At 66.3% G+C, this 56,477-nt stretch carries 56 protein-coding genes, 1 pseudogene and 1 riboswitch (2 of these 58 only partly in view); of the genes and pseudogenes, 15 read left to right on the forward strand and 42 right to left on the reverse strand.

Going from position 1 to position 56,477, the window contains the following annotated elements; genetic code table 11:
- Positions 1-947: the 5' portion of a glycoside hydrolase family protein gene (locus tag ACNI3Q_RS10370; protein WP_426276380.1), read on the reverse strand. The gene continues 37 nt to the left of window position 1, outside the view; the window shows 947 of its 984 coding nt (coding positions 1-947); the start codon lies at positions 945-947; its stop codon lies beyond the left edge, outside the window.
- On the reverse strand, positions 944-2,536 hold the full coding sequence (locus ACNI3Q_RS10375; RefSeq protein ID WP_426276381.1) for an MFS transporter: 1,593 nt from the start codon (positions 2,534-2,536) through the stop codon (positions 944-946). Before ACNI3Q_RS10375 ends, ACNI3Q_RS10370 begins: the two co-directional genes overlap by 4 nt.
- Positions 2,537-2,667: 131 nt before the next feature.
- Between ACNI3Q_RS10375 and ACNI3Q_RS10380 the strand changes: the two genes are divergently transcribed.
- The gene (locus ACNI3Q_RS10380) at positions 2,668-4,020 is read left to right on the forward strand and encodes an oligogalacturonate lyase family protein (protein ID WP_426276383.1); all 1,353 of its coding nucleotides are present in this window, start codon (positions 2,668-2,670) and stop codon (positions 4,018-4,020) included.
- A gap of 48 nt (positions 4,021-4,068) precedes the next feature.
- Here the strand turns inward: ACNI3Q_RS10380 and ACNI3Q_RS10385 are convergent, their stop codons facing one another.
- The 25 genes from ACNI3Q_RS10385 to ACNI3Q_RS10505 all read right to left on the reverse strand — a co-directional run bounded on the left by ACNI3Q_RS10385 (position 4,069) and on the right by ACNI3Q_RS10505 (position 27,727).
- Positions 4,069-5,943, reverse strand: coding sequence for a rhamnogalacturonan lyase (locus ACNI3Q_RS10385; protein ID WP_426276385.1), 1,875 nt, complete (start codon positions 5,941-5,943; stop codon positions 4,069-4,071).
- 254 nt (positions 5,944-6,197) lie between these two features.
- Positions 6,198-8,609 (reverse strand): glycosyl hydrolase 115 family protein, encoded by a 2,412-nt coding sequence (locus ACNI3Q_RS10390; protein WP_426276387.1) that lies wholly within the window; start codon positions 8,607-8,609, stop codon positions 6,198-6,200.
- Positions 8,609-9,721: a beta-galactosidase BglB gene (bglB, locus tag ACNI3Q_RS10395; RefSeq protein WP_426276389.1), complete on the reverse strand. Its 1,113-nt coding sequence runs from the start codon at positions 9,719-9,721 to the stop codon at positions 8,609-8,611. The genes ACNI3Q_RS10390 and bglB overlap by 1 nt, the downstream gene beginning before the upstream one ends.
- A 100-nt stretch (positions 9,722-9,821) precedes the next feature.
- Positions 9,822-10,775 (reverse strand): alpha/beta hydrolase, encoded by a 954-nt coding sequence (locus tag ACNI3Q_RS10400; protein ID WP_426276391.1) that lies wholly within the window; start codon positions 10,773-10,775, stop codon positions 9,822-9,824.
- Complete coding sequence (locus ACNI3Q_RS10405) at positions 10,772-12,004, reverse strand: glycosyl hydrolase 53 family protein (RefSeq protein ID WP_426276393.1); 1,233 nt, start codon at positions 12,002-12,004, stop codon at positions 10,772-10,774. The genes ACNI3Q_RS10400 and ACNI3Q_RS10405 overlap by 4 nt, the downstream gene beginning before the upstream one ends.
- A complete protein-coding gene (locus ACNI3Q_RS10410; RefSeq protein WP_426276395.1) occupies positions 12,001-15,009 on the reverse strand; it encodes a beta-galactosidase in 3,009 nt (1,002 codons plus the stop codon). The genes ACNI3Q_RS10405 and ACNI3Q_RS10410 overlap by 4 nt, the downstream gene beginning before the upstream one ends.
- Before the next feature lie 5 nt (positions 15,010-15,014).
- On the reverse strand, positions 15,015-15,329 hold the full coding sequence (locus ACNI3Q_RS10415) for an L-rhamnose mutarotase (RefSeq protein WP_426276691.1): 315 nt from the start codon (positions 15,327-15,329) through the stop codon (positions 15,015-15,017).
- A 64-nt stretch (positions 15,330-15,393) separates the two neighbouring features.
- Complete coding sequence (locus ACNI3Q_RS10420; protein ID WP_426276397.1) at positions 15,394-16,884, reverse strand: rhamnogalacturonidase; 1,491 nt, start codon at positions 16,882-16,884, stop codon at positions 15,394-15,396.
- Positions 16,881-18,116, reverse strand: a complete 1,236-nt coding sequence (locus ACNI3Q_RS10425; protein ID WP_426276399.1) for a rhamnogalacturonan acetylesterase — start codon at positions 18,114-18,116, stop codon at positions 16,881-16,883. The genes ACNI3Q_RS10420 and ACNI3Q_RS10425 overlap by 4 nt, the downstream gene beginning before the upstream one ends.
- A 21-nt stretch (positions 18,117-18,137) precedes the next feature.
- Positions 18,138-20,834 carry an exo-rhamnogalacturonan lyase family protein gene (locus ACNI3Q_RS10430; RefSeq protein WP_426276401.1) on the reverse strand — a complete coding sequence of 899 codons (2,697 nt, stop codon included), beginning with the start codon at positions 20,832-20,834 and terminating at the stop codon, positions 18,138-18,140.
- Positions 20,831-21,532 carry a DUF6250 domain-containing protein gene (locus ACNI3Q_RS10435; RefSeq protein ID WP_426276403.1) on the reverse strand — a complete coding sequence of 234 codons (702 nt, stop codon included), beginning with the start codon at positions 21,530-21,532 and terminating at the stop codon, positions 20,831-20,833. The genes ACNI3Q_RS10430 and ACNI3Q_RS10435 overlap by 4 nt, the downstream gene beginning before the upstream one ends.
- Positions 21,533-21,654: 122 nt before the next feature.
- On the reverse strand, positions 21,655-21,972 hold the full coding sequence (locus tag ACNI3Q_RS10440) for a PilZ domain-containing protein (RefSeq protein ID WP_426276405.1): 318 nt from the start codon (positions 21,970-21,972) through the stop codon (positions 21,655-21,657).
- Between the two features lie 114 nt (positions 21,973-22,086).
- Entirely contained in the window at positions 22,087-23,313 is a 1,227-nt protein-coding gene (tyrS, locus tag ACNI3Q_RS10445) for a tyrosine--tRNA ligase (protein WP_426276407.1), read from the reverse strand.
- Between the two features lie 75 nt (positions 23,314-23,388).
- A complete protein-coding gene (locus ACNI3Q_RS10450; RefSeq protein ID WP_426276409.1) occupies positions 23,389-23,664 on the reverse strand; it encodes a hypothetical protein in 276 nt (91 codons plus the stop codon).
- A 108-nt stretch (positions 23,665-23,772) separates the two neighbouring features.
- Entirely contained in the window at positions 23,773-24,189 is a 417-nt protein-coding gene (locus tag ACNI3Q_RS10455; protein ID WP_426276411.1) for a SufE family protein, read from the reverse strand.
- A 211-nt stretch (positions 24,190-24,400) separates the two neighbouring features.
- Complete coding sequence (locus ACNI3Q_RS10460; RefSeq protein WP_426276413.1) at positions 24,401-24,655, reverse strand: hypothetical protein; 255 nt, start codon at positions 24,653-24,655, stop codon at positions 24,401-24,403.
- 11 nt (positions 24,656-24,666) lie between these two features.
- Positions 24,667-24,915: a hypothetical protein gene (locus tag ACNI3Q_RS10465; RefSeq protein ID WP_426276415.1), complete on the reverse strand. Its 249-nt coding sequence runs from the start codon at positions 24,913-24,915 to the stop codon at positions 24,667-24,669.
- Between the two features lie 31 nt (positions 24,916-24,946).
- A complete protein-coding gene (locus ACNI3Q_RS10470; protein WP_260022212.1) occupies positions 24,947-25,084 on the reverse strand; it encodes a hypothetical protein in 138 nt (45 codons plus the stop codon).
- Between the two features lie 39 nt (positions 25,085-25,123).
- Positions 25,124-25,399: a hypothetical protein gene (locus ACNI3Q_RS10475; protein WP_260022213.1), complete on the reverse strand. Its 276-nt coding sequence runs from the start codon at positions 25,397-25,399 to the stop codon at positions 25,124-25,126.
- A gap of 13 nt (positions 25,400-25,412) precedes the next feature.
- The gene (locus ACNI3Q_RS10480; RefSeq protein ID WP_426276417.1) at positions 25,413-25,742 is read right to left on the reverse strand and encodes a hypothetical protein; all 330 of its coding nucleotides are present in this window, start codon (positions 25,740-25,742) and stop codon (positions 25,413-25,415) included.
- 23 nt (positions 25,743-25,765) lie between these two features.
- Positions 25,766-26,077, reverse strand: a complete 312-nt coding sequence (locus tag ACNI3Q_RS10485; RefSeq protein WP_426276419.1) for a hypothetical protein — start codon at positions 26,075-26,077, stop codon at positions 25,766-25,768.
- A gap of 30 nt (positions 26,078-26,107) precedes the next feature.
- On the reverse strand, positions 26,108-26,485 hold the full coding sequence (gene pspC / locus ACNI3Q_RS10490) for an envelope stress response membrane protein PspC (RefSeq protein ID WP_260022216.1): 378 nt from the start codon (positions 26,483-26,485) through the stop codon (positions 26,108-26,110).
- A gap of 1 nt (position 26,486) precedes the next feature.
- Positions 26,487-26,759, reverse strand: a complete 273-nt coding sequence (gene pspB / locus ACNI3Q_RS10495; RefSeq protein WP_260022217.1) for an envelope stress response membrane protein PspB — start codon at positions 26,757-26,759, stop codon at positions 26,487-26,489.
- Positions 26,760-26,763: 4 nt separating this feature from the next.
- The gene (pspA, locus tag ACNI3Q_RS10500; RefSeq protein ID WP_426276422.1) at positions 26,764-27,432 is read right to left on the reverse strand and encodes a phage shock protein PspA; all 669 of its coding nucleotides are present in this window, start codon (positions 27,430-27,432) and stop codon (positions 26,764-26,766) included.
- A 112-nt stretch (positions 27,433-27,544) separates the two neighbouring features.
- Positions 27,545-27,727: a hypothetical protein gene (locus ACNI3Q_RS10505; protein WP_426276424.1), complete on the reverse strand. Its 183-nt coding sequence runs from the start codon at positions 27,725-27,727 to the stop codon at positions 27,545-27,547.
- A gap of 180 nt (positions 27,728-27,907) precedes the next feature.
- Between ACNI3Q_RS10505 and pspF the strand changes: the two genes are divergently transcribed.
- Together pspF and ACNI3Q_RS10515 are read left to right on the forward strand one after the other, a co-directional pair.
- A complete protein-coding gene (pspF, locus tag ACNI3Q_RS10510) occupies positions 27,908-28,960 on the forward strand; it encodes a phage shock protein operon transcriptional activator (RefSeq protein ID WP_426276425.1) in 1,053 nt (350 codons plus the stop codon).
- Positions 28,961-29,078: 118 nt separating this feature from the next.
- Positions 29,079-29,378, forward strand: a complete 300-nt coding sequence (locus ACNI3Q_RS10515) for a GIY-YIG nuclease family protein (RefSeq protein WP_426276693.1) — start codon at positions 29,079-29,081, stop codon at positions 29,376-29,378.
- 27 nt (positions 29,379-29,405) lie between these two features.
- On the opposite strand, the gene rnhA is transcribed toward ACNI3Q_RS10515, so the two are convergent.
- From rnhA to ispH, 3 genes are read right to left on the reverse strand one after another with little or no spacing between them, the layout of a single operon-like run.
- Entirely contained in the window at positions 29,406-29,873 is a 468-nt protein-coding gene (rnhA, locus tag ACNI3Q_RS10520) for a ribonuclease HI (protein WP_426276427.1), read from the reverse strand.
- Positions 29,870-30,826, reverse strand: a complete 957-nt coding sequence (gene thrB / locus ACNI3Q_RS10525; RefSeq protein ID WP_426276429.1) for a homoserine kinase — start codon at positions 30,824-30,826, stop codon at positions 29,870-29,872. Before thrB ends, rnhA begins: the two co-directional genes overlap by 4 nt.
- A gap of 23 nt (positions 30,827-30,849) precedes the next feature.
- Positions 30,850-31,806: a 4-hydroxy-3-methylbut-2-enyl diphosphate reductase gene (gene ispH, locus ACNI3Q_RS10530; protein ID WP_426276431.1), complete on the reverse strand. Its 957-nt coding sequence runs from the start codon at positions 31,804-31,806 to the stop codon at positions 30,850-30,852.
- Between the two features lie 126 nt (positions 31,807-31,932).
- Here ispH and ACNI3Q_RS10535 point away from each other — a divergent pair, with 126 nt between their 5' ends.
- The 7 genes from ACNI3Q_RS10535 (at position 31,933) to ACNI3Q_RS10565 (ending at position 38,583) form a co-directional block, all read left to right on the forward strand.
- The gene (locus ACNI3Q_RS10535) at positions 31,933-32,586 is read left to right on the forward strand and encodes a hypothetical protein (protein ID WP_426276433.1); all 654 of its coding nucleotides are present in this window, start codon (positions 31,933-31,935) and stop codon (positions 32,584-32,586) included.
- Positions 32,587-32,697: 111 nt separating this feature from the next.
- A riboswitch (glycine riboswitch) is annotated at positions 32,698-32,788 on the forward strand.
- A 175-nt stretch (positions 32,789-32,963) separates the two neighbouring features.
- Positions 32,964-34,142, forward strand: a complete 1,179-nt coding sequence (gene gcvT, locus ACNI3Q_RS10540) for a glycine cleavage system aminomethyltransferase GcvT (RefSeq protein WP_426276435.1) — start codon at positions 32,964-32,966, stop codon at positions 34,140-34,142.
- On the forward strand, positions 34,139-34,510 hold the full coding sequence (gene gcvH, locus ACNI3Q_RS10545) for a glycine cleavage system protein GcvH (protein WP_426276437.1): 372 nt from the start codon (positions 34,139-34,141) through the stop codon (positions 34,508-34,510). Before gcvT ends, gcvH begins: the two co-directional genes overlap by 4 nt.
- A 46-nt stretch (positions 34,511-34,556) precedes the next feature.
- Positions 34,557-35,915, forward strand: a complete 1,359-nt coding sequence (gene gcvPA / locus ACNI3Q_RS10550; protein WP_426276439.1) for an aminomethyl-transferring glycine dehydrogenase subunit GcvPA — start codon at positions 34,557-34,559, stop codon at positions 35,913-35,915.
- Positions 35,912-37,483, forward strand: a complete 1,572-nt coding sequence (gene gcvPB, locus ACNI3Q_RS10555) for an aminomethyl-transferring glycine dehydrogenase subunit GcvPB (RefSeq protein ID WP_426276441.1) — start codon at positions 35,912-35,914, stop codon at positions 37,481-37,483. The genes gcvPA and gcvPB overlap by 4 nt, the downstream gene beginning before the upstream one ends.
- Positions 37,484-37,513: 30 nt before the next feature.
- Positions 37,514-37,954 carry an ABA4-like family protein gene (locus tag ACNI3Q_RS10560; RefSeq protein ID WP_426276443.1) on the forward strand — a complete coding sequence of 147 codons (441 nt, stop codon included), beginning with the start codon at positions 37,514-37,516 and terminating at the stop codon, positions 37,952-37,954.
- Positions 37,951-38,583, forward strand: coding sequence for a DUF938 domain-containing protein (locus ACNI3Q_RS10565; RefSeq protein WP_426276445.1), 633 nt, complete (start codon positions 37,951-37,953; stop codon positions 38,581-38,583). The genes ACNI3Q_RS10560 and ACNI3Q_RS10565 overlap by 4 nt, the downstream gene beginning before the upstream one ends.
- Here the strand turns inward: ACNI3Q_RS10565 and ACNI3Q_RS10570 are convergent.
- Positions 38,558-39,454 carry a DMT family transporter gene (locus ACNI3Q_RS10570; RefSeq protein ID WP_426276447.1) on the reverse strand — a complete coding sequence of 299 codons (897 nt, stop codon included), beginning with the start codon at positions 39,452-39,454 and terminating at the stop codon, positions 38,558-38,560. The genes ACNI3Q_RS10565 and ACNI3Q_RS10570 overlap by 26 nt on opposite strands.
- 214 nt (positions 39,455-39,668) lie before the next feature.
- On the opposite strand from ACNI3Q_RS10570, the gene proS reads away from it, so the two are divergent.
- From proS to ACNI3Q_RS10585, 3 genes are read left to right on the forward strand one after another with little or no spacing between them, the layout of a single operon-like run.
- Entirely contained in the window at positions 39,669-41,201 is a 1,533-nt protein-coding gene (gene proS, locus ACNI3Q_RS10575) for a proline--tRNA ligase (protein WP_426276449.1), read from the forward strand.
- Positions 41,202-41,246: 45 nt separating this feature from the next.
- A complete protein-coding gene (locus ACNI3Q_RS10580) occupies positions 41,247-43,589 on the forward strand; it encodes a ribonuclease R family protein (RefSeq protein WP_426276451.1) in 2,343 nt (780 codons plus the stop codon).
- Positions 43,586-43,909, forward strand: a complete 324-nt coding sequence (locus ACNI3Q_RS10585) for a hypothetical protein (RefSeq protein WP_426276453.1) — start codon at positions 43,586-43,588, stop codon at positions 43,907-43,909. The genes ACNI3Q_RS10580 and ACNI3Q_RS10585 overlap by 4 nt, the downstream gene beginning before the upstream one ends.
- A 9-nt stretch (positions 43,910-43,918) precedes the next feature.
- Here ACNI3Q_RS10585 and ACNI3Q_RS10590 read toward each other — a convergent pair whose 3' ends face one another.
- The 5 genes and pseudogenes from ACNI3Q_RS10590 to ACNI3Q_RS10610 form a co-directional block, all read right to left on the reverse strand.
- Positions 43,919-45,088, reverse strand: a complete 1,170-nt coding sequence (locus tag ACNI3Q_RS10590) for a saccharopine dehydrogenase family protein (protein WP_426276455.1) — start codon at positions 45,086-45,088, stop codon at positions 43,919-43,921.
- A gap of 63 nt (positions 45,089-45,151) precedes the next feature.
- Positions 45,152-45,883 (reverse strand): beta-xylosidase family glycoside hydrolase, encoded by a 732-nt coding sequence (locus tag ACNI3Q_RS10595; protein ID WP_426276694.1) that lies wholly within the window; start codon positions 45,881-45,883, stop codon positions 45,152-45,154.
- Positions 45,863-46,711 (reverse strand): annotated as a pseudogene (locus tag ACNI3Q_RS10600) (glycoside hydrolase 43 family protein); the annotation flags it as partial. The pseudogene ACNI3Q_RS10600 and the gene ACNI3Q_RS10595, both read right to left, overlap by 21 nt.
- Positions 46,712-46,792: 81 nt before the next feature.
- Complete coding sequence (locus ACNI3Q_RS10605) at positions 46,793-48,583, reverse strand: ABC transporter transmembrane domain-containing protein (protein WP_426276457.1); 1,791 nt, start codon at positions 48,581-48,583, stop codon at positions 46,793-46,795.
- A 53-nt stretch (positions 48,584-48,636) separates the two neighbouring features.
- On the reverse strand, positions 48,637-49,245 hold the full coding sequence (locus ACNI3Q_RS10610; protein ID WP_426276459.1) for a pyridoxamine 5'-phosphate oxidase family protein: 609 nt from the start codon (positions 49,243-49,245) through the stop codon (positions 48,637-48,639).
- 136 nt (positions 49,246-49,381) lie between these two features.
- Here ACNI3Q_RS10610 and ACNI3Q_RS10615 point away from each other — a divergent pair, with 136 nt between their 5' ends.
- Entirely contained in the window at positions 49,382-50,614 is a 1,233-nt protein-coding gene (locus ACNI3Q_RS10615; protein ID WP_426276461.1) for a polyhydroxyalkanoate depolymerase, read from the forward strand.
- Between the two features lie 25 nt (positions 50,615-50,639).
- Here the strand turns inward: ACNI3Q_RS10615 and ACNI3Q_RS10620 are convergent, their stop codons facing one another.
- From ACNI3Q_RS10620 to ACNI3Q_RS10645, 6 genes are all read right to left on the reverse strand, one after another.
- Positions 50,640-50,978: a YkvA family protein gene (locus ACNI3Q_RS10620; RefSeq protein WP_426276463.1), complete on the reverse strand. Its 339-nt coding sequence runs from the start codon at positions 50,976-50,978 to the stop codon at positions 50,640-50,642.
- A gap of 87 nt (positions 50,979-51,065) precedes the next feature.
- On the reverse strand, positions 51,066-51,551 hold the full coding sequence (locus ACNI3Q_RS10625) for a pyridoxamine 5'-phosphate oxidase family protein (RefSeq protein ID WP_426276465.1): 486 nt from the start codon (positions 51,549-51,551) through the stop codon (positions 51,066-51,068).
- A gap of 61 nt (positions 51,552-51,612) precedes the next feature.
- Complete coding sequence (locus tag ACNI3Q_RS10630) at positions 51,613-52,362, reverse strand: TorF family putative porin (protein ID WP_426276467.1); 750 nt, start codon at positions 52,360-52,362, stop codon at positions 51,613-51,615.
- The gene (locus tag ACNI3Q_RS10635) at positions 52,355-52,780 is read right to left on the reverse strand and encodes a hypothetical protein (protein ID WP_426276469.1); all 426 of its coding nucleotides are present in this window, start codon (positions 52,778-52,780) and stop codon (positions 52,355-52,357) included. The genes ACNI3Q_RS10630 and ACNI3Q_RS10635 overlap by 8 nt, the downstream gene beginning before the upstream one ends.
- Positions 52,781-52,910: 130 nt before the next feature.
- The gene (locus ACNI3Q_RS10640) at positions 52,911-54,089 is read right to left on the reverse strand and encodes an acetyl-CoA C-acyltransferase (RefSeq protein WP_426276471.1); all 1,179 of its coding nucleotides are present in this window, start codon (positions 54,087-54,089) and stop codon (positions 52,911-52,913) included.
- Between the two features lie 18 nt (positions 54,090-54,107).
- A complete protein-coding gene (locus ACNI3Q_RS10645) occupies positions 54,108-54,572 on the reverse strand; it encodes a MaoC family dehydratase (RefSeq protein ID WP_426276473.1) in 465 nt (154 codons plus the stop codon).
- Between the two features lie 134 nt (positions 54,573-54,706).
- On the opposite strand from ACNI3Q_RS10645, the gene putA reads away from it, so the two are divergent.
- A protein-coding gene (gene putA, locus ACNI3Q_RS10650) for a bifunctional proline dehydrogenase/L-glutamate gamma-semialdehyde dehydrogenase PutA (RefSeq protein ID WP_426276696.1) crosses the window boundary here: on the forward strand, positions 54,707-56,477 show its 5' portion. It continues 1,151 nt past the right edge of the window; the window shows 1,771 of its 2,922 coding nt (coding positions 1-1,771); its start codon is at positions 54,707-54,709; its stop codon lies beyond the right edge, outside the window.

Consider the following 56,477-nt stretch of genomic DNA (forward strand, 5'->3'; position numbering starts at 1 on the left):
GCGTTGCGATCGACCGACAGGACGCCGTCCCGTTCGATCAGTTCGCCGATCTGAAGCACGCTGCGCCGCTGCCATGCCGGATCGCCGGCCGTTTCCGGTTCGCCGGATTGGTGCACAAACCAGATGATGAAGGCGCGGTCGCCCGCGACGACGATATCGGGATGCTGGCCCTTTGCCCGGTCGGTCGGGCGGGTGCCGGGTTCGGCCAGCAGATAGCCCGGTTGACGCGTCCAGCTGTCGGCATCGGGGGAGGAGAGGACGAGCAGCCCCTTCCACGCATCGCTGACCATCCACCATCGGCCGCGCCAGCGAAACACTTTAGGTCCCTCGCCGGGGGTGTCGACCACCACCTTGCCCACCCGCCAGCGGATCAGATCGTCGCTGTCGGCGGCGACGATTGCCTTGCCGCGCCGCTCGTCGTTGAACCACATCCGGTATCCGCCGCCGGGCAGGGTCACGACGCTGGCGTCGATCACCCGGTCCGAGCCCAGATCGACCGGCCCGGCACAGGTCCAGCGATCAAGGTCGGGACTGGTCAGGTGGACGATGCGGCGCGGCGCGTTCCAGTTGCCGAACACGCCGGGCACAACGGTCAGCCACAGATGCCATTGCCCGTCGATCCACTGGATTTCCGGGGCCCATAGCGTCGGGCCGGTGCAATGTTCGGGAATGGCAGCGATGCCGGCATAGCGCCAGTTCAGGCCATCGGCCGAATGGGCCATGCCGATATGCGTGCCGTGAACCCAGCGGACATCCTTTGGATCAGCGAGCGGCAGGGTGGCGCGGCGGTTGGTGTAGAACATCCGCCATTGCCGGGTGGCCGGATCCCACACGGTGCTGGCATCGGCCGCGCCGTCATGCACGGGATCGCGCAGCAAGGGAACGGGGGCGGTCGCGGGCTGACCGGCCTGTACCGCCAGGGCAAGCGCCGCCGCCAGCAGGGTCACGAGCGGGCCACCCCGTTGCGACCCCACAGCTGATCATAACGCCAGCCGGTCAGGTTTTCGACCACCGCCTTTGCCTCTGGCGAAGTCGGTTCGGTGCCGCCCGCGCGCAGATGCTCGATCTCTGCCATCAGCACGGCGTGGGTGCGCGCGTTGAGGCGGAAACGCCAGGAAGCGAGCATCCCGGCCAGCATGACGAGGATCGGGCCGAGCACCAGCAGCCAGGTGACGGTGGCAATCGCCTGCGGGCTTTGCTGAACGGCGGCGGCGCCGGGACCCTGGCTGGAGATATAGCCGCCCATGTCGATGATCTTGCCGGTGATGACGACGGCGATGGACTGGGCAACCTTGCGCACCAGGGTCATGACGCCGGCAAAAATGCCCTCACGCCGCTGTGCCGTCACTGCCTCGTCCACGTCCGGCAGATAGTTGTAGACCGACCAGGGCACGAAGTTGAGCGTGCCGCGCCCCAGACCGGTCAGCAGGATCGGCACGAACAGCCAGAACAGCAGCGCCGGGCTGAACATCGACCAGGACGGATCGAGCGCGGTCAGGAAATTGCCGCCCAGCGCATCCATCCCCTGTGCCAGCCCGGCCGGACGGGTGAGGTAAAGGGCGAGCAGCAGCAACAGGCCCGCGCCGTAAAAGCTGATCGCGATTCGATAGGCGATGACCGGCCCGGTGCGGATCACGATGTTGATCGCGATCAGCACGGAAATCAGCTGCGCCACATACATCGCGGTCAGCATCTGCGAGATGATGAGCGTCGCGCCCATCATCACCGTGACGACAAAGATGGGGAAGGCGGTGTTGAAGATATCCTGAGAGATATAGCCGCCGAGATAGATCGACAGATGCTGACGAAAGGCGCGGATGCGCAGCGTCGAGAACAGGTCGCGGAACATGATGGCGGGGATGGCCAGCGCCCGCTTCAGATCCAGCGGCTGTGCCTCGATCTGCTGTTCGGCATCGGTATAGGGGCGTTCCCAGCTGAAGATCAGCACCAGGATGACCACGAAGCTGAAGATCGCGCCGAAGATCGCGGCCATGATCAGGAAGGTGGAGGGCGAATCCTTGCCCCCCAGATTGTTGATGATCAGCGTGGGCAGATAGGAGGCGAGGATCGCCGAGCTTTGCGCGATCAGCATCCGCGCGCCCGCGAACTTGGCCTTTTTCCCGTAATCGCTGGTCATTTCCGCGGCCAGCGTTTCCCACGGGATCAGGAACATGGTGTAGACGAATTCGAAGAAGATGAAGGTGAGCAGATAATAGGTGAAGGTCTGCCCGCTGACGAAGATCAGCGCGAAGCTGGGCAACAGGGGCACGGTGGCGATCAGGAAGATCTTTCGCCGCCCGATGCGCCGCCCGATCCAGGTGTAGCGCAGATTGTCGGAGACATAGCCGATCAGCGGACAGGTGATCGCCTCAAGCAGCCGGGGCAGGCCGAGGATCAGCCCCGCCTCTGTCGCCGACAGATCGCAGAAGGTGACGAAGAAGTAGAAGAGCCAGCCGGTCACCACCGCCTGCGCCCCGGCGCCGAGCATGTCGCCCGAGCCCCAGCCCCAGTAATTGTACCAGCGCGGCTGACGCACCCCAGCCCCGACTGTTCCTCCGCTGGCCAATGCCATCCTCCCCACAGGGCATGGCTTGTGCTGCCATACCGATCAGTTCATATATTGAATGCGTATCACACAATATGGAACGGTCAAGCGCGGAGGCGAGGATGAGGAAATTTGCTTGGGCAGCCATTGCGGCCACGCTGGCGGGCGGCATCGGCATGACCGTCCCGGCACTGACCCCGGCGGCGATGGCGGAGCCGGCGGCAAGCTGGGTCGATGCGCTGACCGGTCACCGGGTGGTGCGGATCAGCCGGGTGCCCGACAGCATCAGCCTCTATTTTCATCAGAACAGCTATACCCCGCAAGGGGACAAGATGGTCGTCACCGTGCCGGACGGGATTGCGGTCGTTGACCTGAAGACCTGGGAGGTGAAGCCGCTGGTCACGCGGCCGGGGATCGCCCTCCTCTTTACCGGGCGCAAGACGCGCTCCGCCTATTTCAGTTCGCGCAGCCGCGACGATGCGGGCGGCGCGCAGACCATCTATGCCGCCGACATCGATACCGGCGCAGTGCGCAAGGTTGCCGATATTCCCGCCGGGACGATCGGGTCGATCAACGCGGACGAAACGCTGCTGCTGGGGCAGGTGGCGCTGGGCACGCAGGACCTGCGCCCCGATGGCACGCGCCAGCAGAACCGCCGGACGCCGGGCCGCGTCGTGGGGCCGGGCGAATATGACTATTCGGCGGTCGGCAAGGACGGCAAGCCGCTGACCTTTGCCGAGGCCAAGGAGGTGCGCCTGAACGAGCGGCTGGAGGCGAAGATCCCGATGGAGATCTTCACCATCGACATCCGCACCGGCGCGCGGCGGGTGGTGACGGCGTCGACCGACTGGCTGAACCATATCCAGTTTTCGCCGACCGACCCGATGCAGATCATGTATTGCCATGAAGGGCCGTGGCACAAGGTCGACCGCATCTGGACCATCCGCGCGGACGGCACCGGCAAGCAGCGCATTCACACCCGCACCATGAACATGGAAATCGCGGGCCACGAGTTCTTTTCCCCCGACGGCAAGACCATCTGGTACGACCTGCAGACACCGCGGGGCGAGGTGTTCTGGCTGGCGAGCTACGAGATCGCGACCGGCAAGCGCCACTGGTACAAGGTCGAGCGCAACCAGTGGTCGGTCCATTATTATCAGTCGCCGGACGGCAAACGCTTTTCGGGCGATGGCGGCGATGCGGAGATGGTCGCCAAGGCCCCCGACGGCAAATATCTGTACCTGTTCACGCCACGGGACATTCCCGACGTGGCCGGGATCAGCGCATCCAATGCCGCCGATCTGATCACGCCGGGCACGCTGATCGAGGAGAAGCTGGTCGACATGCGCAGGCATGACTATCGGCTGGAGCCGAACATGACGTTCACCCCCGACGGCAAATGGGTCGTGTTCCGCGGCAATTTCGAGGGTGCGACGCACGTTTATGCGGTCGAGGTGGCAAAGGCGGGACGCTGACGCCGCCCGGGTGCGGGAGCGCCTTTGACTGGGGCGTCCCGGCCGGACTTATTTCCCTTCCTCGATTCGGTATGAGGGATGCGGCGGCTGATTATAGGCGGTGTTCTGCCATGCGATCGCGTTGCGATACTGGCGGTCCTGCATCAGCGGTGCGTGGACGATGCGCGTCGGGATCGGCGTTGCGTAAATGCGCAGTTCGCTGTTGTCCGCCGCGCGCAGGATCAGTTCCTCGCGCCAGTCGCCGAGCAGGTCCGCGCTGAGCGCCGGGGTCGCCTTGGTCCCGTTGTTCGATTCCGCGCCCTCTGCCTTGAGCAGGGTCGTCTCGGCGTTCCTGGTCCAGTCCCATTTGGTGATGGTGGTGCCGCTGAGCAGTTCGCGCAGGGCGTCGCCATCCCACCAGATCGCGAAATTGGCGAAGCGCGGCTTGGTCGGCGCGATGACATTGCCCTTTACGTCGAACAGTTCCGGGCTGTTCGATGCCCAGTTTTCGGCGCCGGGATAACGCGGGTCGATATCGGCGGCGAGGCCGCGGCCGGTGTCCTGCTGAGCCGGCTTGGTCCACAGCACTTCGCCGGTGTGCGCATCGACCATTGCCGCGCCGATGCCGCCGTTGCGCCGGACATCCTCGTGCACGCCATATTTTTCCAGGCCGGGCCGGGCGGGGTCGAGATCAGAGACGTGCATGGCATCGCCATGGCCCAGGCCCGTGCTCCAGATGCCCCTGCCATCATCGTCGATGGCCATCGAGCCATAGACGATTTCGTCGCGGCCATCGCCGTCGATATCGGCGGTCGCCAGCTGATGATTACCCTGTCCGCCGAATTTCTCGTTCCCCGGGGTCGCGCTGTCGAACAGCCAGCGCATCGTCAGCTTGCCGCCGCGCCAGTCCCATGCGGCCAGCGTGGTGCGGGTATAATAGCCGCGGGCAAAGATGGCGCTGGGCAGCTTGCCATCCAGGGTGGCGATACCGGCGAGATAACGGTCGGACCGGTTGGCATAGCCATCGCCCCACCGCTTCGTCATCGCATCCGGCGTGGGGTCGGTCGTGTCCGGATCGCGGCCCGGCGCATAGGGGGCGGTCGCCAGCATCCTGCCGGTGCGGCCGTCAAAGACGCTGAGATATTCCGGCCCCTTCAGGATGCGGCCTTCCAGCGGGGCGACCTTGGTTCCGTCGGGCAGGGTCACCGCGCCGGTCCGGTCGCCCTGCGGCACCTGGCCATCCTTGCCGCGCCAGTCGGCATTGGCATCGCCGATCACCGCACCGGTGCCGTCGATGGTGCCGTCGGCGGTCTTCATCATCAGTTCGGCGCGACCATCGCCATCGAAATCGGCCGCCATGAACTGGGTATAATGCGCGCCCGACCGGATGTTGCGGCCAAGGTCGATGCGCCACAGGCGCGTGCCGTCCAGCCGGTAGGCATCGATGATCGTTTCGCCGGAATAGCCGGCAAAGGCATTGTCCTTCGAAATGGAGGGATCCCATTTCAGCAGGATTTCCGGCACGCCGTCGCCGTCCAGATCGGCCGCGCTCGCGTCATTGGCGTTATAGGTATAGGCTTCGCCCCTGGGTGTGGTGCGCCCCGCCGGGCGGTCGAGCTTCAGCGACCAATAGCCCCGTTCCCAGACGCCGATCCCGTCGGCGCAGGGCCGCTGACCCGACAGGGCAACGGCGTAGCGCGATGCGGGCGTGCCGGTGGCATCGACATGGCTGGTCGCGGTGCCGCGCACGATGCGCTTGCCATCGCGATAGAGGTCATATCGCTGACCCGCTTTGGCCATCCGCCAGCTGATGTGCACGCCCTTGCCATCGGCAGCGGGCACCGCGACCGGGGCCAGGGCGACATGGGCGGGACAGGCGGCGGGGGCCGATTGCGGCGCGGCGAGGGCGCTGGAGGCAAGCAGCAGCGATGACATGACGCTCATCGGAAAAGCTCCCGTCTAAAAGGGTGGGGTTGCGAGGAAGTCGGGGGAAGGAGGGGCGCGGAAACGCGCGGCGATGGTGCGCGCGGTTGCCGGACAGGGCGCTGTGCGACCGACATCGGACCTGTGCCACCTCCCCAAAAAGGATTGCCGAACCATGTGCTCATAGCTTCACTATGTGAAACCATATCGTATTATGTGGACCGTTCAATCGAAAAGCGGGACGGAAAAAACGCCGTCCGTCAGCCACTCGCCAATCAGAATGGGCTGAAGACCAGACGGTCGACGATCACGCCGCCGCCGGTAGCGCTCAGCACGATCCGGCGGTCGCCGCCATCGACCGGTTCGGGCAGGGTCAGAGTCAGCCGGTTGTCCAGAACCGCCTGTTTCCAGTCGTCGTTGCCGGTTTCGCGTTTTGCGCCGACCCGGAACGAACGCCCGCCCATCTCGATGGTCAGTTCCAGCGGCTGACCGTCGCGGTCGGCATAGGTGGGCAGCAGCTCGACGGCCATGCGCCAGCGACCGGGCGGAAGCGATGCGGCAAGGGTGCCGCTGACCGGACTGCCAGTCCGCGAACCGATGACGGTGCCGTTGGCGCCCAGCCCGTCGATGATGCGCCAGTTGCCGCGCGCCGCCTCTGCCTCGACCACGACGGTCGCAGTCTTGCCCTCTGTCGGCCAGTGGCGGGGCAGGGCGGGGGTGCCGACGGCCGCCGGTACCGCGACGGGCAGGGCGCGATAGGACCGCCATTGGCCATCCGCCGGTTCCGGCGCCATGATGCCGCGCCATTTGCCGCCGGCCATCGCCCCGTTATAGTGGCTCGTCAGCGCCCGGATGCGCTCGTCCGCCGCCTGGGCGCGGGCAGCCCAGCCATTGGCGGCGGCCAGATCCCGGTCGCGCAGCCGGTCGTGCAGTTCGGCGGAAAAGACGCGCTCGTTCGCCCGCATCGCCGCCTCTACCGGATAGCGGACCAGCTGGAAAAAGGCATCGCGGCGATGGGCGGGAACGCGCGCTTCGATTGCATCCAGCCGCGCGACATTCGCCTCGAACGCAGCCATCCGTTCCGCAACATCGGCGGGCGAGAGCGTGCTTGGCCGTGCGCGTCCGTGCGGCAGGAACCATTGAAGATGTTCCGGCCGACGCTGAAAGTTCAGGCGGTGATGCTCCGCCATTACGGCGGCGATTTCGGGGGCCAGCGCCGGGTCGATTGCCTCCGCCGCCCAGTGCGCGACATAGTCGTCGATCGCCCGCGCGCGCATACCCGCCACGTCCCATGCAAGGTCGAGGAAATAGCCGAGCGCCAGTTCCGCCGGCTTGATATCCCCCGCATTGGCGACCCAGATGCGGCGCGCGCCCAGATCCCATGCCCGGCCCATCTCTTCCCGGATCAGGGCGGGCGGGGTGGTCGACAGCCAGAGATAGGACAGCGGCGCGCCCAGGTAGGAAAGGTGATAATAGATGCTCGATCCGCCCGGCCGCTGCCGCTCCGCATCGTTCGGAAACTGGCGGATGTAACCGAAATTGTCGTCCGGCCACATCAGCGTCACATCGTCCGGCACGGCAAGGCCGCTGCGATAGATGTCGAGCACCTCCTTATAGGGGGTGAACACCTGCGGCGCGGAACCTGCGCCCGCCCGCGCCAGCATCGCCCGCTGATCGGCGAAGATGCGTTCCAGCGTCGCGCGCTGTTCGGCCGGGCTGGACGGGCCGACCATGCCGCTGTCGTGGATGCCGCGCATCCCCAGCGTCCAGATGCTTTCGTACCGGGCGTTGGCGGCCACCCGTTCGGACCAATAGGCGCGTACCCCGTCGCGGTTCTTCACATAGTCGAATGCGTCCGCCGCGCCCGGCCATTCGCCGACATTGTTGCGCAGCATGGGTTCGGCATGGCTCGATCCCATGACGATGGCATAGCGGTCCGCGAGTGCAGCATTGGCCGGATCGCCATTGAACGGCGCGGTCACCTTGTGCATCCCGGGCCAGAGCAGATTGGCGCGAAGGCGCAGCATCAACTGGAAGATGCGTTCATAGGTGCGCGGGCCGATCGGGCGCTCGCCCGGCGCGTGGGTGAGCGCGGCCCAGGGGATGAGGCCCCAATCCTCGTCATTGATGAAAAAGCCGCGGTACTGCACATCGGGTGCATCGGCGATGCGCGTGCCCGGCCGGATGCGGACATAGGCGCGCTGGCCCGGCGTCACATCCGCCCACCAGTGCCAGGGCGATACGCCGATGGCGCGGGACAGGGCCATCAGGCCATAGGCGGTACCGCGCGGGTCGCCGCCCATTACCACCAGGGCGCGGGGCACGCCGGGCATGGGCCGGTCGACCAGGGCGATAACATACCCCTCCCACCGTCCGCGCACCGGTGATGCATCGACCCGGCCGGCGGCGATCATGCGGTCGATCATGCCGCTCCTGCCGATGGTGCCGGCAAGGATCGGGGCGGCGCGGTCGTCCCTGCTACCCCCGCCGACCCGGTCAAGGTCGGCCCGCAATTCGGCGGCGGCAAGGGTGACAACCGAATGATCCGCCGCATCCGTGACGACCGGTGCCGCCCGTCCGTTGTCGATCAGTGCAAGGCCTGGGCCTTCGTCAAAGGCGACCCAATCCTGCCCGGCCCATGCCGGCGGTGCCAGCAACAGGGCGAGCAGGACAAGGATCGCCCGCATCAGATATAGGTGCGCAGGAATTCGCCGAGCGCGCAGATCGCCAGGCTCTGGCCATAGGGCATGGAGGTGAGGGCAATATCCTTGTAGAATTGCTGCGTGTCGCCCATCGCCGTGCCGAAGCTGACCTGCTGAAGCTCGCCCTTGTCGTCGATATTGGCCAGCACGCCGCGCACCGCCTTGATGCCGACCGCCTCGTAATGGCGGGGCAGATAGCCCTTTCGCACGGCCTTCAGGATGCCATAGGCAAAGCCTGCGGTGGCCGATGCCTCCAGATAGCTGGTCGGATCGACGATCAGCGTGTGCCACAGGCCGCTTTCGTCCTGGGTTTCGGCCAGCGTCTTTACCTGTGCCGCCAGCGTGTCGATCAGGAAGGTGCGCAGCGCATCGCCCACCGGCAGGTCTAGGATTTCGATGATTTCCGGGATGGCAATCGTGACCCAGCAATTGCCGCGCGCCCACAGCGCCTCTGCGAAATTGTGCCGGCCGTTGAAATCCCAGCCGTGGAACCACAGGCCGGTTTTCTTGTCGAACAGATATTTGATGTGGATGAGGAACTGGCGCTTGGCCTCCTCCACATAATGCGGGCGGTTCAGCAGCAGGCCGATCTTGGCCAGCGGCAACACGCTCATCATCAGCGTGTCGTCCCACAATTCGCCGGGATTTTCGTCGTTATAGACGATGTGCTGGAACCCGCCATCCTCGGTCTTGGGCAGGCCGTCATCGGCCATCAGCCATTCGCACCAGGTATCCAGATACGGGATATAGCTGGGGTTCGGTTCGTGCTCGTACAAATAGGCAAGCGTGATGAACGGCGCGACCGTATTGATGTTCTTGGTCGGCGTGCCTTCGGCAAAGCGGTCGGCAAACCACTGCTTGATGATCGCTAGCGCGGCTGCATCGCCCGTCTGTTCGAAATAGCGCCACATGCCGAACAGCCCGATGCCATGGGTCCATTCCCACCCTGCCCAGCCTTTGGTGTCGATGATGCGGCCATCGTCCAGATGCAGCAGGAACTCGCCGGTCTCATCCTTGATGTTGACCAGATTGTGCATGAGGCGACCGATTGCATCGGTCACTTGTTGGCGAGGAACATCGTGAGTCAGGGCAGCCAATGAACGTCTCCTTGGGGTGGCTGGATCGGCCAGGCGCCTGCCATGGCAGCGATCCGTATCTCTGGTGTTACAGACAGGGGGCGGGAAAGCGCGGCGGGGATCACCAGCCGTGCCTTTTTGCAAAGCGGTCGAACAGGTCGGGCCAGGGATGGGGCCTGCCATCCTCGATCAGCGGCAGGTTGTGGCCGCCCGTTTCAAAGATCATCAGTTCCGACGGAATCTTCGCCGCCTGAAGCGCGCCGAACATGGTCAGGCTGTTGGCGGCCTTGACCACCGGATCGTCGGCGGCGTGCGCGACAAAGGTGGGCGGCATATCGGCCGGCAGGTCGCGTTCGGCCGAATAGCGTTCGATCGTGGCGGCATCGGGCGTCCGGCCGATCAGTTCGCGCCGCGACGGGGCGTGGGCGACGTCGCCCGCCATGGTGATGACCGGAAAGAACAGCCCGGCGACGCGCGGCCGCGCCGACAGCCGGTCGGTCGCATCCATCGGGCGATAGGTTTCCAGTGCAAACCGGCTGGCCAGCCGCGCGGCAAGATGCCCGCCCGCGGAGAAACCAATGACCGCGATCCGGTCGGGATCGATGCCCCAGGTCGCGGCACCGGCCCGGATCAGCCGCATCGCGCGCTGAGCATCCTGAAGCGGCGCGTCCGGTCCGGCGGCCCAGCCATCGTGCGGCAGGCGATAGAGCAGTTCGAACGCCGTGACCCCGCGTTCGTTGAACATCCGGGAAATCGACGATCCCTGCCGGCCCAGCGCGACGCGGGCATAACCGCCGCCGGCGATCATCAGCACCGCCGCGCCATTGGGCTTTGCCGCGGGCAGGACATTCAGCATCGGCGTGGCAACGTGCGGCCAGGCGATATCGTCCGGCCCGCCATTGGCAGAGCGCAGGACGAACTCGTCCTTTACCGTCAGCCCCTGACCGCCGGGGGCTGGGCCATTCCAGATCGGAAAGCGGGCCGCGACGCCGCCCGACGGGACAGCCGCCCGCGATGGCAGGGGCAGGGCCGCCGCCATGGATGCGCCAAGCAGGGTTCGCCGGGAAATCGTCATGGCCGCGCCATGCCCGTTCCGACGGTCAGGCCGTAATCGGTCGCCATCGTGCGATAGAGATTGAGGAATGCCGGATCGGCGTCATAGCGGCCGCCATGATCGCGGGGCGGGCGCGGCGTTGATGCAGCCGCCGGGTCGGGGGTCGATCCCGGTGCCTCCGCAGCATTGATCCCCTGAGCCAGCAAGTCCGGTCGCGGCCCTTCGCCAGCGGAAACGCCGTTCTTCAGGAACATCGCCTCCTGATGCCGGGTCGGTTCCCAGATGAAGCTGCCCTGTCCGCGCGGCAGCGCCCGGACAAGATCGTTGAGGTAGCGTTTGCGCGACGAGTATTCGAGCACGATCAGGCCATGGTCGGGATACCGGTCCATGAACTGCGCAAAGCAGCGTTCCCAGTCGCCCTGCGCCTGTTGCTGGTAACAGGACAGGCCGATGCTGTCGAAACGCACATCCCGGCGCAACAGATTGTCCATCCAGTCCTGAACGATGCCCCAGTGCCGGCCAAGATGATTGTGCAGCACCAGCGTGGCATCCGGCACCGTATCGCGTGCCGCCGCCAGCCCCGCCGACAACAGCGCGGCATACCGGTCATGGGCGCCGGGCTGGCCGGACTGGCGATGGCGGGAATCGGTCACCGGATTGCCCGTGGGCAGTGCTGCAGGAATCCGCCCCTCCGGCCACAGCATGCCGAAGGTGGTTTCGTTGCCGATGACGATCATGTCGGGGGCAACGCCCGCCAGCTTCATCGCCGACAGCGAGTCGACCGTATGACGGTGCACCGCATCGACCAGCTTGCCAAAGGACAGATCGGCCCAGGCGGCGGGCTTGTCCTGATGTTCCGGATCGGCCCAGGTGTCGGAATAATGCAGCGTCAGGGACAGGTGCATATCCGCCGCGCGTATCCGCCGGGCAAAGTCGATGTTGCGGGCGACATCGCACCATGGTCCACCGGGCTTGCCAGCGGAATAGCCCCTGGCCGGATCGACGAACTGTCGCAGCTTGATCGCGTTGAACCCGGCATCGCGCAGGATCGCCAGCGGATCGCGCCGAACGCCATCCTGCCAATAGGTTGCGCCAACCGCCTCGTCCTCCGGAATCCATGAGACGTCAGCGCCCATCAGATAGGGCCATTTCGCGGATTTTGCTGCGGCGGGACGCGGCGCTGCTGCGGCCAGCAATGCACCCCCGCCGACCCGCGCCAGATCCCGGCGGGAGAGCGCGGCAGGGGTCATTTCAGTTCCCCGGGAACGCGGGGCGCGGGTACGGCGCGGACCGGCAGGCCGCCCGCAACATTGTGCATCGTCACCAGCCGCACGTCCTCGATTGCATTGCTCGGCGCGCCGTCGCTGGTAACGGCGAGCGCGATGACATTGTCGCCGCGATGGTTGAGGATCCCTTCCGGCACGGGAAAGGTCCGCTGGGGGCCGATATGGGCAACGAACTGGCCCATGTTCCAGCCATTGACGAACAGGATCGCGCGATAGGCGACGGGGGATCGCGGCGTCTTGCCGTCGCCGAACTGCACCCCGATGGTCGCATCCTGCCCCTTTGGCACGTTCAGCGTGAACCGGGTGCGGTACCAGGTTGTCCCGGCGCGCGCCTCGGCCGCGGGCAGGGTGGCGGCGGTCCAGCCCGCATCGTCGAACCCGGGCAGGTGCCAGCCCAGCCCCTCACCATTCAGGCCGCCATTATTGGGCACCCCGCGCGCGGGATCGGCAATGTCCTCGCCCCCGCGCCGTCCGTTGATCCGCCAGCGGATCGGCACGGCAAAGTTGCGCCCATTGGCCCCTTCGATCGAGGCAAAGACGATGCCGCGCGCTTCCTTGTGGAAATCGTCGGCATCAAGGTCCCAATTATGCCCGTTGTTGCGGACCATCACGGACAGGACATGGTCGCCATCGGCGCGCGCTGCATCCGGCAGGTCGATGGTGAACACGCCCATGGTTTCCGGCCGGGGCAGCCCGCCGGGCAGGTCGTGGTGCCCGATCAGCTTGCCGTCCAGAAACACCTGAGCCATGCCCGCGCCGCCGCCGCCATAATGCAGCGTCAGCCGACGGGCTTGCGCGCCGCCCGCAAAGCGGCCGCGATACCAGACATCGCCGTCATGAAAGCCATAGGCATCCATGCTCATGTTCGGCTGACCATCCGGGCGCAGGGTGATGCTGGTATAGGGGCGGTCGTCGATTTCCTGCCAGCCGCTGTCGTCGAACCCCGGCTCGGCCTCTGGCGAACCGGCGGCGCTGCGCCAGTTGGCGAGTTGCGGCAGGGCGATATCGGCCGGTCCGGCAATGCTGGCCAGCGCGGTCCCGCCGATCCCGCCGGTGACGCGCAGCGGCGTGCCGTTCCAGCGGAGGGCGCCGATGCGTCGCGGCGTCCACAGCTCGATCGGCCCGGCAATGGCGGCATCCCCGGTCAGCGTGGCGCGCGATCCGTCGACGCGCGCGCTGCGCACCATCAGCGGCCCGCGGACCAGCACGCCGCTGGTCACGCTGAACCGCATCGCCTCCGGCTCGTCGGCGATCAGTAGGTCGAGCGGCGGTCGCCCGCCACCTTCGATGCGCACACGGGCAAGGCCGTCATGCCGGTAATCGAGGATCAGGTCGCCGCGCGCTGCATCGAACCGGTGCTGCACCTGACCCGCCAGCACGGTCACGCGCGGGGCACTGGCATAGCGCAGCAGCGTCTGACCATCCTCGTCCGCCCGGCCATAGAGCAGCATCAGACTGCGCGTTCCCTGACGCAGTGCGTGCTGAACCTCGCTGGTCGAATAGACGAGCCGCTGCCTGGCAAGGTCGACGCCCGCGACCAGCCACTTGGCATCATAACCGTCAAGGCGGAGCGGCAGGGTATAGCGCCCGTCGGGCAGGTCGGCGGTGACGGTGAAGCGCCGGTCGCCGGAGCCGTTGGACGGGTTTTGCGTCACCAACAGGAACCGCGCATCGGTTTCCGGCGAACGGTTGTGATAGACGCGCACATCCTGGCTGGATTTTTCGACAGGGGCGGCCGGGATCATGCCGGCAAGGTCGGGGACCGCGCCGATCAGGCCGCCAAGCTGTTTCAGCTCCAGCGCCTTGTCGCGCAGGCCGCGTGCCTCGTCGATCGCCGCGCCGTAATCGTAACTGGTAAAGACGACCGGGCCGGGCAGCCATCCCCAGCTGGTGCCGCCATAGCCCATATAGAAGCTCTGGATGCCGATCCCGTTGGCAAGGTTGGTGCCGTAAAACACGCGCTGATATCGGCGGCCGCGCTGAATGGCGTTGCAGGCATAGCCGCCGTTCGATCCCCAGTAATCGAACCAGCCGCCGCCGAATTCGGCCGCAAAGCCGGGCGTCTTCGGGCTGGCCGATGCACCGCCGCGCGCGCCGCCCGTGCCGTAATAGCCCCAGTCGGGGGCGGGCACGGCCTGGGTCGGGATCCCTTCTGCGGTACAGGTGCCGCCGGGATAGCCGTCAAAGGCGTAAAGATCGACCGGCCCCTCGACTGTCGTGTCGACGCCAGCACCCTTTGGCACCCAGTATCCGTTGCGTCCCTGATCATTGTGAAAGATCGGGACGGTGATGCCGTCGGCCCGCGCCCTGGCGTACAGATGGTCCATGTAGCGCCGCTGGGCAGGCGTGGTGAGCGCCAGTTCATTTTCGATCTGATGCAGGATGACCGTGCCGCCCCGCTCGCCATTCGGGCCGCCGTTGATCTGATGCCGGGCAATGATCGCGTGCACGGCGGTCAGCCATTCATCGACGGCCGCCAGATATTCCGGATCGTCAGTGCGCGCCCGCGCGCGCTGATTGAGCATATAGCCGGGATAGCCCCCACGGGTCAGTTCGGCATTCACATAGGGGCCGGCGCGGGTGATGACGTACAGCCCCTCGTCCGCCGCCATTTTCAGCAGCCGGTCGATGTCGCGGATGCCCGAAAAATCAATGACGCCGCGCTTCGGACTGTGAAACCCCCAGTCGAAATAGATGGCGACGGTGTTGAAGCCGCTCGCCTTCATCTTTTGCAGCACGTCGCGCCACAGATCGGGGGAGGGCAGGCGGAAATGGTGCATTTCCGACGACCAGATCACCGTCCGCTTGCCGTCGATCATCAGCGACCGGGCGTCGAAGGAAACCCGTCCGAACTGCTGCACAGGTGCGTTGAAATCGGCAGTGGGGGCCGCCGTCTGGGCAGCCGCCATCGCGGATGGCAGCGCGGTCGACGCCATCGCGGCGACGACGAGAAAGGCCCCCCGGCGCATCGCGATCACGCCAGGTGGAACACGCGGTCCAGCGGCCATTCGACCGGCCGGTTGTCGGCATGGGTTTCCATCAACGGGGCCATCGCGGCCCACCACCGTTTCATCACCGGATGATCGGGCAACGCGGCGCGGCCATCCGGTTCGGTAACGGTCAGCACCGCGAACAGGGCATTGCTGTCCGCATCGTGAAAGATGGAATAATCGCTGACGCCCGCTTCGTGCAGCAGGTCGACCATTTCCGGCCAGATGGCATCATGCGCGGCGCGATAGGCGTCGAGATTGCCCGGCTTTAACTGCATCCGGAATGCGTGGAGCGCCACAGCCATTCCCCTCCATCATGTGAAACCTTAGTCCACGATGCGGTATCATGGGGGCGTTGGCGGGTCAAATGGCTTTGTGATCCGAACCGCCATCCATCCCTGCATCGCGACCCGTGCAATCATCGAGGCGGATCGGTGGACGCGGGTCATCCTTTGCATTGTCCAGGGTCAGTCTGTCCAGCGTCAGGCCGACGACATGGCGGCACCACAGGCCCCAGGCGGGGGTGATGCCGAACATGCTGGGTTCGGGATAGGCATCGGCCAGTTCCGGCGGCTCCGCCGGGCTGGCGATCGGTGCTGCCGACGGAGCGAAATCCAGGCGGATGTCGGACAGGATCACGTCGCGGGCTGGATGGTCAGGCAGGCCGACGATCTGAGCGGCAAAGCGCGGGTCGATGCCGCTGGCCGTGACCCGTTCGATGCGGATGCCCCCGATGCTGCCGATCCCCGTGCCCGCCGGGCCGCGCCGCCGGTCGCCCAGCCGGACGAACAACGGAGCCGTCGTTACCTCTGTCATCACCAGGTCGCTGGCCATCACATCCGCGACCGAGCCGCCATCGACACATTCGATGGCCAGGCCGCGCGACCGTTCGAACCGGCATCGTTCGATCCGGATGCGGCGGAACGGGCCGTTGCTTTCCGTGCCGATCTTGATGCGTCCGGTCACCCGGTCACGGTCGGGCGCAAGCTGCTGCGTGCGGCCATGGCTGCCGTCCAGCATCGTGCCGCGATCCCATCCGCTGACCGTGCAGTCGCGGATCACGATATCCTCGCTTGGCGCGACATGGCCCAGCGCCAGGCTGGTCTTGATGACGATGGCGTCGTCATTGGGTGTGTTGACCCGGCAACGCTCGACCCGCGCGCGGGCCACGCAATCCAGGTCGATGCCGTCGCGATCGGTGTCGATGGCGCAGTCGCGGATCACCAGATCCTGGCACCCCGTGGCCAGGATGGCGAAATGGCCACCGTCACGGATGGTCAGCCCGGCGATATGGGCGTTGCGGACACAGCGCAGGGCAATCGCCTTGTTCCCAAGGCCCCGCATTGCCGCGCGATCCGGCTCCAGCTCGGCGATTTCGGCCGCGTTCATCCCCGCCATCGACAAGGGCCGTTCCCCCGCCTGACGCTGCCACCGGGCACCCGGCCCGTCGCGGGTCAGCCCTTCGCCATGGATGGTGCCGGGGCCGAGGATCGCGACGTCGCTGATCCCGTCGCCCCAGATCAGGCTGTTGTGCCAATGACTGTGGCCGAAATCCTGATACAGCTGATCCCCGCGATCCTCGAACGGATCATAGGCACCATCATGGCGCGCCGGGTCCGCACCGATCAGCGTCGCACCGGCCGCCAGCACCAGCGTGACGCCAGCATGCAGCCGGATCGAAAAGCTGAGATACCGGCCCGGCGGGAACAGCACCACGCCGCCACCCGCCGCCGCGCGGACCGCCGCATTGATCGCCGCCGTATCGAGCGTTCGTCCGTCGCCCACCGCGCCATGGCCGCGCACATCGACGACGCGCGCGCCATGATCGGGAAAGGGCAGGGGGGCGGGGATCAATTGCCGTCCGGCCGCCGCCGGTCGATGCTGGCGCTGGCAGGCACGCCGAATGCATCCGGAAGGAGCGGCCGGTCCGCATCGAAGGGCGGGGCGACGACATGGGGTGCCAGTGCCGGGACGGTGCAGCGCACGTCGTCGGCCACCGCATGGGCCATCAGCCAGGCGCCGTAATTGTTGTGATGCGTGATATCGCGGCCGCCATCGCTGAAGGCGAGCGGCGCGCGTTCCGGCCCCAGCGCCTCATAGATGCGGCGGCTGGCGGTGTTGAGGTCGATCAGCGGCACCTGTTCCTCTGCCGCGACCCGCTTTGCCGCCGCGACATGATCGGCCAGGGTCTGGCGGATGCGTCCGGCGTCAAAGCTGCGCCGTTCGGGCGACGTGACGATCACCGGCGTTGCGCCGCGTGACCGCGCCTCTGCGATGTAGGCGCGCAGCATCGCCGGATAGACATGGACCGGATCGGCATAGGTTTGCGGCCAATTCTGTTTCTGATCATTATGGCCGAACTGGATGAACAGGGTGTCGCCCGGCTTCAGCACCGACAACAGCTTGGCAAGGCGCAGGTCAGTGGCAAAGGATTTTAGGGTCGACCCCGACCGGGCGTGGTTGGCCACGGCGACACGGTTGTCGAGCATGGCGGTGAACATCTGTCCCCAGCTTGCCCCCGGTTCGCCCCGCTGATCGGTGACGGTGGAATCGCCGGCCAGATAGAGCGTCGGCACGTCGGCCCGTTCGATGGCGACGCTTTCCACCACGGCATCGCCGATGAATTCAAGCGTCAGTTTGTCGTCCCAGCTGAAGCCCGCCAGATCGCCGTCGGGCAACAGGACGCGGCTGCCGCCCGGTGCGTTGGCGGGCGGGGGCGGAACGTCCGGCGTGCGGGTGTTGACGACAAAGCTGGTCGTCCACGCCTTGCCCGGCGCAATGCTTGCCCGGTCGACCATCAGCCGCCGATCCTCCGCCTTGACCGTCAAACGCGCGGCCTTCCGAGCCGGCGCGCGGGCGGTGATCGTCACGCGGTGATTGCCCTCTGCCACCGCGACCGAGAACAGCCGGTTGGCGGGCGTGCTGGCCGGTTCATAGCCCGCGCCATCGGCAAAGGGCTGGTCGGGGGCGACCGGCTGTCCATCGCCAGTGCCGGCAAGTTGCCATCGGGTCTGGGCCATGGCTGGCGCTCCGGTAAGTGCCGCGAGGGTGGCGGTCAGGACAAGGATCGGCCGTGCGTATCGCATGTCAGCGCCCCTTTCGAACCGTCATTGCCGCGGCCGGGGGCGGCGGGGGGCAGGCAGATCGGCCCGGTCGAGCGCATCGGGCACCAGTGCCAGCAGCTGGATGGCGGTCAGCCCGAATTGCGAAGCGGCATTGGTCGACATGCCCGGCCATTCCGCCCCGCCACCGGCCAGGGTGACGCGCGGGTCGCCATTGGCCAGCGGCAGGCCCGCCTCTGCCCCCAGGAACTGTGCTGCCGCCCGGTCGGCCAGCGCGGGGTTGCGATCGGCCCGTGCGGCATAGGCGGTCAGGCGCGAATGACCCTGTTTCAGATTGGCGGAGCCGGAGCGCGCCCGGCCGGTCGCCGCACGGAATGCCTCCCCCGACAAATTATAGTTGCGGCAATAATCTAGCCACGCCGTCCGGTATCGCGGCACGTCGATCAGGGCGATGATCTCTGCATTCACCTCGACCGCGCCGAACACGGCGTTGAGGTGGGAGATGGATTGCCCCTCCCGCGGCAGGAACCGGCCGGTTTCCAGGTGGTAGAAGCCGCCGCCCGCAAACCAGCCCGCCGGCATCCGCCCGATGGAATCCATGCCCGCCATCAGCCGGTCACGCCATTTGCGGTTCCCCGTCCGTTCCCATTCGGTCAGCCATGCCGCGGCAAGCGAGCACCAGACGGTGCCGAAGGACATGTTCACCGTGCCCGGCGGCGGCGTTTCCCGCTTGTTGCCCGGCACCTTGCGCTCGATCACCACATCGGCAAGCCGCTCCTCCGATCCCAGCAGCGCGCGCATCAAGTCGCCAGTGCGTTCGTCCGCGGTCAGATAATAGAAGATGCGGCGATAGGCGGCCGTGCTGACACGCGGCTGTTTCGAGCTGTCGGAAAAATGCTGGACGCCGTGGCGGGTGCCCAGCCCGGCAAACCGGCCGAGATGATAGACATCGACCTCTCCGGTATGGCGGGTCATCGCCTCTGCCAGGCGGAAGGCGCGGGGATCGGCACTGCGCATCGCGGCGTACCAGAGCCACAGATCGGGCGACAATTCGCTGTTCGCCCAGGCAAAGCCGCCAATGTCGTACCGCCATTGATGCCGGTCGTCGTCATAGCTGTGCATGACGTCGCCATGATCCCAGAATCCGTACCAGCTTCGGTGCTCGACCTCGTCGGCATAGAAATCGAGCATCCGGTCCAGATGATCCTCGATCATCGCGCGGCGCGGCGTGCTGCGGTCCGGCAGCGACCAGTCGCCGAACACGCCCGCGGCGTGAAGGCTGGCCGGTTCCGCCATCAACTGCGGCGGCGTGGTGACCGTGTCGGCCATTGCATCGAAGGTGGCGGCATCGGGGGTGGCGGCAAGCGCCCACAGGGTCAGCTCGCTGGTCCGCGCAGCGCCGCTCGCCGTGTCGAAGCCGGGTTCGTAATCCTCGTACGTGATGTCCAGCCCTTCATTCTGGGCATCGAACGCCTCCATGCCCAGCACGCCGCGATAGGAGCGAAGGTCCATCGCGGGGGCTGCCGGCGACCAGAGCCATGCGGTCAGCCGCCCCGTATCGGTTGCGGCATCGGCGATGTGTAGGGCCGACGGGTGCCGCTGCCAGAACCATCGCTGGCCGATCGCCGCCCCGCCCGAAGCGCCGCCCAGATAGCCGAGGCCGGGCGCGCGCCGCCCCTGTGCCGACGGGACCCAGGCATGGCCAGGGACCGTGCGTTTGGCGATGGTGAAGCCATTGGCATTGGGTTGTTCCAGCGCGACATCGCCCCATGCGGGGATCCGGTCGAGCCGATCGCGCACCGCCGCTGAAAGCTCTGCCAGCGGCGGCGCGGCGCGGCCGGCAATCTGTGCCTCACGCGCGGCGCGGCCGGGATCGCGGCGCAGGCCGGTCAGCGGGCGCACCGCCTCTGCCCATGGGGCGCCATCGGTTGCGATCCGCAGATGCCGGTCGTGCAGGGGGTCGCGCATCGGCACCGATGCTTCGATGCCCAGCGAGGCGATGAAATCGCGCGCCGGATCGCCGTCATGGATGAAGCTGTGCACGATGCGCAGGGCCGCCGATCCGGCATAGGCGTAAAGGCGCACGACAAAGGGCAGCCATGCCCGGCCGTCCGGGCCGCGATGCCGCCCCTCCACCCGGATCACGGCTCGCACCGGCCCGCGCTGTTCCACCGCCACGCGCTCGATCATGCCGGTCAGGGGCGCGGCGGCACCATCCGGGCTGCCGGTGCGGTTGCTGCCCACCAGCCGGACGGGGCCGATGACCGGGCGTCCGTCGATGCTGGCGGACTGAACCATCGCATCGCCGCTGCGCGCAATCCGCCACTGCGCCGCGCCGGTATCGATCGCCAGATGGTCCGGCCCTTCGGTCAGGGTAAGGGGACGGGCGGGCCGGACCGGGCGACCCGGGGCGACGGACAACGGGCCGGCAGCATTGCCGGGCAGGATCGCGTGCGCCGCCCATTTCACCGAGCCATCGGGCCAGGTGGCGGTAATCCAGCTTTGCGCCGGAACCCCCTTGCCCCCGGCAGTAACCGCAAAATCGCTGCCCCGGCGGACCGCGCCGCGCGGCCAGGCCGTGCCGACTGTCGCGCCATGCGGTGCCGTGGCCGGATCGCCGTCGATCCAGCGCAGCCCGACGGACGAAGTACGGCCGGGTGTTGCAGCCGCCGCAACCGTGCCCAGTCCAGTGGTCAGCACGGGCAAGGTGGCCGCGCCTTTCAGCAGATGCCTGCGGTTCATGCCGTTTCAATCCTCACGTCGCGAAGCTGCCAATGGCTCCAGGTGGTGCGAAATCCGAACCAGCCGGCGCGATAGGGCACCGGGTCGGTCCAGCGGAACAGCGGCGTACCATCCCGGTCGACGCCGATGCGCCCGGCGTCGGCGGTCAGCTCCACATCGGTCCAGCGGTCCGGCCGGAGCAACGCCGGGGCGTCGGCGCGGTCATGTTCGGGCAGCAGCGGCCGGTCGCCGGGGCGGCCGGTATAGCGGCGCATCCGCGTGGTCGTGTTCCCGTTGCCGCCGATGCCGACATAATAGGTGCGCAGGCTGTCATACCCCTCGAACTGCCCGGACCGGCGGCCGCGCGGATCGCCATTCGGGCTGGCCGGATCGCTGGCCATCCAGAAGGCGTTGAGATCGCTCAACCGGTCATTCGGGCCGCCATCTGTGACCGGCCGGGCGGCAAAGCGGATGCGGGTCGCACCGGACAGGCGCTGGCGATGCCAGAGGGTCAGGCCAGCCGGGGTTTCGATGTCAATGATGTCGCCGCGAAACCGGACGCGCGCGGCAGGATCCTGTGCCTCGATCAGCCAGTCGGTGGGATCCGGCGGGGCAGCACGGGCCGTTGCCGCAAGGGTGGCGAGGGGAAGGCCGAATGTCACGACGCGGCGCGGCAGGCGGGCCGATGGAAAGCAGCGCATTTCCCGCCGATCCTGCACGCTCCGCCTCTCCCCTGCACTGAACGGCCTGTGCCGTCGATCAGGGGTGCAACGCTAGCGCCAAGGCATTGTCCGGCGCAATGCCGATTTCGCTATGTGGAGATTAATTCCATAATGCAGGATCAGCCGCGCATCACATGGGCGAGCAGCTGATAATAGGTCGCCCGGTCGAGCACGGGATCGAACTGCCCGCCGATCCGGCCGCCAAGGGACCAGCGCACATCGACGATCACCTGGCCGACAACGGGAAGCTGAACGCGGATCAGGTCTCCCTGCTGAATGCTGGCATCCAGCCGCGCCATCAGACCGTGCGGGGACAGGTTGACGATCAGCAGCGTCAGCGGACGTCCGCCCGGCCCGGTTGCACGAGCGCGAAAATGCACCTCGTCCCGATCGACGGCGCGGTTTTCGACATAGGCGAGATTGCTCGCTGCCCTCATTTGTCCGTGACCCCACAGGCGGTTGCCCTGATCCCGACCATGGAACAGGCGGATGAAGGGATCGGCAATAAACGTGGCTAACAGATCCTTTCACCGATGGGACAAGCAGCGCGTTCAGGCCGGCCGCAACAGGCCGTGATGCTTCTTTCCGGCCGAAATCCGCACCTCGCCGGCAACGGTCACCATTGCCGCTTCGTCCGCAATCTTTTCGCCCTCGACCCGCGCCCCGCCGCCCTTGATCAGCCGCCGCGCCTCGCCCTTCGACGCGGCAAATCCCAGGCCAACCAGCGCATCGACTATCGCGATGCTGCCGCCCGCGACGGACAGGCTGGGCAGGGTGCCGCCGGCGGACCCCTCCTCGAACGTGCGGCGGGCGGTTTCGGCCGCTGCCTGCGCGGCATCGCGGCCCCGGCACATGGCCGTCGCCTCGTTCGCCAGCACCTTTTTCGCCTCGTTGATTTCTGCGCCCTCAAGCGCCTCCAGCCGGGCGATCTCGTCCAGCGGCAGATCGGTGAACAGGCGCAGGAACCGGCCGACATCGCGGTCGTCGGTGTTCCGCCAGAACTGCCAGTAATCATAGGCGGGCAGCGCATCCTCGTTCAGCCATACGGCGCCCGACATGGTCTTGCCCATCTTGCCGCCGTCCGCCGTGGTGATCAGCGGCGTGGTGACGCCGTAAACCTCGGTCCCATCGACGCGGCGCGACAGCTCGACCCCGTTGATGATGTTGCCCCACTGATCCGATCCGCCCATCTGAAGGCGGCAGCCGATGCGGCGCGACAGTTCCAGAAAGTCGTACGCCTGAAGGATCATGTAGTTGAATTCGAGGAAGCTGAGCGACTGTTCGCGGTCCAGGCGCAGCTTGACCGAATCAAAGCTGAGCATCCGGTTGACGCTGAAATGCTGGCCGATGTCGCGCAGGAAGGGGATATATTCCAGCGCGTCGAGCCATTCGGCATTGTCGAGCATCACCGCATCGGTCGGACCGTCGCCGAAGGTCAGGAAGCGTTCGAACACCCTCTTGATCGACGCGATGTTCGCCGCGATGACATCCCCGGTCATCAGCTTGCGCGCCTCGTCCTTGAAACTGGGATCGCCGATCTTGCCGGTGCCGCCGCCCATCAGCACGATGGGCTTGTGCCCCGTCTGTTGCAGGCGACGCAGCAGCATGATCTGAACCAGGCTGCCGACATGAAGCGACGGCGCGGTCGGATCGAACCCGATATAGCCCGGCACCACCTGTTTCACGGCCAGCGCGTCGAGCGCGGCCGCGTCGGTCATCTGGTGAACATAGCCGCGCGAGGACAGCAGGCGGAGGAGGTCGGATGTGTATTCGGTCATGACAGCGCGCGCATAGCGAAGCGCGATGCCAGTGTCATCCGCGGGTTTCGGAATGAAGCCCTGTGCCCAGGTGGTTCAGCGGTTCACCCGGATCGGGGTGAAGAAATAGAAGATCACGGGAACGACGATCAGCGTGCCGAACAGCAGGGCGGCGATTTCAGACCGCTCGTTAAACACCAGCCCAAGGCTGGCCGCGCCGAGCAGCAGGACAAGGCCGAACAGCAGATAGGGCGAAGGAACGGTCAGCCGTTCCCCGCAGCGTTTGCAGATGAAGCGCTTGCCGATCCCGGTAAAGCTGCTGAAGAACGGGGTGCGGGTGTGGCACCGGGTGCATTTCGGCCCAATCGACATGAACGGGTATAATCGCCTTAAGGTACGCTGACAAACACTGACGCCGACAATGCGCCCGTTGGCTCAGGCGTAACCAAGCGATCGCCCCGGATCAAGGGCCGGGGGCAGTCAGTGCGTGTCGTTAACAAGCCGACCTGCGGTTTCGCGGATCAGGGCGATCATGTTCGGAATACCCTGTGTCCGGTTCGAGCTGAGCTGGGCGCGAAGATCGAACGGCGCCAGCGCCCCCTCGATATCGGCCGCCGCCACGGCTGCGGCCGGTTGATCCTGCACGGTTGCCAGCACCAGCGCGACAATCCCCTTGGTAATCGCAGCGTTGCTGTCGGCCAGGAAATGCAGCGTGCCATCGTCCCGTTGCACGGCATAGACCCACACGCTGGCCGAACAGCCGCGCACGAGCGTTGCGTCGGTTTTCAAGGGGTCGGGCATGGGTTCAAGCTGACGACCCAGGTCGATCAGCATCCGGTAGCGATCATCGGGGTCCAGAAATTCATATTCGGCGTACAGGTCGGCAAGGCTGGTCATGCCCACGGATATAGCGGCGGGACCGGGCGGGGGAACCCCCGCCGGCACCGGCGGGGCAGATGCTTCGACAGGCTCAGCATGAGCGGACTTGGGGGATGCTCGGAAACCGCCTTTCGCTCGCCCTGAGCCTGTCGAAGGGCGCATGCCGATCAGCGATGTTGGGGCAGCATCCTTCGGAAGGCTCGGGATGAGCGGGGTGGGCGCGACGGCCTTACAGATCGACGCCGGCGGCAATCGCTTCCAGTTTGCGGATGCGTTCCTTGAGGTCCGCGATCTCGATCCGGGCGCTGGCATTGCCGGTGCCGGCATCGTCCGCCTGGGGCGTATAGCTGCGGCTGCCCAGCGACAGTTCCTGCTGCTTCAGGGCCAGCCAGCCCTTCCAGCCGGCCAGCGATGCGACGGTGACCATGCCAAGCCCGGTCAGGGCGGCGGTGGCCAGGATCATGGTGGAATTGGGGTCGAACATCGGACGGTCCCTCAGTTACGGTCTTCGCCGCGCAGCCGCTCGATCTCGCGATCCAGGCTGCTGGACGAATGATTGTCGGTGATGACGCGTTCAAGCACCTGAACCCGTTCGCGCAGGGTGCGGATTTCGTCACGCATCCGGGCGGCATCGGCACTGTCGGCGGGGGGCTGATCGGGTGCCGGCTGGCTCATCCGGGCCTTTACGATGCTGCCGACCGTGACGACGATCACGATGGCAACGACCATTTCGAACGGACCCATGGTGCTTGCTCCCTTTGCGGTCGGTTATCGGTTATTCGGCGGGTTGCAGCTGGTTGTCGGCCAGCCGGGCCAGGCGCTCTGCACGGCGGACCGGGCGGTCGCGGCGTTCCGCGATCCAGCACAGGCCGGCGGTTATGGTGGCGACGACGCCTGCGAAAACGAGCATCATGTTCTGTTTCTCCTTCGATGCGAAATGGGTCGGTACAGGTCAGTTCAGCGGTGCGTCGCGCAGCCGCTCGATCTCGTCGGCCACCGCCATGCCGCGGTCGGTGACGATGCGTTCGAGCACCCGGACCCGCTGTTCCAGCCGTTCGGTGCCGGCGGCATACTGGGCGGTCTTTTCCGCCAGCAGCTTTGCCTCAAGCTCCATCTGGAGCCGCCGGTGTTCCAGCATCGGCTGGACGATCAGCTTGGCCACCAGCGCGACGATCGGGATCATGGTGCCAAAGGTGATGCCGAGAATGGGGATCCAGACAGGGTCCATAGCGATTGCTCCCTTAGTTGGTCTTGCCGCGCAGCATCTCGATCTCGCGGTCGAGGCTGTGGGCGCTGTCGGTGACGATCCGCTCGACATTGGCGAGCCGGTCCTTGATCGATCCCAGTTCGGCGCGAAGCTGGGCGTTTTCCTGGCTGAGCAGCTTGATCCGCTCCATCGCCTCGTCGTTGCGCTGGGGATAGATGGCCTGTCCCCAGGCGCCGTCGAGCGGGTATCCATTCTTGACGCGAAGCCAGGTGGTGAACATCCAGGCAACCAGGCCAAGGGCGCCGATCATCAGGCCTGCGCCAATGATCCAGGTGATGTTGGGGGCAAGGTGATCGGCGATCATGTCGGTTCTCCCTGTGTGTCGGTTCAGCGCAGGCTGTCGATTTCGCGGGCGATCCGCTGGGCCGGGTCGGTGGCGATCCGTTCAAGGACCGCGATCCGTTCCTCCAGCCGCGATACCTTGCCGTTCAGCTTTTCATTCTCGCTGGTCAGCAGGGCGATCTTGCGGACGGCGTTCGGATAATCCTCCTCCAGCCCGTCATACCCCCGGGCAGTGGTGCCGCCCCATTCGTTTTCCACCGGATAGCCGTGTTTGGCCCTGATCCAGCTGTTGATGATCCATCCGATGGTCGAAATCGCGATGATGGCGATGACGAAACCCGGTCCACTCCAACTCATGATCCTGTTCCTCCCTGTTCGTGCCGTCGATCAGCGCAGGCTGTCGATTTCGTCGGCCAGGCGACGGTTGCGGCTGGTGTAGAAGATTTCGATGTCAGCCAGGCGGCGGTCGATATCGCGCAGCTTTGAACGGACCTCGCTGGTCGAACGGCGCGGATTGCTGCGCACGCCCTGCCAGAACTTCTCATCCTCACGGGTTTCATACAGGCCGAGCGGCTTTTTCGGGGCCACCCAACCCATGACCAGGTAACCGATCAGCACCCATCCGCTTGTCGCCAGGGTTAGGATGACCGTGGACACCCGGATGATCGTGACATCGATGCCGGTATAGTCGGCAAGCCCGGCACAGACGCCCATCCACTTGCCATTATGCTTGTCGGTATAGAATTTGGTGCGGCTGGCGGACATTTCAGTTCCTCCTGCTGTAATCGAAGGACGGGTCTTCCGACTGGCTCGACTGAGCGGGGCGGAAGTCGGGGTTGTCGGCGGCGATGATGCGCTCGATCGTTTCGAGCCGTTCGTCCAGCCGCCGGGCGGTGTGGTAAAGCTCGTCGAGGAGCTTTTCGTCCTCGCCGGTGATGGTGGCCGCCTGCTTCCACTTGGTGACATAGTGCATGATCACCCAGGGAAGGCCGATGAACAGCATCCCGACGACGCCGATGGGAACCAGAATGTCCTCCATCGGATCAGCCCTCCTTGTTCAGGCGGGCCTTCAGCGCGGCCAGCTCGGCATCGACCTTTTCGGACGACTTCAGCTCGGCGATTTCCTCTTCGAGCGTCTTGGCGGGCTGACCCATGCCCAGTGCGTCGGCGCGGCCTTCGGCCATGTCCACGCGGCGTTCCAGCACATCGAAGCGGCTGAATGCCTCGGTGATGCGGCTGCCCGAATAGACTTCACGCATCCGGGCGCGGTTGTTGGCGCTTTCCAGGCGAGTGACGATCGACGACTGGCGGGCACGGGCTTCGCGCAGCTTGTTCTGCAGCTTGGTGATGTCCGCTTCCGACGCCTTCAGGGCATCGTCCAGCACCACGATCTCGGCCGACAGCTGGTCGGCCATGTCCGCCGCCTTCTGCTTTTCGGTCAGCGCGGCCTTGGCCAGATCCTCGCGGCCCTTGCTCAGCGCCAGCTCGGCCTTTTCGGTCCAGCTTGCCTGAAGCCCTTCCAGCTTGGCGATATGGCGGCGGATTTCCTTCTGATCCGCGATGGTGCGGGCGGCGCTTGCGCGCACCTCGACCAGCGTCTCCTCCATTTCGAGGATGATCATGCGGATCATCTTGGCCGGATCCTCCGCCTTGTCGAGCAGGTCGGTGACGTTCGCGGCGATGATATCGCGGGTGCGGGAAAAGATACCCATCGGTAATGCTCCTTCGTCAAATCACTTCGAAAACCGGCCGGGGCGGGGTCTGGGGCTGTCCGCCCCGGCCGTTCCTTCGCCACCCCTGGGGAAAGGCAGCGAAAAAGACCCGTCAGTCCAGCTGCGGCTGGCCATTCGGCTGAGCGGTTTCGACCTGTGCCCACACATGCGGGGTGCGGTCGGCCTGGCTTGCCTTGGCCGGTGCCACCGTGCCGATCATCAGCGCGCTGGTCCCGAAGGAGGCGAGCAGGATCGCGGCAAAGCGCTGGTTGGTTGTGGCGTTGATGCTCTTCATTATTGGGTTATCCCTGAACCTTGATCTGTTTTTGCTCCACCGCTTTCGGGTGGTGCCTGATGCATTGCACGGGGCGTGCCAATTTCGGGAATGGCGCAATTCCGCCAAAGCTGAACGTCAGATAAACAGGGTGGCAAATGCCGCTTGCCAACAGTTGGTGATTTGCGCCAATTGTAAGGAATGGAGCGCGCAACCCAGGTCATCGGTCAGTCCGGCCCGTTCATGGACGCGCTGGAACGCGCCAGCCGCGCCGCCGCGCTGGACCGCCCCGTGCTGGTCATCGGCGAACGCGGCACCGGCAAGGAGCTGGTGGCCGAACGCCTGCACCGCCTCAGCCCCCGCTGGGACCAGCCGCTGGTCATCATGAACTGTGCCGCGCTGCCCGAGACGCTGATCGAGGCCGAACTGTTCGGGCATGAGGCAGGGGCCTTTACCGGCGCGACCAAGGCGCGGGCCGGGCGGTTCGAGGAAGCGGATGGCGGCACGCTGTTCCTGGACGAACTGGGCACCCTGTCGATGGGCGCTCAGGAGCGATTGCTGCGCGCGGTCGAATATGGCGAGATCAACCGGATCGGTTCATCCCGCGCGGTCCGGGTCGATGTGCGCATCGTGGCGGCGACCAACGAACATCTGCCCGACCGGGTGGAGCAGGGGACGTTCCGGGCCGACCTGCTCGACCGGTTGAGTTTCGAGGTGGTGACGCTGCCCCCGCTGCGCGCGCGGCCGGGCGACATCATGGTGCTGGCCGATCATTTCGGGCGGCGCATGGCGGCGGAACTGGGGCGCGATCAATGGCCGGGATTCGGCCTGCACGCCACCGAATTGCTGACCACCCATCGCTGGCCGGGCAATGTCCGCGAACTGCGCAACTGCGTGGAGCGCGCGGTCTATCGCTGGGACCAGCCGGGGCCGGTGGACGTGATCGAACTCGACCCCTTTGCCTCCCCCTATCGCCCGCGCGGTCAGGCACCCGCGGCGCGCGATGCCACCCCGTCGCCGGGCAATCCCGCCGGAGAGCCGGTGGCGGTGCCATCGACCCGGCTGGAGGAAAGCCCGTTCGACGGCGCGGCCGATTTCAAGACGCGGGTCAACAATTACGAGCGGTCGCTGTTGACCCGTGCCCTGTCGGAAAACCGGTATAATCAGCGTCATACGGCAGAGGCGCTGGGCCTCAGCTACGACCAGCTGCGCCACGCCCTGCGCCGCCACGACCTGCTGGGTGAAAAGGGATAGGGTGGGTTGAGCTGGACCCCGGCGCGAGGCCGGGGTGACGGCGATTTTCCGGGTGGAGGTCCACCACCTACGTCACCCCGGCCTTGCGCCGGGGTCCAGCTTATGGTCGGTCCACTGTATGGCAGAGCATCGGCAGGGTGGTTGGGTCTATATGATGGCCAATCGCTATCGCGGAACGATCTATGTCGGTGTGACCGCTGATCTCGTCGTGCGTGTCGCTCAACATCGTTCCGGGGAAGGATCGGATTTTTGTGCGCGTTACGGCCTTTGGCGGCTCGTCTGGGCCGAGCGCGGGGACGATATCAGGCCGCTGATCAGCCATGAAAAGCGGTTGAAGCGATGGCGACGCGAATGGAAGTTCGACCTCATCGAGCGCGGCAATCCTGAGTGGATCGACTTGTTCGATACGTTGGTGTGAGCCGCGAAGAACCAGCTGGACCCCGGCTCAAGGCCGGGGTGACGAACGATGAGCGCCGGCGGTGACGGCCGCGTCACTGGCCAGCTTGTCGGCGCGTTCATTGTCGGGGTGGCCGGCATGGCCCTTCACCCATTGCCATTCGACGCGGTGGGGGGCGGCGGCCTCGATCAGCGCCTGCCACAGGTCCGCATTCTTTACCGGTTTCCGGTCGGCGGTCTTCCAGCCGTTCTTGCGCCAGCCATGGATCCACTTGGTCAGGCCGTCCATGACATAGCGGCTGTCGGTGGACAGCTTGACCCGGCAGGGCCGCTTCAATGCCGAAAGACCCTGGATCGCCGCCATCAGTTCCATGCGGTTGTTGGTCGTCATCGGCTCGCCGCCGGACAGTTCCCGCTCGTTCTTGCCCATGCGCAGCAGGACGCCCCAGCCGCCCGGACCCGGATTGCCCTTGCACGCGCCGTCCGTCGCGATTTCGACCAGCGAGAGTTCGGTCATGCGAACAGGTCCGCGCCCATGCCGCGGTAAAAGTCGTAGCGCCGCAGATAGGCGAGCGGATCCTTGCGCGTCACCATCGCGTCGGCCGGCGTGTTCAGCCAATCCCAGGCGCGGCTGAGCAGGAAGCGCAGCGCCGCGCCCTCCGCCAGCACGGGCAGGGCCGCACGTTCCGCGTCGGTCAGGCCGAAGCTGTCGGCATAGCCCGCGATCAGCGCGCGGCCGATGGGCGCGGAAAAGTCCCGGCCGCTGGCATCGAACGACCACGCCCCGTGCATGACAGCCAGATCATAGGCGCGGATGTCCGTGCAGGCGAAATAGAAGTCGATCAGGCCGGTAACGCGGTCGCCCAGCATCAGCACATTGTCAGGGAACAGGTCGGCGTGAATGGCGCTGGTCGGCAGGTCGGTCGGCCAGCGGTCCAATACCTGATCCAGCGCCTCGCCGACCCGGTCGAACAGGCCGGGTTCGATCCGGTCGAGATCGCGGCCGCACCGCTCATATTGCGCGCGCCAGGTATCGGCACCCATGGTATTGGGCCGGTCGACACGGAAATCGGCGAGCGCGCCGTGCATCCGGCCCATCGCCACGCCCGCCGCCAGCGCCTGTTCCTCGGTCGGATGGCTGACCGACACGCCGGGCAGGAAGCGGATCAGGCAGGCGGGCCGCCCTTCCAGCTCATGGATTTCCCGGCCCTGACGGTCCTTGATCGCTGGCGGTACGGGCAGGCCCTTTGCCGCCAGATGATCGAGCAACGCCATGAAATAGGGCAGGTCGCCCGCCGCCACCCGCTTTTCATACAGCGTGAGGATGTACCGCGAAGTCGTTGTTTCGACCAGGAAGTTCGAGTTTTCGACGCCCTCCGCAATCCCCTTTGCCGACACCAGTTCGCCCGCGTCGAATCGCGTCAGAAATGCCGCCAGCGCCTCGGCGGACACGTGAGTATAAACTGCCAACCCCTGTCCCCGTCCGGCTTGAACTAGGCCGCTTCTTCCAGTCCGCGCGGCAGCTTGAAGGCGATGTCCTCCCGCGTCGTCTCCACCTCGCGCTCGGTGACGTCGAACCGGGCGGCAATGGCCTCCACCACTTCGCGGACCAGCACTTCCGGGGCCGATGCGCCAGCCGTGATGCCCAGCGAGCGAACCCCCTCCAGCCACGCGAAATCAAGGTCGGCCGCGCGCTGGATCAACCGGGAATTGGTCCCCTCGCGCTTGGCGACCTCGACCAGCCGCAGCGAATTCGACGAATTGGGCGCGCCGATGACCAGCACCAGATCGACCGAGGAGGCGATCGCCTTGACCGCCGCCTGACGATTGGACGTGGCATAGCAGATGTCGTCCGCCTTCGGCGCGACGATGCCGGGAAAGCGGCGGGTCAGCACTTCGAGCACCGCGGCGGTATCATCGACCGACAGCGTGGTCTGCGTCAGAAAGGCGAGGTTTTCCGGATCGGCGGGGGTCAGCGCCTCGGCATCCTCGACCGTTTCGATCAGGGTGATGGACCCGTCCGGCACCTGACCAAAGGTGCCGATCACTTCCGGATGCCCTTCATGGCCGACGAACAGGATGTGGCGGCCCGCCGCGACCAGCCGCTCGGCCTGGCGATGCACCTTGGACACCAGCGGGCAGGTGGCATCCAGATAGGAAAGGCCGCGTTCCTGCGCCTTGGCCGGCACCACCTTTGGCACGCCATGCGCGCTGAACACCACCGGCACGCCGTCCGGCACCTCGTCCAGTTCATCGACGAACACCGCGCCCTGCGCCTTCAGCGTATCGACGACGAACCGGTTATGGACGATTTCGTGCCGGACATAGACGGGCGCGCCATATTTCTCGATCGCAAGCTCGACGATGCGGATGGCGCGGTCGACGCCCGCGCAAAAGCCGCGCGGGGCGGCGATGAGCAGGTCGATGGCTGGCTTTGCGGTGCTGGTCATGGCATCGGCCTTTACGCGATTGCTTGCGAAGGCGAAAGGCGGTTCCTATGGTGCGCGCCGCCCGGCCGGGGCCTTGCACGTTCCCGGATCGGCCCGTCGTTCGCCCGTTGCAGAAAGTATCCCATCGTGAAGCCAGCCAAAGCCGCCATTCCCGCCCTGTTCGTTCTGGCGGCCGTTCTGGCGGGCTGTTCCCGCACGGGCGAACTGGAGGTGGGCCAGGGCGTGGGCGTCAGCGCGGTGCGTTCGGCCTGCCCGACGACGGGCGTCGTTGCCGGTGCCGGCGACATCACCCTGTTCGATCCGGCCGGCAGCCAGGATGCGAGCGCGATCGACATGACGGCGGTCATCACCAATGTCCGCGCGCAGTGCGGCACCGTGAATGGCGAGATTGTCAGCGAGCTGACCTTTGACATTCTGGCCCGGCGGACGCGCACCGATGCGGCCCGCACCGTGACCGTGCCCTATTTCGTCACCGTCCTGCGCGGCGGCAGCCAGGTGGTGAGCAAGCGCGTGGCAGAGGCGACGCTGACCTTTCCGGCGGGTGAGCCGCGGGCGCAGGCGCGTGGTCAGGGGACGGCCGTGGTGAACCTGTCCGCCGCCACGCTGCCCGAAGAGGTCCGGCAGCAGCTGACCCGCCGCCGCCGCGCGGGCGACGAGGACGCCGCCGTCGATCCGTTAAGCCAGCCCGAAGTGCGCGATGCGGTGCGCGCCGCGACGTTCGAGGCGCTGGTCGGTTTTCAGCTGACCGAGGCGCAGCTGGCGTACAACGTCACCCGCTGATCCCGGCGATCATCCCGGCTGTCCACAGATTCGATCGGATCGTCGCGATCCTCGATTGACTCGCCTGTTGCACCGCGTCACAGGTTGACGGGTCGGCGCCGGGCAACCGGTATCGGCAGCGCGGGAGAGTGTGGGTTCAATCCCACCGCCGAAGGAGCAACCGCCCCGGAAACTCTCAGGCAAAGCGGACCGCGCGTGCCACGACACTCTGGAAAGCGTCCCGGCCCGGTGCCGGGGCCACCGAAGGGGTAAGTCCGCCGGGTCGCCCGCGCGGATCAAAACTCTCAGGTCCCGTGACAGAGGGGGCGGTTGGATCAGGCGCCACAGCGACGCGCCGGTTCCTGCCGTTCTTCGTCCGTCGCGCGGGAACCGACAGAGTGAGCGAAGTCATCGACATCGACAGTGCAGCAGGCGACGACGCGCTGCCCGAAACCCTCACCCTGCCGCTGGATGCCTGGCATCGCGCGCGCGGCGGCCGGATGGTGCCGTTCGCCGGATACTGGATGCCCGTGCAGTTCGACGGGATCATGGCCGAACATCTGTGGGTGCGCGACAGTGCGGGCCTGTTCGACGTGTCGCACATGGGCCAGCTGACGCTGACCGGCGAGGGCGCGGCACAGGCGCTGGAGGCGCTGGTGCCGGGCGATATTTCCGCGCTGAAGGCGGGACGGGTGCGCTATACGCTGTTGCTGGCCGACAATGGCGGTGTGCTGGACGACCTGATGGTCACGAATACCGGGCACGGTCTGTATCTGGTCGTCAATGGCGCGACCAAATGGGACGATATCGCGCATCTTCGCGAGCATCTGCCCGACGAAATCACGCTCAATCATCTGGACGATCATGCGCTGCTGGCGCTGCAGGGACCAAAGGCGGTGGACGCGCTGGCCCGGCTGGGGCTGGAACCCGTCGAGGCGGGCTGGCCGCGCGTTGAACAGCTCGCTTTCATGCAGGCCTCGCCCTATCGCTGGAACGGCATCGATATCGGTGTGTCGCGTTCCGGCTATACCGGCGAGGACGGGTTCGAGATTTCGGTGCCCGCCGCCCATGCCGCCGCGCTGGCCGATGCATTGTGCGAACAGCCGGAGGTCAAGCCGATCGGCCTTGGCGCGCGCGATTCGCTGCGGCTGGAGGCGGGGTTGCCGCTGTACGGCCACGACCTTGATCCCGACACGACGCCCGTTGAGGCCGATCTGGGCTTTGCCCTGTCGAAAAAGCGGCGCGAGACGGGCGGCTATGCCGGGTTTGATCGCATTGCGCATCAACTGGCCGATGGTCCCATCGTGCGCCGGGTCGGCCTGATCGTCGAGGGACGCCAGCCGGTGCGCGAGGGCGCGGCCGTTGTGGATGCCGAGGGCAGCGAGGTCGGCCGCGTCACCAGCGGCGGTTTTGCCCCCAGCGTCGGCAAGCCCATCGCCATGGCCTATGTCCCGGCCGCGTCCGCCGAGCCGGGCACCCAGATTGTGCTGAGCCAGCGTGGCAAGGTGCACCATGCCACCGTCACGCCCATGCCCTTTGTTCCCCACCGCTATGTTCGCACAGGAGCCGCGAAATGAGCCGTTACTTCACCGAAGACCATGAATGGATCGAACTGGACGGCGAAGTCGCCACGGTCGGCATCACTGATTACGCGCAAAGCCAGCTGGGCGACATCGTGTTCGTCGAGGTGCCGGAAGCGGGCAAGGAACTGAGCAAGGGCGACGATGCCGCGGTGGTCGAGAGCGTCAAGGCCGCCAGCGACGTCTATTCGCCCGCCAGCGGCACCGTGATCGAGGGCAATCCGGCGCTGGAGGACAATCCCGCGCTGGTGAACGAGGATCCGGAGGGCGAGGGCTGGTTCTGGCAGATGACTCTGTCCGATCCGTCGGAGCTCGACGCGCTGATGGACGAAGTGAAGTACCAGGAATTCGTCAGCAAGCTGTGATCCCATCATCGTCCCTTCCCCGACGGGAAGGGCGGAAGGAAAAAGAATGCGCTACCTCCCCCTGACCCAGACTGACCGCACGGCGATGCTGGCCACGATCGGTGCGGCCACCATCGATGATCTGTTCGTCGACGTGCCCGAACAGGCGCGGCTGGACGGGCCGATCCGCGGCCTGCCCGATCATGCCAGTGAAATGGCGGTCGAACGCCATCTGAAGGCGCTGGCCGCCAAAAACACGGTTGCGGGCGAGGTGCCGTTCTTTCTTGGCTGCGGTGCCTATCGCCACCATGTGCCGGCGACGGTCGACCACATCATCCAGCGCGGCGAGTTCCTGACCGCCTATACGCCCTATCAGCCGGAAATCGCGCAGGGCACGCTGCAGATGCTGTTCGAATTCCAGACGCAGGTTGCGCGGCTGTTCGGCACGGATGTGGCCAATGCGTCAATGTATGACGGGTCCACCGCGTGCTGGGAGGCGATCGGCATGGCGCGCCGGGTGACGCGGCGAGCCAAGGCGATCCTGTCGGCCGGGTTGCACCCGCATTATGTCTCGGTTGCCAACACCATGGCGAAATATACCGGCGATCAGCTGATCACGCGCCTGCCTGCGCTGACCCCGCAGACCGATCAGGCGGAGCTGATCGCGCAGATCGACGGTGACACCAGCTGTGTCGTGGTTCAGTATCCGGACATTCTGGGCCGGATCGAGGATCTGACCCCGTTGGCCGATGCCTGTCATGCCAACAAGGCGCTGCTGATCGTCGTCGTCACCGAACCGGTGGCGCTGGGCGCGATCCGCAGCCCCGGCGAAATGGGCGCGGACATTGTGGTGGGCGAGGGGCAGTCGCTGGGCGTCGGTCTGCAGTTCGGCGGACCTTATGTCGGGCTGTTCGGCTGTTCCGACAAGCTGGTGCGGCAGATGCCGGGCCGGCTGTGCGGGGAAACGGTCGATGCGTCGGGCAAGCGCGGTTTCGTGCTGACGCTGTCGACGCGCGAACAGCATATCCGCCGTGAAAAGGCGACCAGCAACATCTGCACCAACAGCGGCCTGTGTGCGCTGGCGTTTTCGGTGCACATGACGCTGCTGGGGGAAAAGGGGCTGCGCGATCTGGCCGCCCTTAACCATGCCCGCGCGGTGCAGGTGGCCGACCGGCTGGCCAGCGTGCCGGGGGTGGAGATCGTCAACGACGCGTTCTTCAACGAATTTACCGTCAAGCTGAGCAAGGAAGCGCGCCCCGTCGTCCGCACGCTCGCCGATCGCGGCGTGCTGGCCGGGGTGTCGCTGGGTCGCCTCTATCCCGGCAACGATGCGCTGGCGAACGGGCTGGTCGTGGCGGTGACGGAAACGGTGACGGACGAGGATATCGAGGCGCTGGCAAGCGGCCTTCAGGAGGTGCTGGCATGAACGCGATCAATCAGAGCGGATGGCGCCCGGAAATGGGCAATGGCGCGGGCAGCGAAACGGCGGGGACCTTTACCGGGAACCGCGCGCTGATGCTGGAAGAGGCGCTGATCTTCGAAATCGGATCGACCGAGACGACCGGCGTCGACATCGCCCCGGCACCGGAGGTCGCCGACCGGCTGGGCGGTCTTGCCCGCCGTGCGCCGGTTGGCCTGCCCGGTCTGGCAGAGCCGGAAACGGTGCGGCACTATACCCGCCTCAGCCGCCAGAATTATGCCATTGACCTTGGCCTGTTCCCGCTGGGGTCGTGCACGATGAAGCACAATCCGCGCCTGAACGAGCGGATGGCGCGGCTGCCCGGATTTGCCGACATCCATCCGCTTCAGCCGGTGGACACGGTTCAGGGCGCGCTCGGCCTGATCGACGAACTGGCGCACTGGCTGATCACGCTGACCGGGATGCACGCCGTCGCAATGAGCCCCAAGGCAGGCGCCCATGGCGAGCTGTGCGGCATCCTGGCGATCAAGGCGGCGCTGGAAAAGCGCGGCGATCCCCGCAAGGTGATCCTGGTGCCGGAAAGCGCGCATGGCACCAACCCGGCAACGGCCGCATTTGCGGGCTTTACGGTCGAGGATATTCCGGCAACGCCCGAAGGCCGCGTGGATTTTGCGGCGCTGAAGGCACGGCTTGGCCCGGACGTGGCGGGCGTGATGATCACCAACCCCAACACCTGCGGCCTGTTCGAGCGCGATCTGCGCGCGATTTCGGACGCGGTGCACGCGGCGGGCGGATATGTCTATTGCGACGGCGCGAACTTCAACGCCATTGTCGGCCGGGTCCGCCCCGGCGACCTGGGCGTCGATGCCATGCACATCAACCTGCACAAGACCTTCTCGACCCCGCATGGCGGCGGCGGCCCCGGTTCCGGCCCGGTCGTCCTGTCCGAGGCGCTGGCGCCGTTCGCCCCGCTGCCGTTCGTGGAAAAGACCGCGGACGGGTTTCGCCTGGTCGAGGAAGAAACGGCGGGCGAGCATCATGCCGACAGCTTTGGCCGCATGGTCGCGTTTCATGGCCAGATGGGGATGTTCACCCGCGCGCTCAGCTATATCCTGAGCCACGGCGCCGACGGGCTGAAGCAGGTGGCGGAGGACGCCGTCCTCAACGCCAATTATGTCCTGCGCAGCCTTGAAGGCGTGCTGGACGCGCCGTTCGCCGCCAGCGGGCCGTGCATGCACGAGGCGCTGTTCAGCGACGATAACCTGGCCGAGGGTTTCTCGACGCTCGACGTGGCCAAGGGGCTGATCGACGAGGGGTATCACCCCATGACCGTCTATTTCCCGCTGGTCGTCCATGGCGCGATGCTGGTCGAGCCGACCGAAACGGAATCGAAGGCGGCGCTGGATCAGTTCATCGGCGCGCTGCGCAGTGTGGCGGAGCGGGCCAAGGCGGGTGATGTCAGCCTGAAGTCCGCGCCGCATTTCGCCCCGCGCCGGCGGCTGGACGAAACGCAGGCCGCGCGCAAGCCGGTGCTCGTGTGGAAGGACGCGCCGCTGGCCGAGGCGGCGGAGTAACCGGAGCGACGATCAGGAAAGGCGATGCCGATGACGTGGGAGACGCTGTTCGGCATCGTCAACCTGATTGCTCTGCTGGCCTGGTTGCCGCTGGTGTTCGCACCCCGGCCGCGCTGGCTGATCCCGGCGCTGCGCTGGGGCGTGGTCGGTGGGCTGTGCGCGCTCTATGCCGTGTTGATCGCGCTTGCCCTGTCCGGCGCGTTCGGCACGGCCGACGGCCCGGCCCCTGATTTCAGCACCATTGCGGGCATCCGTGCGATCTTTGCTACCGATGGCGGCGTGGTCATCGGCTGGACCCATTATCTGGCGTTCGACCTGATGACCGGGCTGTGGATCGCATCCGATGCGGACCGGATCGGGATGCGGCGATGGGTTCAGGTGGTGCCGTTGATCCTGTGCTTTCTGGCGGGGCCCGCCGGATTGCTGCTGTACCTGGCCCTGTCGCGCGGTCAGCGGCCTGTGCGCCTGTGACCGGACCTGCCCCATGGACGCCGGGCGAGGCGGGTCCGGATGTGCGCAAGCACGCGCCGGCGACGCTGCGCAACCGTGACGCCATCCTGATCGAGCTGCGCGCGCTGCTGCCCGCCAGCGGTACGGTGCTGGAGGTGGCGAGCGGGTCGGGCGAGCATATCGCCTATTTCGCGCCGCTGTTCCCCGCGCTGACCTGGCAACCCAGCGATCCGGACGCGGCGGCGCTAGCATCGATTGCGGCCTGGACGGACGGCATGGCCAATGTCCGCCCACCGGTGATGATCGATGCCGCCGCCCCGGAATGGCCGGTCGATCGGGCGGATGCGCTGTTCTGCGCCAACATGGTCCATATCGCGCCATGGGCGGCGTCGACCGGACTGATGGCGGGGGCGGGGCGGGTGCTGGCGGCCGGGGCGATGCTGATCCTCTATGGCCCGTTTGTGCAGGACGGGGTCGAAACGGCGGCGTCGAACCTGGCGTTCGACCGGTCGCTAAAGGAACGGGACGCGCGCTGGGGGCTCAGGTCCGTGGCGGCGATGGCAGAGGCGGGGGCCGCGCAAGGGCTTGCGCTGACGGAGCGGATCGAAATGCCCGCCAACAACCTTATGCTGGTGTTCCGCCGCCAGTGACCGGGGCGCTGCGTCGCCGCTCCCGCCACGCGATATACAGGCCCGACCCGATGATGATCGGCGCGCCCAACCATGTGGTCGATGTGGGCAGGGCGGCGAACAGGGTCCAGCCCAGCAAAGTGGCCCAGATCAGGCCGGAATAGTCCATCGGCACCACCGCGCTGACGGGCGCAAAGCGGACCGCGCCGGTCAGCGCAAGCTGACCCATCCCGCCGACCACCCCGGTCCCGATCAGCAGTGCCCAGGTCAGCGGATCATGCGCGCGCGCCACCACGGCATAGGCGATGGATAACGGCACCAGCGACAGGGTGGCGAACCAGAAGACGGTGGTGCCGGTCGGTTCCGTCTGGCCGATCTGGCGCAGCAGGATGGCGACCACCGCGACGAACAGGGCGGCAAGCAGCCCGACGACGGTGCTGACCAGCGGAAAATGCCCGCCCGATGGCTGGGCGACGATCAGCACGCCGACAAACCCTACGATCACCGCGCCCCAGCGGTGCACGCCCACCCGCTCGTTCAGGAACAGGGCGCCCATGATCGTGGCAAAGATCGGCACGGTGAACGACAGGACCGTCGCCTCGGCCAGCGGCAGCAGCAGGACCGAACCAAAGGTAAAGACCATGCCCACCGTTCCCACCACCGCCCGGCGCAGATGCGCGCCGAACCGCTGCGTGCGGAGCGACGCCAGCCCCGGCCCCGCCGCGACAAAGGCGAGCACGACCGGCAGCGAGGCAAGCTGGCGATAAAACATGGTTTCGGGCAGCGTCGCCCCGCGCTGAACCGCCAGCTTTACCAGCGCGGTCATTGCCGACAGCAGGAAAATGGCCAGCAACCGCAGGCCGATGCCGGTCAGGATGCGTTCGGCGGGCATGGCCCGGCCATACCCGTTCCTGCCGCCATGTCGAGCGATCACAGCGATCGCCTATCCCAAACTCGCTCATCCTGAGCCTGTCGAAGGATGCTTCCCCGCTCGACCGGGGATTCGTCCTTCGACAGGCTCAGGACGAGCGGCGTTGGGGCGATCTGGTCACAGCCGCTCCCGCACCCCCTTGCCCCATGCGCCTGCGCTGCTATCCGCTTGGCCCATGATCAAGCACGCCCTGTCCGTCACGCGCGAAGCCGATTTCGCCGCCTGGTATCAGCAAGTCATCGCCGAGGCCGATCTGGCCGAGGAAAGCGGTGTGCGCGGCTGCATGGTCATCCGGCCCTGGGGCTATGGCATCTGGGAACGGGTGCAGCGGCTGCTGGACGATCGCATCAAGGCGACGGGGCATGAAAACTGTTATTTCCCGCTGTTCATCCCGCTTTCCTATTTCGAAAAGGAGGCGGAGCATGTCGACGGATTTGCCAAGGAAATGGCCGTCGTCACGCACCACCGGCTGATCCAGCAGGACGGGCGGCTGGTGCCCGATCCCGCCGCCAAGCTGGAGGAGCCGCTGGTCGTGCGGCCGACGTCGGAAACGGTGATCGGCGCCGCGTTCAGCCGCTGGGTTCAGTCGTGGCGCGATCTGCCCGTCCTCATCAACCAGTGGGCCAATGTCGTGCGCTGGGAAATGCGCACGCGGATGTTCCTGCGCACGTCCGAATTCCTGTGGCAGGAGGGGCATACCGCGCACGCTTCGGTGGACGAGGCGCGCGAGGAAACGATGAAGATGCTGGAGGTGTATCGCAGCTTTGCCGAGGATTGTCTGGCACTGCCCGTGGTTGCGGGCGAGAAGCCGGAGAATGAACGGTTTCCCGGCGCCGTATCGACCTATTCCATCGAAGCGATGATGCAGGATGGCAAGGCGCTGCAGGCCGGCACCAGCCACTTTCTTGGCACCACCTTTTCATCGGCGCAGAACATCCGGTTCCAGAACGCGAATGGCGAGCTTGAGCTGGCGCAGACGACCAGCTGGGGTGTGTCCACCCGCATGATCGGCGGCGTCATCATGGTGCATGGCGACGACGATGGCCTACGCGTGCCGCCCGCCATCGCGCCGTGGCAGGTGGTGATCGTGCCCATGCTGCGCGACGGGCCGGAGGATGAGGCGGTTATCGCCTATTGCCGCGAGCTTCAGGCCGCACTGGCCGGGCAGACCGCGCTGGGCGAGCCGGTGCGCGCGCTGCTCGACCTGAAGCCCGCAAAGGCGGCGACCAAACGTTGGGGATGGGTGAAGAAGGGCGCGCCGGTGATTGTCGAGGTTGGCCCGCGCGATCAGGCGGGCGGCAATGTGTCGGTCATCCGCCGCGACCGGCTGTATCGCCCGGATGGCAAGCTGGACAGCACCGTCCAGCCGCGCGGGGATTTCATCGACGGCGCATCGGCCTTGCTGGCCGAAATTCAGGGATCGCTGCACGGACAGGCGCGCGAGCGGCTGGAGGCGAATATCCGCCGCGACGTGACCGACTTTGCCGGCATCGAGGCGCATTTTGCCGAGGGCAACCGCTATCCCGGCTGGGTCGAGGTCAGCTGGTCGCGGCCGACCGGCGCTGCGCTGGACAAGGTGGTCGAGCGGCTGAAGGCGCTGAAGCTCACCTTCCGCAACGTGCCGAATGATGCCGCCCCCGCCACGGGTGCCTGCATCTTTACCGGCGAGCCTGCGGTCGAGCGCATCCTGGTCGCGCGCGCATATTGATCCGGGACAGGTGACGTCGGCGGCCGGACAGCCTATGTCCGGCCCATGGCACTTCCCCCCGGCCTGCCGACGCGGCAGCAGATCCTCGATTTCATCGCCAAGTCCGACACCCCGGCGGGCAAACGCGAAATCGCGCGCGCCTTTGGCCTGAAGGGCAATGAGAAGATCGCGCTGAAGGCGCTGCTCAAGGACATGGGCGACGAAGGGCTGATCGACAGCGCGCCGGGCCGCGCCTTTCACGCCATGGGTGGCCTGCCCAAGGTGACGGTGCTGCGCATCGTCGATGTTGATGACGGCGGCAATATCTGGGCCGAACCCGAACGGTGGGAGGCAGAGGCCGTGCCCATGCCCCGCGTGCGCATCCGCGAACGCAGCCGCTCGTCCGCGCTGGGCGTCGGCGACCGCGTACTTGCCCGGACGGAAGAGGCGGGGAAGGGATGGATCGCCCATCCGATGAAGAAGCTCGCCCCGTCCCAGGCGCTGATGCTTGGCGTGCTGCACCGCGAGGGCGACCGGCTGTGGCTGCAGGGCGTTGAGAAAAAGGAGCGGCGCGATTTCCCCGTCTCCGATGCTGGCGGGGCAGAGCCGGGCGACCTGGTGCTGGCCGAAAAGGCCGGGCGGCCGCCGCGCATCACGGCAAAGGTGGTCGAGCGGCTGGGCGACCCCTTTGCCCCGCGCAGTTTTTCGCTGGTGGCGATCCACAAGCATGAAATCCCGCACGTCTTTGCCGAGGACCTGCTGGAAGAAGCCGAGAAATCCGCTCGCCAGCCGCTGGGCGACGGGCGGGAGGATCTGCGCCACCTGCCCATCGTCGCCATCGATCCCGCCGATGCGCGCGACCATGACGATGCCGTCTGGGCCGCGCCCGATGACGATTCCGGCAATGCAGGGGGATGGAAAGCCATCGTCGCAATCGCCGATGTCAGTTTCTATGTCCGCCCCGGATCGCTGCTGGACCGGGAGGCGCGCAAGCGGGGCAATTCCGTCTATTTCCCCGACCGTGTCGTCCCGATGCTGCCCGAAATCCTGTCGGCCGATGTCTGTTCGCTGAAGGAAGGCGTGGATCGCGCGGCGCTCGCCTGTCACCTGACCATCGGCAAGGACGGGACGATCAAGGGCTGGCGCTTTACCCGCGCGGTCGTCCGGCTGGCGGCCAACATCGCCTATGAGGATGCACAGGCGGCGATCGACCAGATCCTCCCCGGAACGGGGAAGGGGACCGCCGCCGAAGGCGGTGATGGAGGGGGCTCGCAGCACAGGACGCCCGATGAAGCACCCCCCCTCCACCATGCTTCGCATGGTCCCCCTCCCCGTTCCGGGGAGGATTTGCTTCCCATCCTCCGCCCGCTGTGGGACTGCTGGGCTGCGCTCAACAAGGCCCGCGACGCCCGCGAGCCGCTGGACCTCGACCTGCCGGAACGGCGCATCGTGCTGGACGAGAAAGGCCGCATCCTGTCGGTTGCGCCGCGTGAGCGGCTGGACGCGCACAAGCTGATCGAGGATTACATGATCGCCGCCAATGTCGCCGCCGCCAAGGCGCTGGAGGTGAAAAAGGCGCCGTGCATGTACCGCGTGCACGAACCGCCGGCGCGTGAAAAGCTGGTCGCGCTCAAGGATTATCTGGAAACCTTCGACCTGCCCTTTGCGCTGGGTCAGGTGATCCGGCCCGCGACGTTCAACCGCATCATCGACCGGCTGGGCGAGGTGGATTACCGGCAGCAGGTGATGGAGCAGATCCTGCGCACCCAGACCCAGGCCTATTATGCGCCCGCCAACCACGGCCATTTCGGACTGTCGCTGGGCAGCTATGCCCATTTCACCTCGCCGATCCGGCGCTATGCCGACCTGGTCGTCCACCGCGCGCTGGTGGAGGCGCATCGGCTGGGGCCGGGCGGCAGCCTGCCCGATCCGGCGGAGATGGAGCGGGTGGGCGAGGGGATCAGCGCGCTTGAACGCCGCGCGATGGAGGCGGAACGCGATACCATCGACCGCTATGTCGCGGCCTATCTGTCGACCCATGTCGGCGAAGTGCTGGATGCGCGGATCACCGGGGTTCAGCCGTTCGGTTTCTTTGCGACGGTCGACGGGATCGGCGGCGACGGGCTGGTCCCCGCCCGCGACCTGGGCCGCGAATATTTCCGTTATGACGAGGGCGCCCGCCAACTGGTCGGCGAACATAGCGGGGAGGCGTTTTCGCTGGGTCAGCGGCTGAAGCTGCGCCTGGTCGAGGCCAATCCCGTGTCGGGCGCGCTCCGTTTCGAACTGCCCGACGGCAAGGGGTCGGCGGGCGAGGCACCGCCGCGCGGCGGCAATGGCCGCGGGCCGAAACGGGTTATCCACCGGCGGGGAAGGCCCGGCAATATCCGGCATCAGGGGCGAAAGCGGTGAGCAATTCCGATCCCATCCGCGCCGGCATCGTCAATGCCGCCGCAACGGCCCGCCATCGGGTGCGCGCGCATTTCATGGCGCTGCACGCGATCACGCCGGACGATGCCATCGAATATCGCCCGCCAGGGCCGCGCGAGCTGAAGGAGTTTCAGACGCTGGTCCGTGCGGGTGTTATCCGCCAGACGGCGCCCGGCCATTACTGGCTGGACATGGACCGGCTGGGTGCCGAGCTGAAGCGGCGCGAACTGAACAAGGTGCCGATCGCCATCGCCCTGTCCCTGCTCGTCGCGGTCGGCGTGCTGTTCCTCTATCGCTGGTAGGGCGCGCGCCTATCCCGCCGTAAAGGTCAGGCCGGCATGGTCGATCAACCGCTTGCGCAGCGGTTCCGCCATCAGGCCGCCGGCAGTCCGTACGCCGCCATTGCCCTCGACCGGCACGTCGCGCAGCAGGCACAGCGCGCTCTGGGCGATCATCTTGGATGTCGATCCATAGCCGGGGTCGCGGTCGCCGGTGACGACCGCCTCGACCCGCGCGCCATCCGCCATCTCGCCGATGAACAGGATGTCGTAATGGCCGGCCTCGCGCTCCTCCCTTGACGGTCCCTCGCCGGGTTTCGGCCCCTTGTCGCCCGCCATGGGATTGAGCTTGGCCAGCGCCTCTGCCGCCGCCTTGCCCATGTCGCCCAGGCCCGCCACGACCATTTCGTCATAGACGAAATCGGTGCCATAGGCGTGATCGAGCAGCGCGTTGGTGCGGTGCACATTCTTGGTATTGATCGTCGCCATGATGAACGGCGCGACCCAGCCGCCGACCGCCGGATCATATTCGGGCAGCATCCCCTTTGGCTGATCCGGCCCACGAAATCCGGGGGTCAGCGCAAAGGGATCGAGCAGCAGCTTGAACGTGCCGGGATCGCGCGCCGCCGCCGCCATGGTCGCCTTGGCACTGGCAAAGGTGCCGCCGGAAAAGGTGCCCTTCATCACCCGGATCCGGCATTTGACGCGCGGGGCCGGGCGGCCGAACTTTGCGCGTGCCGCCTCCTGCAACGTATGGACGCCCAGGTCGAAGGGGATGGAATCGAACCCGCAGGAAAAGACGATGCGCGCGCCCGAATTGGCCGCGGCGGCATCATATTTGTCGATCATCTGCCGCATCCACGCCGGTTCGCCGCACAGGTCGACATAGGCCGTGCCAGCCTCGGCGCAGGCGGCCAGCAGCGGTTCGCCATACAACTGATACGGGCCCACGGTGGTGATGACGACGCTGGCCCGCGCGACCATCGCTTTCAGCGCGGCGGGATCATCGGCATTGGCGGCGATCAGCGGCAGGTCGGCCGGCGCACCGATGGCGCTGCGGACTTCCTGCAGCTTGGTCAGCGATCGTCCAGCCATCGCCCAGCGGATCGGCCCGTCGCCCTGATGCTGCACCAGATATTCCGCCACCAGCTGGCCGGTAAAGCCGGTCGCGCCATAGACGATGATATCGAATTCGCGGCTCATGATCCTCTCCTTTGATCCGAACGCAGCCGAGTTTGGACGCAATGCGCCGCCTTGGCCAGTCCGCTACGGCACGGCGGGCCCGGGCATCAGGCGAAACCAGTCCACATCGATTTGCCCGTCGCCGGCGGCCGGATTGTAGCAGGCCAGCGCGATCTGTTCGCCCTGAAAGGTGCCCGTTCGCCAGTCGAACTGCATCGGGAAACTGCCGCCCAATGCCTGCCAGCGTTCGCCATCCTGGCTATAGGCGGCGCTCGCCCGGCTGCTGGTGAAATCCATGTCCAGACGCATCCACAGCCGCGTCGCCTTGACCGGCTGGGCGGTGATACGGCGATCAACCCGGCGCTGCTTGCCCTGATCCTCGGTCACTTCCATCGTCAGCAGCGTCTCGCCCGCCGCGCTGCGCTCGGCCAGGATGCCGCCGCTATATTTGCCGAACAGCGTCAGGCCGCACCGGTCGCCGGGTTTCAGCCCGGCAAGGTCCATCGCCGCTATCGCCCGGCTGCGCGGTCCCTGCGCTTTCTGAACAAGCGTGTTGGGCGCCAGCCACAACTCGGGCGCCTTCGTTGCCTTTAGCCGCAGAAAGCCGGGCCGTTCGGTCAGCGACCATCGGTCATCCTGCGGGTTGTGATTCCATTGCCATTGCAGGCCAAGGCGCGGGGCCGCGAAATCGTCATCGGCGCGTGGCTGCGCCAGATGCTGCCCGGCGATCGGCTTCGCCGCGCGTTCGGGTACCCGGCCCGGTGCACCAGGCGTGCCCCAGACAGGCCAGTCGTCGACCCAGTGAACCGGGCTGATGTTCGTCATCCGCCCTATCGCGCCGGCATCGACCATGACAAACCCGACATGGCTGCCATCGGGCAGGTCGACCAGCGCGCCCTGATGCCCGCCGGTCGTATCGTCGATCTGGTTGCGGGTTTCCCACGGCCCCTTGATGCTGCGCGCTCGCGACACGGTAAGGCCCAGCCGCCGAGGGATCGCGTTGAACAGATACAGCCATTCGCCGCGCCGGATGATCTTCGATCCCTCCGCCCCCTCGATATAGCCGATCCTTTCCGATCGCAGGATGCGGCGATACCCGGCGTCCAGCGTATGCAGCGTCAGCGTTCCGTCTGCGCCGGTCGCGCTGACGATATGGCCAGTGCCATCGGCATCGAAATGCAGCGCGGGATCGAACCCCGCCTGATTCAGCTGCGTCATCGTCCATGGACCGCGCACGTCGCGCGCGCGATACAGGCGGGTATTGTGGCCGACCGGCGTCACCGCGATGAAAAACTCGCCGCGATGGTAGCGCATCGATGCGGCGAACAGACCACGGCGATAGGCATTGCCAGTGCGCAGATCATATTCAGGCCCGTCCAGCCGCTGAACGACATGACCGGCGATTGTCCAGTTGATGAGGTCGCGCGAGTGCAGGATGGTCATGCCCGGCGCGTTGGCGAAGGTGGTCATTACGAAATAATAATCCGCGCCCACCCGGATGATGTCCGGGTCAGGATAATCCGCATAGAGCACGGGATTGCGATAGGTGCCATCGCCCTGATCCGATTGCCACACCTGTGGCATCGCTGTTGCCGGCGGCAGGGCCAGGATCGCCATCCCCAGTGCCGTCATGATGAAGCGCATATCCCCTCCGTCCTGCCTTTTTTCAGGATGGAACCGGAGCGGGGCCGGGTAAAGGTTTTTGTCTGATTATATTGTGCGGGGTCAGGCCGCTTCGTTGAACTGCAGGCTGGCCAGGCGGGCATAAAGGCCGTTCTGACCGATGAGTTCGCCATGCGTGCCCGTTTCGACGATCCGGCCGCCGTCCATGACGATGATCCGGTCGGCCGAACGGACCGTCGCCAGCCGGTGCGCGATGACCAATGTCGTGCGCCCCCGGACCAGCCGGTCGAGCGCATCCTGCACCAGCCGCTCGCTTTCCGCGTCCAGCGCACTGGTCGCCTCGTCCAGAAGTAGGATGGGCGAATCGCGCAGCAGCGCACGGGCGATGGCAATGCGCTGCCGCTGACCGCCGGACAGGCGCGCGCCGCCCTCGCCCAGATAGGTGTCCAGGCCCATGGGCAGTGCCTTCAGGAACTCTGCGGCATTGGCTGCGGCGGCCGCTGCCCAGATGTCATCCTCGTCCGCGTCCCAGCGGCCATAGCGCAGATTGTCGCGTGCCGATGCGGCAAAGATCACCGTTTCCTGGGGCACCACTGCAATGCGGGTGCGCACCTCCGCCGGATCGGCCAGCCGGATCGGCACGCCGTCCACGGCAATCTCGCCCGCTTCGGGATCGTAGAATCGCTGGGCGAGCTGAAACAGCGTCGACTTGCCGGCGCCCGACGGGCCGACCACGGCCACCGTCTCGCCCGGCTTTACGTCCAGCGTGAAATCATTGAGCGCGGCGGTTTCGGGGCGGGTGGGGTAATGGAACCCGACCCCGGTGAACCGGATCGAACCAATGGGCGGCTGGGGCAGGGAAACCGGATTGGCGGGCGGCGCGATGCTCGGTTCTTCGGCCAGCAATTCGGCAAGCCGCGCAGCCGCGCCCGATGCACGCAATAGGTCGCCATACACCTCGGTCAGCGCGCCGAATGCCCCGGTCACCAGTCCGGCGGTCAGGACAAACGCCGTGATCGCGCCCCCGGTCAGGCGGCCATTGGCGACATCGGTCACCGCGTCCCACATGATCAGCGTGACCGCCCCGAACAGGATGCCGATGACGAGTGCGGTCATGATGGCACGCGTGCCGAACCGCTGGCGGGCGGCGGCAAAGCCGCGTTCGACCGCTCCGGCAAAGCGATCCGCCTCGCGCCGTTCCTGGCCGAACGCCTGCACGATCTTCATCGCGCCCAGCGTTTCCGACGCGGTCGATCCGATATCGGCCACCCGGTCCTGGCTGGTCCGGCTGAACCGGCGCAGCTTGGACCCCAGCCAGACGATCGGCAGGATGATGACCGGCAGGCCGACGATCAGCATCGCTGCCAGTTTCGGTGCCAGGGCGAACAGATAGATGATCCCGCCAATACCAACCAGCAGGTTGCGCAGCGCGACGGACACGGTGGTGCCCACCACCTGTTCGACCACAGCCGTATCGGCGGTCAACCGCGACGCGATTTCCGACGGGCGGTTCTCCTCGAACCAGCCGGGGGCAAGGCGCAGCAAATTGGTCTGCACCGCAATGCGCAGGTCCGCCACGGTGCGTTCGCCAAGCCACGATACGAAAAAGAATCGCATCGCCGTCGCGATCGACAGCACGCCGACCACCATTAACAGGCGATAGAAATACGGCGCGATCGAGGCGGGGTCCGCGCCGACGCGAAAGCCGTTATCGACCACCTGCTTGAAGGTATAGGGGATGTACAGCGTCGCCGATGCCGCCACGATCAGCGCCACGATCGCCAGCGTCAGTTGCAGCGGATAGCGCGCGACGTAACGCCAGACGATGGAGAGGTTGCTCAGCTTTCTTTTCGGAGGAGACGACGGGCTGGCGGTCGGAACGGCTTCGGACATGGCGCTGGCCTAGCCGATGCGCGCGCCGGTTGGAACCGGGACTTTGGTCAATCTTACTGGACCAGCCAGGTTGCGGCCGGCACGTCGCCACGCCAGTCGAACCGCGCACGGCGGTGCCCGGCGGATGACAGCCACAACCATTCCAGCGTGTCGAAAACCACCTCGACCAACACGAACTGGGCGCGGGCCTGCTCCTCATCCTCGATCGCCGGTGCGGGGACGGGCGCGGATACCGGCGTGCCGGGGGCAGGCTGAATGGCGTAACAGGCGCGGGCACCGGGGGCAGAGCGGGCCCATGCCGCCTCCGCCGCCGCATCGCCGCTGTGGATGGCGGCGGTGCCGGACAGGCGCAACTGCACCTGCGTTCCCCGGTCATAGGCATGAAGCGCCACGCGCGGCTGATGCTGGATTTCCGACACCTTGGCGCTGCGCCGGTCGGTATGAAAGCGGATCAGCCGTGCCGCCGGATCAAAACCGCGCAGGACGACGGTGCGCACCGATGGCACGCCGTCCGCGCCAACCGTCGCCACGTTCAGCGTACGGAACGGGCTTTTCCGGTCCACCACCCCGCGCCGCAATAGGCGAAATGCCTCGTCCAGCGTTGCATCAAGGTCATCGGCATGGGCAGGAAATGGCTGCATACCGCCGCAGATGGGGATCACGACGCGGATTGAAAAGCGGCGGCTTCAGGTCCCGCAATGATGCGCCTGCGTATTCGGCACATTGCACCGCAGCGGACAGGGCGTATAACCCTCCTCAACCGCAAAAGCGGACATCAGGGGCCAAAGGCAGGATCGAATGTTATACAACGCCTATGAACTCCAGCGGTCGATGCTGGCCGGGGCCAGCGCGTTCGCCAATTTCAGCGCCGGATTGCTGAACAACCCCGCCAACCCCTTCGCCTATTTCGGCGGCGGCCCGGTGCTGGCCAGCGCGCTTGAGGTATTCGCCCATGCCGCCGCCCCGCGCGGCAAGCCGGCATTCGGCCTGCACCAGACGGAAATCGAAGGGCGGACGGTCGCGGTGCATGAGGAAATCGTGCTGCGCAAGCCGTTCGGGCAGCTCAAGCACTTTGTCCGCGAAGGCGTGACCGGCGGGCCGAAACTGCTGATTGTCGCCCCGATGTCGGGCCATTTCGCCACGCTGCTGCGCGGCACGGTGCAGCGGATGCTGCCCGAAGCGGACGTGTACATCACCGATTGGCGCGACGCGCGTCAGGTGCCGCTGAGCGACGGCAGCTTCGATCTGGATGACTATATCGACTATGTCATCGAGTTCCTGGCCCATATCGGGGCAGAGGGCGATGCACGGGCGCATGTGCTGGCCGTGTGTCAGCCATCGGTGCCCTGTTACGCCGCCGCCGCGCTGATGAACGCGGACGGGCATCCGAACCGCCCACTGACGCTGACCATGATGGGCGGCCCCATCGACACGCGTGAGGCGCCGACGGCGGTCAACACGCTGGCGACGGAACGGCCGCACGCCTGGTTCGAACAGAATGTGATCGCCACCGTGCCGATGACCTATCCGGGCGCGGGGCGGCAGGTGTATCCCGGGTTCCTGCAACTTGCCGGGTTCATGACCATGAACCTTGGCAACCACATGATTTCGCACTGGGAAATGTTCAAGCACCTGGTGGCGGGCGATGGCGACAGCGCGGATGCGACCATGCGCTTTTACGACGAATATCGCGCGGTTTGCGACATGACCGCCGAATTCTATCTTCAGACGATCGATGTGGTGTTTCAGCGGCACGCCCTGCCCAAGGGCGAGATGACGCATCGCGGCCGCCCGGTCGATCCCGCTGCAATCACTGACACCGCGATCCTGGCGATCGAGGGGGAGCGGGACGATATTTCCGGCCTGGGCCAGACAAAGGCCGCGCTGACGCTGGCGAAAAAGCTCGCCCCCGCCATGAAGAAATATCACATGGCCGAGAGCGTCGGCCATTACGGCATCTTCAACGGCAGCAAATGGCGGACCCGCATCGCGCCGGTGATGATCGAATGGATGAAAAAGCACGGCGGCTGACCCGCCGTCGGGCGTGTCTGACCGGTCAATCCCAGGCGATGGCGATCCAGCCATAGGCAAGCCAGATCAGCAGTCCCCAGACCGCAAGCACGATGGCAATCCCGCCCCAGCTGACCGGGCGGCGGGCCGCCCGTTCCGCGGCGGCGCGATGTTCGGCCATCAGCGCGGGTGGGATCATCCGCGTCATCACCCACATCCCGGCCGGGATCAGCACCGCCTCGTCCAGCAGGCCGATCACGGGGATGAAATCGGGCACCAGGTCGATGGGGGACAGGGCATAGGCCGCGATGAACAGGCCGATCAGCCGGGCGGCAACCGGCGTCCGCGGATCGCGCGCGGCCAGCCAGATGGCGTGGGATTCCACGCGGATTCGGTGGGTTAGGCTGGGACCGTGCATCCTGCCGTCATCGGGCGCGCCTGACCGATCGTCAAGCGCGCCCGCGGTGCCGGGTTACAGCGTCGTTTCGACGTGCCGGCCGGCCTCATCCGGCTTGATCTTCATGCCGGTCAACATCTTCAACTTGCCGGTCAGGCTTTCATCGCCTTCCCAGATTTCCGCATCGTTCAGCTCGAAACGGAGCATCAACAGGCTGGGGTCGTTGCGCCCGCCGTCGAACCATGCCTCGACCATCGGGGACCAATAGCGGTCGATGACGGCCGGGTCGGTTTCCGGGACGATCCGTCCGGAAATACAGGCGAACAGCTTGTGGTCCTTTGACGCGAACTGGGCCATGGCCGATCCGCCGGATGCCAGCCGATTGTCCCGGCTGGTATAAAACCAGAACTTGCCATTCGCGTCCTCGTCCAGGATCGCGGTCATCGGCAGGGCGTGGTCGAAACTGTCGTCCAGCCGCACCATCACGAACGGACTGGCCGCCATCTTCTTCCACATCCGCTCGCGCACTTGCGCAACATCGCCATTGTCCATCTTGTCCATCAGACGCTCCTTTCCGGGGGGTATGCGCGTCGAACGGGCGGATGGGGGACGGGTTCCGCGATCAGAACCCGAATGAAGCGAACAGGGCGATCCGGTCCCCGGAATTGGCGCGATCCGCGATGGGCGGCGCGGGGGTGTCGAACCGGACATTCGTGCCGGTATAGCGGGCGCCGACGGTTGCCGGCCCGATCACATATTCGGCGCTGACGCCCCAGTCGGTATAGCTGCCGCCCGGGCGCAGGCGATTGGCGCGAACCGGGTCATCCACCGAACCGGTCGACCGGCCGACATGCGCGGACAGGGTCCATGGCGTTGCAGGCACGCCAACGCTGCCCCGGGCGGACAGGTAAAGATTGTCCCCGCCAATGCTGCTCTGGTCGGGCGCATAGCTGGCCGACAGGTCGACCTGAACCGGGCCGAGCGAACCGCCCACCTCTCCGTTCAATTCGCCATAGGCCGTGTCGTCGCTGCCGGGAAAGAAATGGCCGATCACGCGGCCGCGCAGCGTGAACGGGCCGGCATCCTCGCTGATCCCCGCGATCAGGTCGATGGCGGCATCCGCGCCGCCATGGCGGGCGCTGTTGCGGGTGGAAACGGCACGGGCGGCGATATCCACGCCGCTGACCGTGACCGAACCATAGATGTCGAGTGCAGGATCCCCGTCGCTCCACGACAGGCCACGCCGCCGATGATCGGTCGTTGCCTCGATCAGCAGGGCGGCGTCGGTTCGGTCCTGTGCAACGGCCGGCGTTGCGGGGATGGCCGCCGCCAGACAAGCGGCGGCCAGGATCAGCGTCTTTGGATCAGTCATTCGACGCGACTACTGCCAGCCGATCGATTTCGGCAAGCAGTGTCGCGCGGTCTTCGCTGGCAATCGCGGCCAGCCGTTGCTGGATCGCGGGCGCACGGCCGGCAATCGCGCTGTCGATCTGGCGTCCAAGCGCACGGCAATCGCCGGCGATGGTGCCCTTCTGGCTGCGGTCGGTGGCGACCAGACGCGCGGGCAGCGTCGATCCGGTGACCGACCGTTCAACCTTGACCACTGCCTGCCAGTCGCACTGTTGCGTGCTGGCCCGCATCGGCGGAGCGATCCCGCGCTGGCGGGTTTCAATCTCGACCGTCGCACCATAGGCGGCGGTCACGTCGCGGCCCTGATGCTGGATTGTCACTTGATGGGCGTCAATGGGAACGGCCAGGGCGGCGATTGCCGACGCTGCGGCCAGGATCATCTGCATCTCGTTTGGCTCCTGCGGTGTGGCCCCCTCTTTGGCGGGGGGCCTGGCACCTTACATAACAGCCAAAGCCGGCGCGCGATCCTCAAAGGCTGTGGTTATAGCCATAGCCTTTGCCTATAACTGGTCACAGCACCTCGAACAGGCCGGCCGCGCCCATGCCGCCGCCGACGCACATGGTCACCACGACGTATTTCGCGCCGCGCCGCTTGCCCTCGATCAGAGCATGGCCGGTCATCCGCGCGCCGCTCATGCCATAGGGGTGGCCGATGGAAATGGCGCCGCCATTGACGTTCAGCAGCTCGTCCGGAATGCCCAGCTTGTCCTGACAATACAGGACCTGCACCGCAAACGCCTCGTTCAGTTCCCACAGGCCGATATCGTCTATCTTGAGGTTGAACCGCTCAAGCAGGGCGGGGATGGCATAGACCGGGCCGATGCCCATTTCATCGGGCTTGGTGCCCGCCACCGCCATGCCGACATAGCGGCCCAGCGGGGTCAGGCCGCGCTTTTCGGCGACCTTTTCCTCCATCAGCACGGATGCCGACGACCCGTCCGACAGCTGGCTGGCATTGCCCGCCGTAATATGGGCGTTCGGGCCCATGACGGGCTGAAGCGCGGCCAGACCCTCTGCCGTGGTGTCGGCGCGGTTGCCCTCGTCCCGGGTCAGGGTCACTTCCTTGGTGGAGACCTCCTTGGTCTCCTTGTTGACGACGTTCATCGTCGCGGTGACCGGAATGATCTCGTCGTCGAACTTGCCCGCGGCCTGCGCCGCTGCCGTCCGCTGCTGCGAACGAAGGCCGTATGCGTCCTGGCGATCCCGCCCGATGCCATAGCGGGTGGACACAATCTCCGCGGTCTGCAGCATCGGCATATAAATGTCGCCGTGCATCGCCAGCAATTCGGGGTCCGGCGCGATCCGCATCTGCGGCGTCTGGACCAGGCTGATGCTTTCCACCCCGCCACCGATGGCGATGTCCATATTGTCGGTGATGATCTGCTTGGCCGCCGTGGCAATCGCCATCAGGCCCGATGCGCACTGACGGTCAACCGACATTCCGGCAACGGAAATCGGCAGGCCGGCACGCAGCAGCGCGTTGCGGGCGATGTTCCCCGCCTGGCTGCCCTGTTGCAGCGCCGCGCCGAAGATCACGTCCTGAACCTCTGCCCCGTCAATCCCGGCGCGTTCGACGGCGGCCTTGATCGAATGGGAAGCCAGCGTCGGGGCGGGCAGGTTGTTGAACGCGCCGCGATAGGCGCGGCCGATGGGCGTGCGGGCGGTGGATACGATGACGGCTGAACGCATGGGTCCGGTTCCTCTCGGTTATGGGGTATCGATGAAAATCTGGCTGATCCATTCGGCGATCAGGGCGGGTTTTTCCTGTCCCTCGATCTCCACGGTGAATTCGGTCGTCTGTTGCCACTGGCCGGGTCGCTTTTCAGTGACGGCCAGCAACTTGAAATGGCCGCGCACCCGGCTGCCCGACCGGACGGGGGTCAGGAAACGGACACGCTCCCCGCCATAATTCACGCCCATGCGCAGGCCCCGGATCTGCGGCATTCCGGCGCTGTCCGACAACATGGGCATCAGCGCCAGGGTCAGAGAGCCGTGCGCGATGGTGCCGCCGAACGGCGTTGCCGCCGCGCGTTCGGGATCAACATGGATGAACTGGTGATCGCCCGTCGCCTCGGCAAAACGGTCGATCATCGTCTGGGTCACCGTCACCCAATCGGATACGCGCACCGACCCGGCGGTTGCTGCATAATCCTGGATGGTCAGCGTCTGCACGGCATTCCCCTCGGCGCACTTTCGTCGCATAGCGCCTGACCATGATCTAGGTCGGGGCAGGGCATGGTTGCAAGCCTCGGCTGACCGAGCAAACGAAAGCATAGAAAGTCCTAGCGTCAATGTCCCTAGAATCCATGGTCGCCCTGCACCGCGCCAGCGAACCCGATGTTCTAAAACCCCTGATCGAGCGTGCGCGGACCACCCCTGAGTCGCGCGGGCGCATCGTTGCCGAAGCATCCGGCCTGATCGCCGAACTGCGCGCGGCGCAGACGCGGGGGTGGGTGAACCAGTTTCTGCAGGAATATCGCCTGAACTCGTCAGAGGGGGTGGCGCTGCTCAGCCTGGCAGAGGCGTTCCTGCGCGTGCCCGACCCGGAAACGGCCGACCTGCTGATCGCCGACAAGCTGGGCGATGCGGACTGGCGCGCCCATGCGGGCAAATCCAATTCCGCGCTGGTGAACAGCGCCACCTGGGGCCTGGTGATGGGCCGCGCGCTGGTGGGCGAGGGGGAGGGCGGGCCGCTGCGCCGCCTGTTGTCGCGGGCGGGCGAACCGTTCGTGCGTCAGGCCGTCGGCGCCGCCATGAAGATGATGGGCGAGGTGTTCGTGATGGGCCGCACCATCGACGAAGCCATGCGCCGCATGAAAAGGCCGGAAAACAACGGCTTCACGGCCAGCTTTGACATGCTGGGCGAAGCAGCGCGGACGGCGGAGGATGCGGAACGCTACTTCGCGGCCTATGGCCAGGCGATCCGTGCCGTGGGCGCGGACCCGGCGGCGGGCCATTCGGTGTCGGTCAAGCTGTCCGCGCTCCATCCGCGATACGAGGTCGCGCAATGGGAACGCTGCGTGCCCGAACTGACCGCGATGCTCGCCGAACTGGCGGCAGAGGCGGCGCGGCTGAACATCGCGCTGACCGTGGATGCCGAGGAGAGCGAGCGGCTGGAAATGAGCCTGGCGATCATCGGCGATGTCGCGCGGCGGCCCGACCTTTCGGGCTGGGACGGCTTCGGCATGGCAGTGCAGGCCTATTCCAAGCGCGCGCGTGCCGTCATCGGCTGGGCCGACGATCTGGGCCGTCCGATGAACGTGCGGCTGGTCAAGGGCGCCTATTGGGACAGCGAGATCAAGCGGACTCAGGTCGAGGGCCTGTCGGATTACCCCCTGTTCACGCGCAAGGCGGCGACCGACGTGTCGTACCTTGCCTGCGCGCGCGACATGCTGGCGGCGCGCAACATCCGCCCGGCCTTTGCCAGCCATAATGCGCTGACGGTGGCGACGATCCTGGATTGGGCGGGGGATTCCCGCGATTTCGAGTTTCAGCGGCTGCACGGCATGGGTGAGGGGTTGTACGAGGGGCTGGTGCAGGAACGCGGCTATCGCTGCCGCATCTATGCGCCGGTCGGCGGGCACCGCGATCTGCTCGCCTATCTGGTCCGCCGCCTGCTGGAAAATGGCGCGAACTCCAGTTTCGTGCATCAGTTGGCCGATGCCGACACGTCGGATGCCGATCTGCTGGCCGATCCGGTGGAAAAGGTGGCGGCGCTAGGCGGGACACGGCATCCCAGCATCCCGTTGCCCCGCGACCTGATGGGCGCATGGCGCAACAGCGAGGGGCTGGACCTGAATGACCGCACCGTGCTGGCGGGCGTTGCCGGTGCGATCGCCGGGGTGCCCTTGCCCGCCGGGAAGGATCGGGGACAGACGCCCGACCGCGCCATCGCACGCGCGCACGCGGCCTTTTCCGCATGGTCGGCAACCCCGCTGGCGGCGCGGGCCGCCGCGCTGGATTGCTATGCCGACCTCATCGAGGCGAACCGGATCGAGCTGATGGCGCTGTGCGTGAAGGAGGCGTTCAAGACGTTGCCCGACGCACTGGGCGAAATCCGCGAGGCGGCGGATTTCT

This window comes from Sphingomonas eleionomae, from assembly GCF_049889035.1.
Lineage (GTDB): Bacteria > Pseudomonadota > Alphaproteobacteria > Sphingomonadales > Sphingomonadaceae > Sphingomonas.

Excerpts from the sequence above, each read along its gene's own strand:
- ACNI3Q_RS10380 (WP_426276383.1), top strand. The coding sequence starts at position 2,668 with ATGAGGAAATTTGCTTGGGCAGCCATTGCGGCCACGCTGGCGGGCGGC.
- ACNI3Q_RS10385 (WP_426276385.1), bottom strand. The coding sequence starts at position 5,943 with ATGAGCGTCATGTCATCGCTGCTGCTTGCCTCCAGCGCCCTCGCCGCG.
- ACNI3Q_RS10390 (WP_426276387.1), bottom strand. The coding sequence starts at position 8,609 with ATGCGGGCGATCCTTGTCCTGCTCGCCCTGTTGCTGGCACCGCCGGCA.
- ACNI3Q_RS10400 (WP_426276391.1), bottom strand. The coding sequence starts at position 10,775 with ATGACGATTTCCCGGCGAACCCTGCTTGGCGCATCCATGGCGGCGGCC.
- ACNI3Q_RS10405 (WP_426276393.1), bottom strand. The coding sequence starts at position 12,004 with ATGACCCCTGCCGCGCTCTCCCGCCGGGATCTGGCGCGGGTCGGCGGG.
- ACNI3Q_RS10410 (WP_426276395.1), bottom strand. The coding sequence starts at position 15,009 with ATGCGCCGGGGGGCCTTTCTCGTCGTCGCCGCGATGGCGTCGACCGCG.
- ACNI3Q_RS10425 (WP_426276399.1), bottom strand. The coding sequence starts at position 18,116 with ATGCGATACGCACGGCCGATCCTTGTCCTGACCGCCACCCTCGCGGCA.
- ACNI3Q_RS10430 (WP_426276401.1), bottom strand. The coding sequence starts at position 20,834 with ATGAACCGCAGGCATCTGCTGAAAGGCGCGGCCACCTTGCCCGTGCTG.
- ACNI3Q_RS10440 (WP_426276405.1), bottom strand. The coding sequence starts at position 21,972 with ATGAGGGCAGCGAGCAATCTCGCCTATGTCGAAAACCGCGCCGTCGAT.
- tyrS (WP_426276407.1), bottom strand. The coding sequence starts at position 23,313 with ATGACCGAATACACATCCGACCTCCTCCGCCTGCTGTCCTCGCGCGGC.
- ACNI3Q_RS10450 (WP_426276409.1), bottom strand. The coding sequence starts at position 23,664 with ATGTCGATTGGGCCGAAATGCACCCGGTGCCACACCCGCACCCCGTTC.
- ACNI3Q_RS10455 (WP_426276411.1), bottom strand. The coding sequence starts at position 24,189 with ATGACCAGCCTTGCCGACCTGTACGCCGAATATGAATTTCTGGACCCC.
- ACNI3Q_RS10460 (WP_426276413.1), bottom strand. The coding sequence starts at position 24,655 with ATGTTCGACCCCAATTCCACCATGATCCTGGCCACCGCCGCCCTGACC.
- ACNI3Q_RS10465 (WP_426276415.1), bottom strand. The coding sequence starts at position 24,915 with ATGGGTCCGTTCGAAATGGTCGTTGCCATCGTGATCGTCGTCACGGTC.
- ACNI3Q_RS10470 (WP_260022212.1), bottom strand. The coding sequence starts at position 25,084 with ATGATGCTCGTTTTCGCAGGCGTCGTCGCCACCATAACCGCCGGCCTG.
- ACNI3Q_RS10475 (WP_260022213.1), bottom strand. The coding sequence starts at position 25,399 with ATGGACCCTGTCTGGATCCCCATTCTCGGCATCACCTTTGGCACCATG.
- ACNI3Q_RS10480 (WP_426276417.1), bottom strand. The coding sequence starts at position 25,742 with ATGATCGCCGATCACCTTGCCCCCAACATCACCTGGATCATTGGCGCA.
- ACNI3Q_RS10485 (WP_426276419.1), bottom strand. The coding sequence starts at position 26,077 with ATGAGTTGGAGTGGACCGGGTTTCGTCATCGCCATCATCGCGATTTCG.
- pspC (WP_260022216.1), bottom strand. The coding sequence starts at position 26,485 with ATGTCCGCCAGCCGCACCAAATTCTATACCGACAAGCATAATGGCAAG.
- pspB (WP_260022217.1), bottom strand. The coding sequence starts at position 26,759 with ATGGAGGACATTCTGGTTCCCATCGGCGTCGTCGGGATGCTGTTCATC.
- pspA (WP_426276422.1), bottom strand. The coding sequence starts at position 27,432 with ATGGGTATCTTTTCCCGCACCCGCGATATCATCGCCGCGAACGTCACC.
- ACNI3Q_RS10505 (WP_426276424.1), bottom strand. The coding sequence starts at position 27,727 with ATGAAGAGCATCAACGCCACAACCAACCAGCGCTTTGCCGCGATCCTG.
- pspF (WP_426276425.1), top strand. The coding sequence starts at position 27,908 with ATGGAGCGCGCAACCCAGGTCATCGGTCAGTCCGGCCCGTTCATGGAC.
- ACNI3Q_RS10515 (WP_426276693.1), top strand. The coding sequence starts at position 29,079 with ATGGCAGAGCATCGGCAGGGTGGTTGGGTCTATATGATGGCCAATCGC.
- rnhA (WP_426276427.1), bottom strand. The coding sequence starts at position 29,873 with ATGACCGAACTCTCGCTGGTCGAAATCGCGACGGACGGCGCGTGCAAG.
- ispH (WP_426276431.1), bottom strand. The coding sequence starts at position 31,806 with ATGACCAGCACCGCAAAGCCAGCCATCGACCTGCTCATCGCCGCCCCG.
- gcvH (WP_426276437.1), top strand. The coding sequence starts at position 34,139 with ATGAGCCGTTACTTCACCGAAGACCATGAATGGATCGAACTGGACGGC.
- gcvPA (WP_426276439.1), top strand. The coding sequence starts at position 34,557 with ATGCGCTACCTCCCCCTGACCCAGACTGACCGCACGGCGATGCTGGCC.
- gcvPB (WP_426276441.1), top strand. The coding sequence starts at position 35,912 with ATGAACGCGATCAATCAGAGCGGATGGCGCCCGGAAATGGGCAATGGC.
- ACNI3Q_RS10560 (WP_426276443.1), top strand. The coding sequence starts at position 37,514 with ATGACGTGGGAGACGCTGTTCGGCATCGTCAACCTGATTGCTCTGCTG.
- ACNI3Q_RS10570 (WP_426276447.1), bottom strand. The coding sequence starts at position 39,454 with ATGCCCGCCGAACGCATCCTGACCGGCATCGGCCTGCGGTTGCTGGCC.
- proS (WP_426276449.1), top strand. The coding sequence starts at position 39,669 with ATGATCAAGCACGCCCTGTCCGTCACGCGCGAAGCCGATTTCGCCGCC.
- ACNI3Q_RS10580 (WP_426276451.1), top strand. The coding sequence starts at position 41,247 with ATGGCACTTCCCCCCGGCCTGCCGACGCGGCAGCAGATCCTCGATTTC.
- ACNI3Q_RS10590 (WP_426276455.1), bottom strand. The coding sequence starts at position 45,088 with ATGAGCCGCGAATTCGATATCATCGTCTATGGCGCGACCGGCTTTACC.
- ACNI3Q_RS10605 (WP_426276457.1), bottom strand. The coding sequence starts at position 48,583 with ATGTCCGAAGCCGTTCCGACCGCCAGCCCGTCGTCTCCTCCGAAAAGA.
- ACNI3Q_RS10615 (WP_426276461.1), top strand. The coding sequence starts at position 49,382 with ATGTTATACAACGCCTATGAACTCCAGCGGTCGATGCTGGCCGGGGCC.
- ACNI3Q_RS10625 (WP_426276465.1), bottom strand. The coding sequence starts at position 51,551 with ATGGACAAGATGGACAATGGCGATGTTGCGCAAGTGCGCGAGCGGATG.
- ACNI3Q_RS10630 (WP_426276467.1), bottom strand. The coding sequence starts at position 52,362 with ATGACTGATCCAAAGACGCTGATCCTGGCCGCCGCTTGTCTGGCGGCG.
- ACNI3Q_RS10635 (WP_426276469.1), bottom strand. The coding sequence starts at position 52,780 with ATGATCCTGGCCGCAGCGTCGGCAATCGCCGCCCTGGCCGTTCCCATT.
- ACNI3Q_RS10640 (WP_426276471.1), bottom strand. The coding sequence starts at position 54,089 with ATGCGTTCAGCCGTCATCGTATCCACCGCCCGCACGCCCATCGGCCGC.